The organism is bacterium (genome assembly GCA_021372535.1).
Lineage (GTDB): Bacteria > Latescibacterota > Latescibacteria > Latescibacterales > Latescibacteraceae > JAFGMP01.
Window position 1 is genome coordinate 1 of record JAJFUH010000220.1, and the last position, 56,907, is coordinate 56,907.

Consider the following 56,907-nt stretch of genomic DNA (forward strand, 5'->3'; position numbering starts at 1 on the left):
CGACCGTGAAATGGACATGCTCATGTCGAGCGGGGAACAGATATCGATGGCGGTGCTTTCGATGGCGATACAGGCGATGGGATACGATGCCATTTCGCTTACCGGACCGCAGGCCGAGATTATCACCGATTCTTCCCACCGTCGGGCCCGTATCACGGATATCAAGGCTACCCGTGTCAAGGAGGAACTGGAAAAGGGCCGGATAGTTATTGTCGCGGGATTCCAGGGTATCGGAGATGACAACGAGATCACCACGCTCGGCAGGGGAGGCTCGGACACCACCGCTGTTGCACTGGCGTATGCGCTCAAAGCGGAAATCTGTGAAATTTACACGGATGTGGATGGCGTTTATACCGCTGACCCCCGAATCGTACCCAATGCACGGAAACTCGATATCATATGTTATGAGGCCATGCTGGAACTGGCAAGCATGGGAGCAAAAGTACTCCAGACACGGTCTGTCGAGCTTGCAAATAAATACGGCGTCAGGCTTTTGGTGGCTCTTGCCCACGATGAAATTCCTGGTACTATAATAAAGGAGGAGGATAGTTCAATGGAACAGGTGCTTGTACGGGGTATAGCACACAACCTTGATGAAGCCAAGTTCACCGTATGGCACGTTCCGGATAAGCCGGGTGTCGCCGCCGGAATTTTTACAATGCTGGCGGAAAAGGGTATCAATGTTGACATGATTATTCAAAATATCGGCGCCGACGGGTTTACCGATCTGTCGTTCACCGTATCCACCGAGGATATCGAAAAGACCAATGCGCTGGCTGAACTGATAAAAAACAGCATCGGAGCGGAAGAGGTCACCTGCAATGAAGATATCGCCAAAATCAGCGTAGTCGGTGTCGGAATGCGCTCTCATGCAGGAGTTGCAATGAAGTTGTTCCAGGCGCTCGCCGATCATGATATCAACATCGAAATGATCAGCACATCGGAAATCAAGATATCGGTTGTTGTCTCCAAAGACAGGGCAGGAGATGCCGTACGGGCCCTCCACGACGCATTCGAGCTCGGGGGATAATCCGCACTCATCACCGGCCGGCTGCCGGAGTGAAAACCTGTGAAAGTGCCGCTTCAGGTTTATTCATAAACGGGGCCGGTTCCGCAAAAATCTTTTATCCTTTAGAAATGTGGTGAAAGTGTACCGTGACCATGGATAAAAGTTGTCAAAGGTCGGCACAGAGTACCGATTTACATGCACTTGACATTAAACGGATGACATATTTCGTTATCGGGCTCATGAAAAAGACACTTTTTCATCGCCCTCTCAATAGAGCACAGTGAAACACAGGAGTACACAGAATGGGATTTAATGTATGTGTGGCCGGCGCCACGGGGAATGTTGGCCGCACGATGCTGAAGATACTGGAGGAACGGAACTTCCCGGTTGACAGGATTCGTCTGCTGGCGTCATCGAGAAGTGTGGGTAAAACCCTGTCATTCAGGGGCAACGATATCGAGGTCGAGGAGCTTGCGCTCGATTCATTCGAGAAGGGCGAGCTCGTGCTGAGCTCTCCGGGAGGCTCGGTGTCGAAGTGGTACGTTCCCTCGGCGATAAAAGCCGGAGCGCTCATCATCGACAATACGAGCGCTTTCAGGATGGACAAGGATGTTCCCCTCGTGGTTCCGGAAGTCAATCCGCACGAGGCATTCAAACATCACGGAATTATCGCAAATCCCAACTGTTCGACGATACAGATGGTGGTTGTGCTGAAGCCGCTCCATGATGTCGCACGGATACTGCGGATTGTGGTTTCGACCTATCAGGCTGTCTCCGGCGCCGGTATTGCAGCGATAAAAGAGCTCGAAAACCAGTCGAGAGCTGTTCTTGACGGCGTGGCTCCCGAACGTTCGGTTTTTCCTCACAGGATCGCGTTTAACTGTATTCCCCAGATTCCTCAGAAAAACGCCTTCGGTAGTAACTTTTACTCCGAAGAAGAAATGAAGATGGTCAACGAGACCAGAAAGATCATGATGGACCCGACGATAGCGGTCACCGCAACAACTGTTCGCGTGCCTGTTTTTACGGGCCATTCGGAGTCCGTTAATATCGAAACCGAACGCAAGCTCACGAGGAACGAGGCGATAGCGATCCTTAAAAAAGCGCCGGGTGTCACCGTAATGGATGATCCGGTCAATCAGGTATACCCGCTTGCATGTGAAGCGGAAGGCAAGGATGCGACTTTCGTAGGGAGAATCCGGGAGGATATCTCCCACGAGCGTGCGCTCGATATGTGGATTGTTTCCGATAACCTGCGGAAAGGCGCCGCTCTCAATGCAGTCCAGATAGCCGAATTATTTATTTCATAAACATCCCGGGTGCAATAAAAGCACCCGGTTTTTTTAAGCGTAACTCTTAAATATTTTTTGTTGCCCTTTTAATCCGGATGTATCTATTTATCAGAAAACAGCCATGTCCCGTGTCAGCAAAAAACCCTGGTATGAGGATTATTTCGGACCCGATTATCTCCTTATCGATATACAGGAGCATACCGCCCGTGAGGTCGAGTTTCTCTGTGAGGTCTTGAACCTTGGCCGGAGAACACGTCTTCTGGATGCCGGCTGCGGATATGGCCGTCATCTCCTGCCGCTTGCGGGACGCGGCATTCCCGTAGTGGGCTGTGATTTATCCGAATACATGCTCCGGGAATTGAAACGCCGTTTCAGGAAGGCTGTGGGGGAAACGGACAAACATGAACGGAACAATCTGAAAGCATGGATGACGGGCGGACCCCGTCTCGTCCGCTGTGACACCAGAGCGCTGCCGTTCCGTCATGAATTCGACTGCATTATCAATATGTTCAATTCTTTCGGATATTTTAAAGAGGAGCGCGACAATTATACCATGCTGGCCTCGATTGCCGAAGCGCTCAAGCCGGGGGGTCTGTTTCTCATCGATCTCGTCAACCGTGACTTCGTATTACGGTTCAATACGCGGAAAGAGTGGTTTGAGCACGGTGATGCGGTCATTCTTGAGAACAAGTGGTTCGATCCGGTGCTGAATCGTTCCGAAATTGATGTGACAGTTATTGACAAACACAGGAAAAGAAGTTATCATCACTCCATACGTCTCTATTCATATACGGAACTCGCAATGCTCCTTGAGGCAGCCGGATTCAGAATAAAAGCTGTTTTTGGCGGATTTAACGGGGAGCAGTTTGATATTAATCACGACCGTATGCTGATACTTGCCCAAACTCTCGAAGGGGAGGCTGCATGAGGGTAACATTCTGGGGAACACGAGGCTCGCTCCCGACACCGATGGATACAGCGGAGTTCAGAATAAAAGCAAAACGCCTGCTCATGAACGCCCGTGATATCGACCTCAGTGATGAAATGGCTGTTGATGAATATCTCGACAACAGTGCTCTTCCCCATGCAATGACCTTCGGCGGAAACACGCCCTGTATCGAGGTTACCGAGGGTGACGAGCACCTCATATTCGACTGCGGCTCGGGAATGAGAGTTCTCGGCCACAGCATGATGAAAAGCGGTTTTACCCCTGGCAGCCGTATCGACATTTTCCAGACGCATACCCACTGGGATCACATCATGGGATTCCCCTTTTTCGCTCCGGCTTTAGCAGGCCGCGCCGATATCCATATCTATGGTGTGCATCCCGGCCTCAAGGAGCGTTTCGGGCAGCAGATGGATCGTATCCATTTTCCCATAACGATGGATGAGATGAGCTCCTCCGTCACGTTTCATCAGCTTTCGAGCGGCGAGAAAGTGACCGTGGGCGCATTCACCGTCTCCAACAAAGGGCTTCATCACCCCGGCGGCTCGTATGCATACCGTATTAATGCGGGGAACAGGTGCCTGGTTTTCGCCACGGACGGCGAATACAACGACCCCAACAATGAGGGATTGGACGGATATGTTGACTTTTTCAGAGACTCCGATGTGCTGATTTTCGATGCGATGTATGCAACGCTCGAACAGACCGTTGAAAAAGAGAATTACGGTCACTCGACCGCGGTTATCGGAGTCGATCTGGCTCTGAGCGCCTCGGTCGGTAAGCTCGTCCTCTTTCACCACGACCCCGAAAGCAACGATACACAGATTGCCAAATCCTACCTCGATGCCCGGAAATACCTCAAGAATCGTGAGCATGAATTCCCCGGCAACGGGCTGTCGATTGTCACATCGTACGACGGTCTCGTGCTCGATGTCTAATCTGTTTTCCGTTCCGGCGCGTTAAAAAACTCCGTATAATCATAACCCGTGTGATCGTAATTGAGGTGAAAGTTCACCCAGCCGGATGTTTTCTGGAGTTTCCAGTCGCGCGGGCCGATGATGGTTGTGCGGAGGCCTTCCAGCTCGTTGTAGGCTTTCGCCCTCGTGTACACACGGTTCCAGACACAGGGACGGTCGGGGTAGACCTCGCATGCATCGAGCCTCGACCCGCCGCAGGGGCCATTCCGCTCCTGCTTTGGGCACTGGGACTGCGGACAGAGGAACTGGAGTTCGGGGAGGGCGCAGTCGCCGCAGTCACGGCAGTCGAACAGAGCGATTTTCGTTATCCATTCTGCCAGATGTGAAAGGAAACCGAGCGGTTTGACCCGGTCGAGCACCCGTGAGACTGCGCGCATGAGACCGCTCAATCCGCCGGTTTTGGTGAACAGGAGCTTGTGGAGCATGCGCATGACCAGATAGACCGGCCAGCCGCTCCTGAGTTTTCCCGTCGCTTTTGAACGCGCAGTGGCGCCGGTTTTTCCGAGGTAGAAAGAGCCTCCGGGTGCGAATGCGAGTTTTTCGGCGCACTCCTCCCACTGCGGTTTCAGTTCGTTCGCCCGGCCGAGGATGGTTTCGACCATGTCGAACTTGAGGATCATCGCCTCGATGTGAGCCCCGCGGTATCCGAGACCCATGAGCACCGCCACGTGCATCGCAGCTCGTTCGAGCGAGGCGGCGCGGCCCTTGTCGCTCTCTTCGGCCTCTTTACAGATGACATTCCAGAACTCGTCCGTGATGAAAGAGCCGGGAATCTCGCCGCGGTGCATGGCTCCGGCAGCACCCTTTCTGAGAATGAACACACTGCCGAGGACGGGCAGTTTGATGTTGTGCGTTTCACGGTACGATTTCAGGTCCCGGAGCTTGGCCGCATCGAATCCGAGCTGGGTAACGAAATAGCGGGCACCGGCACGGGCTTTCATCTCCATTTTGTAAAACTGGAGCAGAATCCCCGGCTCGGTGAACTTGAACGGAGACACAACGGCGCCGTGGAAAAAGTCCGTTCTGGGACACTCTTCGAGCGAGCGGTCGGGGAATGCAACACGCCAGCCCTTGTTCATGAGGGTGAGCATTGTCAGAATGTGGATGGGATCGTTATCGAACACCGGCATGGGAAGACCGGCCTGACCCAGAGCCTGGTAGTCGCCGCTCATGACGAGCACGTTCCTGATACCCATGCGGTCGAGGGCGAGCGCTCTCGACTCGACCAAGTTGCGGTTCATGTCTTTGGCGCTGAAGTGGACGATAACCGGAATGCCGGTCTTTTCGATCTCCGCAGCAAGGAAATCAGGAAAGATGGCTGGTGCCCCGCCGGGATTATCGGTGAGGGTCAGGGCATGCACGAGCCCCGATTCATGGCATTTCCCTGCAAATGCGATTATTTCATCGAGCTTTTTGTCGCGCGATACCCTGCCGGGAATATGTTCGCAGGTTATGACAAACGTGTCCGTGTTTTCAATGAGGTGCTGAAATGTGTTGGTTGTGTCTGCCATCCGTAAACCTCATGATGATGTACGGTGAATGTATTCGAGTATCGAAGTAAAATACATTTTTCTGACCAGTTGTTCAATAAAAAACGGCGGCTCAACCCAAAGGGCAGAAACCGCCGTATAAGAAAACTGTATACCCCTTCCACTTTTTATCATTTACAGACACGGAAAATAACCCGATCTCCATTCGCCGGATGAAAGGGGGAAACAGTTATGCAGATGTAAAACCTCCCGTGAACCGGGCAGTCAGTCTGAATTAATCAGCGGTATTTTACAGCTGCTGGGCGCCCATTTTTTTCGCGGCTTCCTCCGGTGTCATGCCTGATTTGATGAGCTCGCGGATACTCGTCTCAAAATCTCTCCGGGCTTCGAGCTTGACAATCACTTCCTCGGCAACGGCTTTCGGCACGACAATGACGCCGTCGCTGTCCCCGACTATCACATCCATCGGCTCGATTTTTACTCCGTTGATCAGAATGGGGAGATGCCAGCCGCGGAGACGGTTGTTGCCGTAAGCGTCAACGGGACTCGAAAACTTGCAGAACACGGGGAAATCCATGAGTTTCACGAAACCGGTATCCTTTGCGCCGCCGTCAATGACCGATGCTCTCACGCCATTCCGCATCATGGCATTCGTATTGAGCTCACCAAGATAACCGGCCTCCGGGTCTCCTCCGGTATCGACAACGAGAATGGCATTCCTGAAGTATGAGCTGAGCATCTTCTCGGCGGGTAAAGTTCGTTCGTCCGGGCTCGGGTCCTTAAGCCACTGGATTGTGAAAGCAAATCCCGCGACTACGCTTCGGCCCATTTCCTTCGTTCTGCACTTGATTTCGGGACCAAGCCACATGGCTGGCAGCCCGAGATTTCCTTTGAGAGATTTATTGCTCAAAACATCGTGAATTGCCGCAACATAACATTTTTCATAACGTTCGATCAACTCGTCGGGATCGATTGAATAGGGGTAGGGGATTTCACGTTTGGAAATGATTTCGTCTTCTCTGCCCATGTTCGACACCTGTCACCTTTCTTAGTTTAAAACATACATTTACAACAAAAAATAATTACATATGAAACATATAATAATCCATATATTTTCCATACCATAATAAAAAACCTTTGGAACCCAAAAGCAAGCTTAAAAATCCGGATAAGAATACCGTCTGCAGGATAATACTTTCGTCAGTCAGCACGTTGTGCCGATTTACATGTCTTTGACAGCTATACAAGAGCTTTTTTTATCATCGGACGGCCTGATATCCCGGCAGTTTTTCCCAATATTTCCGTCTGCCCTGCATTTTTAATGCTCATGAACATCCAACATCCTTGACAGGAAGCATTTACACGTGTACTTTACTGATAGTGCGGGTTTGTGGAACAATGACAGATCACCCATAAACGAAAGACTGACGCCATGGCTTCGAAAAAAGAAAATTTCGTGACGTATCTTGCGTACATTCTGATATGTCTGGGTACTATTGTTGTTGTTATTCTTCTGGACCGGCTTGAGTTTTTTGCAAAAACGGAATACACCACCTATGACATGCGATTCCGTATACGGGGAATCGAGGACTATACCGATAAAGTTGTCATTGTCGGCATCGATCCCCAGACGCTCGATCTTCTGGGACTCATCGGTGTGCCTCCCCGCAACTATCACGTGAAACTGATCGAGAACCTCTATAATGCCGGCGCGAAGGCGGTACTGTTCGATATTCTGTTTCTCACCTATACGGGGAAAAAGACTACCGATAACTATACCATGAGTCTCGAAGCGGCACCGTCCGCCGTTGACTCGATGCTTATGGACGCCCTGTTCATGTACCCCAATACCATAATTGCGCGCAAGCAGAAGGTGAAAACCGGGAAAGCCACTACCACTTCGGTCGGCGAACCTCCCCTTCCGATCGAGATGTTTCAGTTTCCGCGGCAGCTGGCATTTGTCGACATGGTGCTCGATTCGGACAAGTTCGTACGGCGCGCCCAGCTCCTGCAGGATGACACCGATCCGAAGATGGAATGGCAGTATTCCTTCGCCCTCAAAGCCGCCATGTTCGCCATGGATGCCGACACAGCATGGATCGACACCGATAAACATCTCGTCCATGTCGGCGACAGAATCATTCCCCTCGACAGTGGCAATTCCATGTACATAAACTATTGTATGGATGAACAGAATTACGCCAACAGTAACGGATATATTTCGTACGAACAGGTGCTCGACAATGAGAGCGATACGGGTATTAAAGCGCTTATGCAATCCGGGGTGTTCCAAGATAAGGTCGTCCTCGTGGGCGCCAATTTCCCCGAATCGAAGGACTGGGAATCAACCCCGTTTTACCTGGGCACAAAACTGTTCAGCTCATCCGAGCTTCCCATGTACGGTGTCCATATTCACAAGAACATCGCCTCGACGATTATCGACAACCGTTTTCTTATACCGCTCAAGTACTGGCAGAGTGTGCTTCTTATCATAATCATGGCAATTATCACCGCGTTTATAAACTTTCGTTTCAGAGGATTCACCGCGCTGTTTCTCTCCCTCCTGCTCATCATTCTTTTTTCCGGAGCAGCCTTATTGCTCTTTATTTTCAACAGGCTCATTATTCCCATCGTGGCGCCTTCCTTTGCCACGGTGGTTCTCATGTACCTGAGCGCCGTGACATACAACTTCCTGACAGAGCGCCGCCAGAAAGCCATGATCCGCGGCGCATTTGCCCATTACGTTCCCGGAAAGGTTGTCAGCGAGCTCCTGAAAGACCCGGGCATGCTCACGCTCGGAGGCGAGGAACGGATCATGACGGTTATTTTCAGTGATGTGGCCGGATTCACCACCATATCGGAAAGTCTTACCCCGACACAGCTCGTCGAGCTTCTCAACGAATATCTCACCGCGATGACCGATATCGTTCTGCAGTACGACGGCATCATAGACAAGTATGAGGGCGACGCCATCATGGCAGAGTTCGGGGCGCCGCTCCCCGACGATGATCATGCGGTCAAGGCGTGTTTTGCCGCCATCGAGATGCAGAAGAAGCTTGTCGAAATGCGTAAAAAACTGAAAGAGGAAGGGCGGGCTGAACTCCGTGCCCGTGTCGGTATCAATTCGGGAGTGATGGTTGTCGGGAACATGGGTTCGCGTGAGATTTTCGATTATACCGTCATGGGCGATAACGTCAACCTGAGCTCACGGCTCGAGGGGGCGAACAAGGTGTACAGCACCTATATAATGTGCAGCGAAGCGACACGAAAGATGGCAGAAAACGAAATTATAACCCGCGAGCTCGATCTCATCCGGGTAAAAGGAAAAACCGAGGGAGTCAAAGTCCACGAGATTATCGCCAGAAAATCCGAAGGGATCGATGAAACGAAACAGCGGGTGATCGATGCCTATAACAGCGGAATCGTTGCCTACAAAGAGCGCCGGTGGCAGGATGGCATCAACCTCTTTAAAGAAGCTCTTGCCGTCGATTCCGAGGACGGGCCCTCAAAAGTATATCTCGAACGGTGCACCGAATATCTCGATAATCCTCCTGCGGACGACTGGGACGGTATCTTCACCATGAGGACAAAATAATGATCATGTCGGGGCTTGTAACACTCACCACGGATTTTGGAACGAGAGACCCTTATGCGGGTATCATGAAGGGAGTGCTGTACAGCTCGAATCCGAATGTCACCGTCATCGATATTACCCACGATATCGCTCCTCACGATATCATCGATGCTGCATTTACACTCGCACGGGTGTTCGAATACTTTCCTGCGGGCACCGTGCATGTGGCCGTTGTCGATCCCGAGGTCGGTGGTCAGCGGAAGAATGTCGCGCTGAAAACCGACCGTTCTATTTTCATCGGCCCCGATAATGGGATTTTCGCCATGGTTCTCGAAAAAACGAAACCGAACGAAATCCGGGAAATCACTAACCCGCCCTTTATACTCGATAAAATATCGAGTACCTTTCACGGCCGTGATGTCTATGCACCGTGCGCCGGGCACCTGTCTTCGGGAAAGAATTTCGGCGATGTCGGGCCGGTTGTCGAACGGCTCAAAAAGCTGGATTTTCCGGAAATCACCTACAAAGGCAATGTGCTTATCGGCGAGGTTATTGCCATCGACTCGTTCGGAAACCTTATCACCAATATTTCCCGGCATTCGTTCAAATCGTTCATCGGCAGACAGAACGCTGAGATTTTTTTCGGCCCGGAACGTTTCCAGAAAATCATGGACCACTACAGCGAGGTTCCGAAAGGTTCGCCGCTCGCCCTCTTCGGTTCATCGGGTCACCTCGAGATATCGATGAACGAAGGAAACGCCGCATCGTACTTCATGACGGCAAAGGGATGCAAGGTCAGCGTGAGGAAATCGTGATGGAATGGTACAAGCGGTGGTTCGGCGAGGAATATCTCCTTGTCTACGAACACCGTGACATCCGTGAAGCCGAACAGGAAATTGCTTTAATCCGTAAAATTCTCGATCTCGGGGAGAACGATCTGATTCTCGACCTCTGCTGCGGTCCGGGACGGCATGATGTGCCGCTTGTCCTTTCGGGGTGCCGTGTTATCGGGCTGGACTATTCCATGCCGCTCCTCAGAATCGCCGTGGATGGCAGGCCGCCGGACAGTGAATATCCCCTCTATGTCTGCGCCGATGCCCGGAACATACCTTTCCGCGGGGAGTCGTTCGATGTCGTGCTCAATCTCTTCACATCGTTCGGCTATTTTGCCGACGAAGAAAACGCGGAATTTATCCGGTCCATGGAGCGGATACTCAAGCCCGGCGGGCGGTATCTCATTGACTATCTCAATCCTCCACAGGTAATTTCGGGACTTGTCGGGGAATCGGTACGGGAAAAGGAAGGGATGAGAATCACCGAGAAACGGCGGATCGATAAGGCATCGCGGCGGATCGAGAAGACCATTGTTCTCTGCTGTGATGAACATACGCAGGAATTCAGGGAATCCGTCCGGCTCTATGACCCCGATGAACTGCTCGGCCTGTTACGCGATGCGGGGCTTACCATTTTGGGCATTCTGGGCTCGGTAAATGGCGAACCGTACTGCGAAACATCTCCGCGAATGATTATTCACGGCCTCAAACAGCGGGGATTCCAATGATCAAAGCGGTCGATGCGGTTACCTTCTTTCCCCGGACACCACCGCCCGCCGTCATTCCCTCCGATGCGGATGCGCCCGGCTGGGAAACCCTCGTGCGCCGGGTAAACACCATCGACCAGTCCCGTTATCCCCTCGATGAGGTCAAAGCGATTCTCCGCAGGGAGAATGAGCGCATCGGCGCGGACAGCTCAACGCTCGGGGCTGTCGACTCGATCGGCAGCGGAACGGTATTCGTTGCTGCGGGACAGCAGGCAGGATTGTTCGGCGGTCCGCTCTATACGCTCTACAAGGCGCTCCATGCGGTGTGTCTTTCGTCACGTCTTTCAGACGCCACCGGCAGGCGGGTTCTTCCCCTTTTCTGGATAGCCTCGGACGACCACGATTTCGAAGAGGTCAGGAGTATCGGCCTGAGAACACCGGACGGCAGCGTGCTCCGCGCCGAATATACGCCTTCCCCGTATCGCGAAGGCATGCCGGTCGGCGAGATTACCATCGACGAAGGCATCGAGAGCGCCATCAGTCTCCTTGCCGGAACGCTGCCGCCTGGCGACCGTGCAGACCGTTACCTTGAGATTATCCGTTCATCATGGAGGCCGGGAGTTTTGTGGAGCGACGCTTTTGCGGCGCAGATGGCGCGGATGTGCGCATCATCCGGTCTCATTCTCGTCGATCCCCGGTGGAAGGGCGTCAAAGAGCTTTTCGGGAATATCATGGCCGCCGAGATCGACAACCCCCGTGTATCGGCATCGCTTGTCAACGAAGAAGCCGGAAAGATCGAAAGCTCCCGTAACCGCAGAAAGGCTCTCCGCAAGCCCGAGGGTTCGACCAACCTGTTCATGGAGCTCGAAGGCATACGCCATCCGCTGTTCCATGACGGGACGAATTTCCGTGCGGGAGAGCGAATTTTTTCGACTGCGGAGCTCCATGAGATACTCAAATCGGCACCGGGAAGGTTCAGCCCCGGAGCAGCACTGCGGCCGGTATGCCAGGATGCGGTATTTCCGGTTGCGGCGCTCATAGGCGGCCCGGGAGAACGTCGATATCTTGAACAGACCGCCCCGCTCTATGAATTTTTCGGGGTGGACGGCTCGATTGTCTGGCCGAGAGCGTCGTTCACCCTGGTCGACCGGCGTGTCGAGCGGATTTCGCAGAAGGAAGGGATTCCCCTGGCGCTCCTGTTCGAAGACATTGACCGTATACGGTCGGAATATGCCTCGGAACGTTTCCCCGAAAAGATACAGAAACGATTCGACGATCTCGACCGCTCAATTGCGGAGGGTTTCTCCGGTCTGGGTCAGAGCCTGGGAGTACTCGACCGGACGCTTATCGAATCGGTGGAAAAGGAAAAGGGGAAAGTGCTCCATATTCTCGATGGTCTCAGGGAGCGCGCACTGCGTGCCCACAAGGCCTCGGCGGCTGTAAGCGAAAAGCGGTTTGCCGCTGCGGTATATGCTCTCCAGCCCGGTGGAAAGTCGCAGGAACGCTGGTTCGGAAGCGATGCCGCGTTCATGATGCTCGGTGAGGACGGGATTTGTGAGCTGATGAATCTTACCAGTCCCGGCGAGGAACATCACCGGCTTGTGTTTCCCGAGGATTCCGGGGATTCGTGAGACAGGAATAAATGGAACGCGGATTTGCGCGGATTGGGCTGATTTACGCGGATAAAAAATGCAGAATTTTTAAGGGTGATATTTTTGAATTATCCGGGTTGACGGTTTTTCATGGTCGGTTTGATAACGATGATTTGTGTGTTTTACCATGTATCACGGTTTCACTTCACCATCACCATTTTCCCCGTCGCTGTCCGCCTGCCGCAGGTCAACCGGGTGAAGTAGATGCCCGCCGAGACCGGAGCTCCGCTGTCGTCTTTGCCGTCCCATACGGCAGTGTGCCGTCCCGCTGTCATACTCTCCGCAACAAGCCCGCGCACTTTCTGCCCGGCTATATTGTATATGATGAGGGTCGATGAACCGGCTTCCGGCAGGGTGAACCCGATGGTTGTCGATGGGTTGAAGTGGTTGGGGTAGGAACGGATGAGGAGCAGCGATTGCGGGATTGTTGTGTTTTCATCCACCGAGGTTGTTATCATTTCACCGGTGTACCTCGAAACGCCGTTGTCGGTGCCGAACCAGATGGTGTTGTTTTTCTCGACCGCGATGGCGTTGACTTTATTGTCACAGAGGCCGCTGTTCTGTGTGTTGAATGTGGTCCATGTCTCGCCGCCGAAGCGAACCACACCGGCATCGGTTCCGATCCATTTAGTGTTGTTGTGGTCGCAGGCCAAGCTGTAAATTTGAGCTTTTTCCAGACCGCTGTTTTCTGCCGTATATTCTGTAAATGTAATGCCATTAAAACTGTATAGAGACGAGAAACTTTTTTCTTCTCTCGGTCTTGGATGTAAAACACCAAACCATACATTATCATTCCGATCGACCTCAACGGAACTAATAGAATTGCCCGACAGACCCTCAGCTTCTGAATACCGGGTTAAAGTAGTGCCGTCATATTTATACAACCCGTTATATATTGTTCCGATCCAGAAATTTTTAGCTGAATCCACCGCAAAGTCAGTACAATCAGCCTTAAATATTGCATGGCCGGGGATGACGTAATATCCCTGTTTATCATCATATTTGTAGTTGTCGGTATCGCTCATGTCAATCCACCAGAATCCGCTGCCGGAATCCATTGGTATAGTGTATGAAACACCCCAGATAATAGTGCCATCGATATAAATATTTTGTATATCTCCAACTGATTGATCACTACCGTCATCGAATACCCCTTCATATACTATATTATATTTGGATACTGCCCCGTTGTATTTAAATAGAGTTGAACCTCGATGGCTCCATATTGTACCATTTTTGTCAACACAGAGAAATTCACCGAGTCCTGCCAGACCAACATTCCAGATATTCCTATAAAAACAGGAAACAAGAGTAGAAGAATCATCTGAATGTGAGCACCAGATTTTACCTTCATTATCGATAACGATTGACATAACCTCATCCGAATAAATACATGAAAGATGCCTCTCTGCTATACTACCATCGATACTATATAATCCACCTCTTGTCCCAATCCAGATAATACCGTTATTATCACAATTCAAAGACCATACTTTGCCATAATAGGGACTGGTAACAATCTGGTGATCATAAAGAGTCCCATCCCGGTATTCTTTCAGTCCATCATCGTTACCAATCCAAACGGTCCCATTGTGATCGATCACAATACGTTGGTATGATACTGTATGCAAATCAGGTTTTATAACGGTATCAGAATCGATGTTGTATGTATAGAATCCTTTTGATGTAACATACCATATTTTGTTGCCAATAGAATCATATGCCATGTCTTCTATGGGATTGTATTGAATAAATGTATCCTTACCTATTACCGTTTCTTCGGTACCGTCAATACGAAGAATATAATTATTCCCCATACTCTCTTTGCTTCCCAACCATATTGTATCTTTCTCATCTATTAAAATACAATTGAAATTGCCTTTCTTAACGGTACTCCATTCACTACCGTCAATAGTAAACAAACCTGCTAAGGTAGTGAGACCAAACAAGGCGCCTGTATTACTTATCGCAATATCGCTGACAGGCTGGGAAATAAATTTATCCCATGTAGAACCATCAAAACGAGATAGGCCATTATTGGTCCCAAACCATTTTACTTCATTATGATCAACAGCAATACAGGTAACGGTGTTGCTGAACAAGCCATCATCGGTAGTATACAATCTCTGCGTTCCGGTTGTTTTGTTATAGGCAATAACACCTTCATTTTCTGTCCCGCACCAGACAATATCATCCTCGAATGCTATGGAGAGAACTATCGGAGATTTATGCCATGATGTCCAAAGCGATTCGGCATTTAAGAATTCTGAAAAAAAAATGAACAGTACAAATACAACAATACATTTCTTCATTCTTGATCCTCCGCAAAGAGGAGGAGCGTAATCATGAAAGCGCTCCTCCCCTGAGAGAATATTATCAGTTTATATCGTACGGCCTCCAATGCGAGAAGAAAAGCACATCTTCGAAGGGGGTACTTGTCGAGTCAGTGATGAATATCTTTTTTATCGTTGAACAGAATAATCATTTTCATGATTGTATCCGTTGAATGAATATACCTGTCAAATATTTCAATTATTTAAATCATGGTGGTACAGAGGTACATATAATTACAGATTATTATCCAATAATTCGATAACAAACCTATTACCATGATTATATTATGAATAGTACTGTTATTAATATAGTGGCTTTTGAGATTAAAATGTGATACAGATCACAAAATTTGAAAATAATGAGAATATTTTTGCTGATATTTTTAAACAGATCGATTCATGAATGTGAGCTTGTACCTTGATCCGATCTGTGACGATGCAGCGCAGCGAATCGTGGAATAAAGGGGTTTAAAGGGGATTCAAAGTAGATAATAATGGGATGTTTTCTCGGAACTTTTTTACGAATTACCCGGAGAAGTTATTAATAACAGTTCTCCGTGTTTCCTATACAATTATCACGAAAAAAATCCTCTCCTTCACCCTGCGGGAGTGAAAGAGAGGATTTCTATTGATTCAATAACTTTCCGGCTCGAACGATAATCCGGTGCAGTCCTTGTTACAAATTATAGTACATATATCTGTCATCGACAATCTTGGCTTTTTTACGGAGCTCTTCGACGATTCTCGTGAGAACCTTTTCCTGGCTGTCACGTTTCATGCGTTCGCGTAACTCTTCCTTTTCGCTCTGATATTGTGCCTCATCGACAGGCTGCTTTTCCTTTAAAACCGCAATGCCGACTCCCAGGTCCGTTTTGACGGGCTCGGTACATTCGCCGACAGTTTTAAGGTTAAAAGCAGCGGCAGTCAGAGGACTCATGCTGCCAAGTCCGGGCACGTTTTCAACACGGGTCAGCGTACTGGTCCGAGCGGTGAATTTCAATGTCGAATCTGATGAGGCCATAGCCGCTTCCTCGATGCTCATACCGGACTTGACGCGCTGATACATGCCATTGATTGCCTCTTCGGCAAGTTCCATGCGTTTTTTACGCTGCACATCCTGCGTCACCCGCGACATCACATCCTGGAAGGAGGGAATCCCTGCAGGCACTATTTCAGCAACCTGAACTACATAAGCTCCCTGATCAGTGTAGTATATGGGAAGTATCTCCCCCTTTTTGGAGTTGAACACCCGTTTCGCAAGAAGCTCGGCAAACGGCCCGACATTACTGATATATGTTGCATCCCGGTTAAAAGGCTGCGACCGGTTAACGGTGAGACCGGTTTCCTGAGCAAGCTGCGTAAAATCCTTTTTTCCGGTCGTTACCGCATCGTAAAAGGCTTTTACACCGTTTTCCATCTTTTCACGGCTGCGGGCGGACGGTTCGATTTTAAGAAGAATATGGGCGGCTTTTATCTTTTCGATTTCATTGGTGGGTTTCCCCTTCGCATCGACCTTGTACTGAACAGAATCGACTTTGACGATATGATACCCGAACTGTGTGAGCAGGGGATCGGAAACCTCGCCGGGTTTAAGGCCGAATGCAACATCCTCAAATGTCTTCACCATCATGCCTCTGCCGAACCAGCCGAGATCGCCGCCCTGTGAAGTATTCTGAGCTCCCCTGTTGCCAGGGTCTTCCGAATATCCGTTCGCCAGATCGGCAAAGTTTTCGCCGCTTTTCGCGCGCTGCGCGAGCATCCTGATACGCTCCAGCACATCCGCGGAGTCCTGTTCGCTCGTTACAAGCTCGAATAATACTGCATCGACCGCCCGCAGCTCCTGGTGCTCGTAATCCTTTTTATGCTCGTTGTAATAGGCCTCGAGTTCCTGCTGGCTGGGAGTCAGGACGGCATTATTGAAACGGGCGGGAGTGATAAACACCCAATCGATGGTGCGTTTCTCGTTCTCCTGGAGCCAGCGGTCACGAACCATGACATCGGGAATCAGAATGCCACCGGTCACCATTTCCTGAAACTTCAGAAACGGTAATGTCGATTTTGCCTGGGTTTCAAGATACTGCATGAGCGAGGCAGTCTGCGGATTTTTATAGTTATCGGGATTACTGACAAATGACTGGTATTTGGTGATACTGAACGTGCCGTTTTCCTGGAACAGCGGCACCTGATACACAACCTGCGGAGGATTGGAGAGTATGAAGCTGAGCAGCTCACGGTCGGTGAAGGATATTTTACGTTTTTTTATTTCCTGGGCAATGATGGTCTGGTTCACAATTTCTTCCCAGACCTCGGAATGGAGCCTCCGCTCAGTCACGTAATCCGAGCGCTGCTGCTCACCCAGACTCTGACGGCGATTCTGAATAATGGTGCCGTAAGTATCGGTACTTATTTTCTGGCCGTTTATGACTCCGACTACACCTGTCTGCATCCGTGACCGTCTGCCTGTAATATCCATACCCCACGCAAAAACCATCATGGCGACAAAGCACACAGATACAATGATCATAATTGATTTGGTGTTTGTTCTCAGCGTTTTTAACATTAAAGCGGCTCCTCGATATATGTTGATTTCAGGTTTTTGCAAACCATTTTACGGTTAATAAAGTAATTTACTGAATTATTGACGGTAAATCAAATAAAATTTATACCCGCAAACAGTTCATCTGCTGCCGTGGAATTACCACCTGCCCGTTCGCGAAAACATAACATCATTTCTTCTTTACATCATAAAGAATGAAATAACTTGCCCACGGAAACCCCATTGTTATATTATGGCGGGTGTACCGTATACTCATTTCGGTTTTTTCCTCTTCACACATAAATAAAAGAATGACTGTCCGGACCATACTCTCTATAGGTAAAAACTTATACTGTTTGCCTCGAAACCGATTTCCCGGAAATATTCTTCCCATTTTCCTTTTTACCGTTGCCGCGCTCATTTCGACGGTTGTTTCTCCCTTCGCCGAGGAATTGATCTGGCCCATCGATTCTCCCCCGAGCATTACATCATCATTCGGAGAACCGAGACCCGGCAGGTTTCATTATGGCGTCGACCTGCGCTCCGGAGGAGTCACGGGAAAGGAAGTGTATGCGTTCGGCGACGGCTATATCTCACGAATCCGTACATCACCCTTCGGTTACGGAAAAATGATGTATATCAATCTCGATTCCGGACAAAGTGTTGTTTATGCGCACCTTTCAGGTTTTACACCGGAAATCGAGGACATCCTGTTCAACACACGTATCAGGGAAAAATCCTACGATGTGGATGTGTGGTTTAAATCAGGCGAACACCGTGTCACAAAAGGGCAGCTCGTTGCATACTCCGGTGATACGGGGAGCGGAGGTCCGCACCTCCATTTCGAAATCCGCGACAGCAGCAATCAGCCGTTGAATCCGCTCGATATTGGTTTTACGGTCAGGGATACCATTCCTCCTTTCTTTACGGCGATCGCGCTGATGCCCCTCGACAACGCCTCGACGGTGGATGGTTTCCCGGTTGCAAAACAGTTCAAGCCTGAATCCCTGAAAACCATAATGCCTGTTCTCTTCGGCAGGATCGGCATCGCTGTTTCGGTATGGGACAGAACGAATAACTCTCAGAATCTTGTCGGTGTTTATACCCTGTCGCTCAGTGTCGATTCGACACAGGTATTTTCGAAACGGTACAGCAGAATATCATATGATTTCAACGGGTGCGGAGCACTCGATTATCTCGACGGCTCTCCCTGGGGCGGCAACGGTTATCTGTCGGCTTTGTTCAGACGGGAGGGAAACGCGGTCGATTTCTATGAGGGCAATGGTGTCCTGTCCGTCACACTTCCCGAACTGACGAGTTCTCATACCATCACCGTAACGGCACGTGATTACTCAAACAATACGAAAACGATTTCATTTCCTGTTCTTTTTGGTGAACGGCCGGCTTTCATATCCTGCGGGTACGATGGCGACGGCTCCATGGTCATTGTCGGCGATCATCCGTCAGGCCGTCTCGCCGGAGTCGATCTCTGGAATCTTGAGTCCGGAAACACGTGGACTTTTGTCAGGAACTACCCTGTCGGACAGTCGCACTGTGCTATCAAGGAGCCTGTTTCAAGGGGAGCGGGGAAAACATTCAAGGCTGTTCTTGTCGGGGAAGATTCGGTCAGGTCGCTGCCTGCCATTTTCGGGATAAACGGTACCAAATCCCTTAATCATACGGAAGAACAAGGCGGAATCACGGTGATCCCGGAGCTTCACCATGATTGCATTATTGTCCGTATCACCGCTCCCGCGATACTGGCTTCGCTTCCGATTGTCACGGTCGAGGAAAACGGTCATGTCATGGATGGTTTTTTCAGCTCCGTTCCCGAAAGTCCGACCTCATGGACAGCATCGATTCCCCTTCCGAAAACCGGACATACAACCATGCGTATCAAAGTATCGGCGTACGACCGGTCCCTCAATGCGGTATGGAAAATCATCCCGCTGGAATTCACCGTTGCCGGCTCACGTGTCCCCGTAAAGGTATCGGCTCCGGACAGTCTCTTCACCATGACCGTGGAACCCGCAGCTCTGTACCGGCCCGCTCCGGTGTATATCGACACGGTCGATGTAAAATCCTCGAACGGCCTCGTATGTGTCACGAAAGGTTACAGAGTGGTCTGGGGCGATTCGCCGATAAAGGGAAATGCATCGGTGAGCCTGACACTCGACACGGAACCGCCGGTTGGTTCGGCGCTGTTCATATCGTCCAATGGCAACGGATGGCATTTTCTATCGGATCAGCGCAGCGGGCTCGTTTTTAACGGGGTCATCAAATCCCCGGGGAAAATCGCCGTTCTCTGCGACACCACGGTTCCCTATGTCCGTGTCCTCGAGCCCCGCCCGGGAGGAGTCATCCACTCCCACCGTCCTAACCTGAGGGCATATATCGAAGACAGGGGCGCCGGTATAGCGGGATCGAACAGCATAGCCATGAGTATCGATGGCATTCCCGTGTACGGCGAGTACGATTATGAAGCCAATACTGTCTCCTATCGCATACACGATGATCTCCAGACCGGTTCCCATACGGCCGAGATAACGGTGACAGACAGGGTCGGGAATGCGAAAACCCGATCGTGGGAATTTAAAATAGCACAATGATGGTTTTAGGTGCTGGTTTAGCGAATCATTTTCGAGGATAAAACGATAATAATCGATCCTCCCACCATGAGAATAGTGGCAAGGCTCTTCCTGAGCAGATTTTTTTCACGGAACATCGTGCCTCCGAATACCACGGTACCGAGGATATTGAGCAGGGTGAGCGCCCGCACATATGTCGTACCCGATTCAACCCCGAAAGCAGCACCGATGGCGAACATCTGGCATGAATATCCGCCAACCCAGAAAAGGCCCTGAATATACACGTGACGGTCGGTCAGGGCTTCTGCGATCCGTCGGACAGGATTGTTTTTCAGGCAGATGATCGCCATGACAACCGTCGACGACACCGACCACACGTAGACATAGGAAAATGCCGATGACGCCGTTATCGCGATTTTATCGCATACGGTGTTGAACGCGAGGCACATGGAAACCACAAGCATGAGCCGTGATGTCCGTTCGCGGAAAATCGATGCGAGCGGAGCGAAAAGCGGTCCAGATGTTCCGGTCAGGTTGATTATGTACGACCCCGCGCAGGTGAGCATGATGCCCAGGAAGGCAATACTACCGGGGAGTTCCCCGAGCATGAGCAGGCTCCAGGGAATCATGAAAATCGGGATAAAGCTCAGGTAGGGCACCGAGCGTGATATGTCCTCGCGCTGGAGAAGCGCAATCTGTATGACCGTGGCAAACGCTGTGATGAGCACGGTCAGGGCGGTGAATCCGGCGAAAACCGGAATCCGCGTTATGGTAATCCCCTCGATGACCGCAAAAGGCAGCAGGATAACCGCACCGCACAGGCGTGTCACGAGTATGACAATTTCCGAGGGGTAAGCGCTGCATTTGTTCTTTATGTGGATCTGCCGCAGGCAGGTAAAAATTGCAGATAGTACGGCGAATGTCACCCATGCCGATTTCATCGGTCTTTTTCCGCGGTGTGCCGTTTCAGCCACACCATGAGGATGGAGATCGCGGCGGGGGTCATTCCCTGTATGCGTGATGCCTGCCCGAGCGATAACGGCCTGATGACGCTCAGTTTTGCACTGAGCTCCGTTGAAATTCCGGGAATCGAGCAGTAATCGATATCGACGGGAAGCTTCATCTTTTCAAGGTTTTTGAATTTTCTGACCTCGGCTTCCTGACGTTTCAGGTATCCCTCGTATTTGCACTGAATCTCGACCTGGCGCCTGACCCCGGCGGGCAGACCGGCGGGGACTTCATCGATTTTACCGATATCGTCGTACATGAGTTCCGGCCGTTTCAGGAGCTGGGCGAGCGAGGCCGCTTCATCGAGGGGTGTGGAGTCACGTTCCGTGAGGAGAGCGTTGACGGCTATTGAAGGCTTTATCCATGTCCGTTCGAGCCGCGCCAGCTCACTCGTAATGAGCAGCTGCTTCTCCCTGAGTTTTTCGAGGTTTGCGCGGGTCTGGAGGCCGAGCTCGCAGCCTTTTTCGAGGAGACGGAGATCGGCGTTGTCCTCACGGAAGAGGAGGCGGTACTCGGCCCGTGAGGTAAACATCCGGTACGGCTCGTTCGTGCCGCGTGTCACGAGGTCGTCGACCATGACTCCCATGTATCCCTCGGAGCGGTCCATAATGAAGGGTTCGCGTTTCTGCACCCCGAGCGCGGCATTGATTCCGGCCCATAAACCCTGTGCGGCGGCCTCTTCGTAGCCCGATGTCCCGTTGACCTGTCCGGCGAGATACAATCCCCCGACGAGCTTGGTTTCGAGCGTGGGCATGAGCTGTGTGGGCTGGATGAAGTCATACTCGATGGCGTATGCGGGCCGCATAATCTCGGCTTCTTCGAGTCCGGGTATCGAATGGAGCAGCTCAATCTGAATCTCGTACGGCAGAGAATTCCCCGTTCCGCTCACGTAGATTTCTTCGGTGTCGAGTCCTTCCGGTTCGAGGATGATCTGATGAGAATCCCTGTGGGGAAACTTGACTATCTTGTCCTCGATGGATGGACAATACCTGGCGGAGACGCCTTTGATTGCTCCGCTGTAGAGCGCCGAGCGGCTGATGTTTCGGGTTATGACCTCATGGGTTCGCGGATGGGTGCGGCCTATATAACAGGATACCTGCGGAAGTGGAATCGATTCGGTAAACATCGAAAAGGGACGCGGGACATCGTCACCCCGCTGCTCGGTAAATGCAGTGAAATCGATCGTACCCCTCCTGACACGCATCGGGGTTCCCGTTTTCATTCTCCCGATAACGAATCCCAGCTTAGCGAGGCTGTCGCCGAGGCCGTCCGCGGGGAACTCGCCCGCTCTGCCCGCATGGATCCTCGTTTCCCCGATATGCACAAGCCCGTGGAGGAAGGTTCCGGCGGTCAGTACGACCGCCTTTCCGGTAAAAACCGCACCGATGTTGTCACGCACGCCGATAACTCTGCCGTCCCCGACAAGTATCTCCTCGACGAGGGCCTGTTTCAGTTCGAGACCCGGCTGGCGCTCGAGCACCTGCTTCATGAGCACACGGTACCGCGCCTTGTCGTTCTGGGTTCTCGTGCCCTGGACTGCCGGTCCCTTGCTCGTGTTGAGGATACGGAACTGGATGGCGGTTAGATCGGTAATTTTCGCCATCTCGCCGCCGAGCGCATCGATCTCCTTGACAAGGTGTCCCTTTCCCAGTCCGCCGACAGAAGGCGAGCAGGGCATGTGGGCCACGGTATCGAGATATATCGACAGGAGGAGCGTCCTGCACCCCATCCGTGCGGATGCAAGCGCGGCTTCGCACCCCGCATGACCGGCGCCGACCACTATGACATCATAATCGTTCATCGTGAAAAAATCCCCCAGCTCATTTGTCTGCAGCGAATCGGACTCATAAGTTTATAACAGGCACAGAGAAAAGACGGTTATTGTACTTGACATTCCGGGAACTGTAAAGTACTCTTTATTGTGCCGTAAGTCAATATGCAGAACGATCAGGCAGTTCGCATACCACAGGTAATATATTGATATTGAATGCAATAAGTTGATAATGACCGATTCTTTCGGGTTATTGCTCCAGTGAAAAATAATGATACTAATTTTTGGAATAGATGCCGAAACAAGTTCGGCATGACGTTATCCGATGTCACAGTTTAAACACAGAAGTAGTAATACCTCTCCAATGCCGGAACACCTTTACAACGACCTCAACTCATTCCTGCGCGCCCGTTTCGGATGCAGGGTGCAGAGAATAACCATCGATGCCGGGCTCACCTGTCCCAACCGTGACGGCACAGTCGGTCGCGGCGGCTGTATCTACTGCAATGCCCGGGGGTCAGGTACGGGAGCCTCGGCCCATGCCTCGATCACGGAGCAGATATCCTCGGCGAAACCCTTTCTTCACCGCCGCTACGGTGCGGAGAAGTTCATCGCCTATTTTCAGTCATTTTCCAATACCTACGCGCCTGTCGAAACACTGAGGGCCATGTATGAAGAAGCTCTCGGATCAGGCGACATCGTGGGGCTGGCGACAGGCACGAGACCGGACTGTGCGGGAGAAGAGGTTCTCGATCTTCTCGCCGGCATGAACCGGAAAACATGGATCACGGTCGAATACGGGCTCCAGAGCATCCATGACCGCACGCTCGAACTCATCAACCGAGGGCACACCGCGGCGGCGTTCCGAGATGCTGTCGAACGTACCCGAGAGCGGGGTATCGATATATGCGTCCATGTCATTCTCGGTCTTCCGGGGGAGACGAAGGATGATATGCTCGCGACCGCACGGGCTGTCGCCGCCATGAACATACAGGGAATCAAGCTTCACCTCTTGTATGTCGTCCGTGACACGCCGCTGCACGATATGTACGAAAAAGGTCTATATCAGTGTCTCACACGGGATGAGTACATCGACATTCTCTGCGGCTTTCTCGCGCTCCTGCCGCCTGATATGGTTATTCACCGGCTGACCGGCGATCCGCACCGTAACGAGCTCGTCGCACCCCTCTGGGCGCTTGAAAAAACCGCAAATCTCAAGGCGATACGCGATACGCTGATAAACCGTAATCTCCGCCAGGGGATTTTATATGGGAAAGCACGGGAATGAACAGATTCGTCTGCCGGTGATTACAGAGAAAATGCAGTCCGGAAGGATTATTCACTGAACCGGATATGAGTGGATTTTTTTCCCAACTTGTTCATAAAAAAATATATGGAACGTGGATTTTTTATATAGTTTTCATTGTATCTTGGTGTCTTTGTGGTAAAATATTTTCATGAATAACTCTCATGACCACTCGTGATCACAACGATGGATGAAAAGCCGGAGACAGGTTGTATCAGCGCCGTGATGATAACCGGGCGAGCAGGGCATCGACAAGCTCTTTCGGGCTGCCGTATTTACCGGCAAGCTCCGCGTGTTTCACAGCCAGCGAATCGTTCCGTGTCCGGTAATACAGTTTTGCAAGGTTGAGGTAGGCTTCGCCATAGTCCGGTTTGAGACTCAACGCTTCGTTAAATTCGTTCCGGGCATCGTCCCACATGTTCAGGTTTGCATAGATACAGCCGAGGTCGTTATGGATTGAATGAAGAACGGCTGTATCATGAGGGTGTTTGAGCGCTTCTTCATACGCATTCCTGCTGTCCTCGAAACGTCCCAGTTCCGCATATGTTCTTCCGAGGAGATACGGTATTTCCAGATGTTCCGCATTGAGACTGCGCGCTTTTTCCAACTCTTCGCGGGTGCGGTCAAACATCTTTTTTTCGAAATAGATCATACCCAGTCCGTAATGACCCTCGGGATTCAGACTGTCTTTCTGAATAAACACCCGTAGTTTATCGATCTCGTCAAGGCCGACATACAATAGAACGACGTTTTTGAATGCCCGTTTGTTGTCGGTAATATCAAACGATTTTTCATTATGAAATATGGCTTTTTCGGTGTTTCCCGCCTTGTAATAGTAACTCGCGAGCATGTCGTGTGCATATCCCCGTGAAGAATCCGGCCACCAGGGAGTTTCCAGAATTTGCTCAAAGCGGGCGAGGGAATGCTGTTCGGATGCATTGACCCAAATCCAGGGTACGGTATGGAAAAGCGACACGAGGATTAGGGGAAACGCCATACCGAACAGCGATTCATGCGTGGATTCGGTCGTTTCGATAATCAGGATACCGCACAGAACTGTCAGCGGAAATCCGGCCAGGGAAAATATATCCCAGTCGCGGGCAAAACCGAGCTTCGGATTGAAAAGACACATGAACACAACCGGCCCGATACTGCACAGCATGCTGAATATCGCAGCTCGCGAAACCTGCACCGTCCTGATACGGGGCAGGAGGAAAGCAAGCCCGACCAATGCGGGGACAATAAGCGCCAGCTCATTGAGAACATCCGCGAGATGGTACCATGAGAAGACTCCATAGAGCTCGCCGCTCGTAAAAAACGGGAGCAGATTACTCCCGTGGAGATATTTCCCGATAAACTGTGAGGGAGGATGTCCCCCGGCGAAGAATACCGAAACGATCAATACGATAAACAGAACAAATATCCCCGCCGGTTTCATCATGTACAGGTATGCCCTGGCGCTGTCGCTGTTTTCCCGGATGACCCGGTAATATGCATATACAATTCCCGGGATAAGAAGAATCCCGATCGAATGCGAGATAATCGCCAGCGAGAGAAATATGGCAGGAATAATGGATAGTTTTTCCTCCCTGAGCATGACGAGACCCGAGAGTATGAAAAGAAGGGCGCAGCAATTGGTAATGGTGTAACTTTCGACATATCCGAAAAACAGCTGCACGGCACCCGATGATGCGAGAAGCCCTCCCATGAACCATCGTTGACCACTTTTTTCGAACAGCCTGCGGCCATAATGGTACACACCCCACAGGGCAAACAATCCCATGACAATGCTCGTCCACTGATAGATTTCCGTTCCTCTTTCACCCACATACGGCTGTATCGCGCAGAATACCGCTGAATGGAAAAGGGCATCGAGCGGTTCCTCGAACAGGAAAATCAACCGGTTGGGTGCAAGGATTCCCGCCCGCAGGTACCCGTCGCCGAGAAACAGCGTTCTCTCGCGAAAAACATACAATAGTACGGCTGCTGCGGGAATCCAGACGAGAAAAGGAACATGGGCGAGAGAGCCGCTGAGCTTTATGGCGCGGGATTTCAGGAACTGCCGGATTGGGGGCATAACAGAGAGAAAGCAGATTGCCAGGAATACGGACAGTATTGCCGGATTCGCATATCTCCAGCCGTCAACTCCCCACAAAAGCGCCGAAGAGCTGTATACGGCCAGGACATGCAGCAGGAGATAGAGCAGACCCGCGAGTATGAACCATATGTGAGTTTTTACATTCATCACGTGAAAACCATATCCGTGACCGTGCCCCGTTTAAATCGGTATACAGCACAGTATACAATTTCACAGGAATATATTCAAATACTTTTCTTCATGGTTTCATACATCGATCATACAGAACAGTATGTCGGAAAATGTAATCCTCTGTTTCCGGGTTGAATACTTCCTTTACCGGCTGTTGCTTGTTTTTATATACTTTTGTGTCCACGGGCAGACATGAATGCAGATTCCGCAGATGGTTGCCTTTATGCCGATTTTCGCCGACAGATCACGGGCGGTTTTACAGCAGGCGAAAGCGTCACATATGAGCGCACGTTCGATACCGGCTTCCCAGTGGTTCCCGGAGATGGCCCGGGCCGGGCAGTGTGTCACGCATTCATGGCAGTTTCCGCACCGTGAGGTGTTCACCGGCGTTCCGGTTTCAAACGGGTAATCGCAGAGCACGGTGGTAAGCCTGACCGCTGTTCCGAACCGCTCGGTTACCAGAAGCGCCGATTTCCCTATCGAACCCAGTCCGGCGCGTGTGGCAACGGTTTTGTGCGGTAGCGGCGTCGCCAGTGTATCATCGTCAAGAGCCTCGACTGTGGGTTCAATTGCATGGGCACGGCATCCTTTTTCACGGAGAAAATCGGCGGTGCGTTTCACCAGTCGTGATAAAAAACGGTTGGCCCTGCAGTACTCCTCATAGTAAGGCGCCGTTGGCCCGTCCGCGATACCGCGAATAATTACCGGGTCGAGAGCGAGAGCTATCGATACCGCATAGTCCATCCCCTGGCGGATATCGGACGGCAGTTCGCGGATATCGGCAAAACCGACAAGAGAAGCCCCCTCATCGAGGAGGAGCGATTCTGTCGCGGCAGTGATATCTGTCATCTTTGTACTCTTTCATGTAACGATTTGATTCGATCTATGCATACAATTCAATAGAACGCGGATTTTCGCGGATTTATTTTATATTTCTTTATTTTATTGTGATCGATTAATAATTAATCAGGATAATATTAACTTTATGTCAATTTTTATAAAATTTGTATGATAACCTTCAAACCATGAATGGCCGCAATGAAGGGTGAAAAGCATTTTCAAACAGATACAGGGCTTTTCTCTGTGTTCTCCGTGTCTCTGTGGTTATATTATTGCTCCGGCGGATAAATAATGATACCAATAGCAGGAATAGATGCCGAAACAAGTTCGGCATGACGTCATCCGATATCACTGTTTAATCGCCGAAGCAATAGTTGATTTTTTTCGGATAAAGCCGGATTATGAAGGCAGCTCCACGATTTCTTCGAGTATTTCGGCGGCATCCCTCACACATTTGGGACAGACAGTACCGAAGAGCCCCTGATCTCTCACTTGTGCACGGTTTTCCGGAGAACATATGTCGCTGCCGAGCAAATCCCTGCAGTTTACACTGCCGCAGCGGGCCCCGAACCGTTTAAAAGCCTCCTGTACCAGGGAATATGTTTTAATTTTTGCTTCATTCTCTCCGCTTTCCGTGGAACCGTATACCAGCCCGATGACAAGCACTGCACCGGTGAGCGCTCCGCATGTTTCTCCCATGCGTCCCATGCCTCCTCCGAGGCCCCCGGCGAGCCTGAGGGCTGTTTCACGGTCAATCCCCAGATGTTCCGCATATGTCGAGAAAACAGACTGGGAACACGAAAATCCTTCGTTAAAGCATGATACCGCCCGCTCGACTCTGTTCATTATCAGTCTCCGCTGACCATGGCGCCGGGAAATGAAAACGTCCCGACATGGCCGGTGTGGTTATTGTTATAACAGGTGTTATGCATATGCCCGACAGCGTTCGAAGGCTTCAATCATCGCAACTATGTTTTCCGGCGGGACATCGGGCTGGATATTGTGAACCTGCGTGAACACGAATCCGCCGCCCGGAGCGAGGTCACCGACACGCCGCTCGACCTCCTCCCGTATCTGAGATGCCGACCCGCTCCTCAGAACACGCTGAGTGTCGCAGCCGCCGCCCCAGAACGTGATGTCACCCCCGAAACGTTTTTTCAGGAGCGCGGTATCCATACCCGCGGCGGACACCTGTACCGGGTTGAGGGAATCGACACCCGCCTCGATGAGGAACGGAATAAATTCCGAGACCGCGCCGCACGAATGAAACAAGATCGATGCGCCGGTCTTTCCTTTAATGAAGCCGAAGAGACGTTTCTGGTACGGCCACAACATCTCGCGGTAGCAGTCCGGGGAAATCATCGGCCCGTTCTGCGTGCCGAGATCGTCGTTGAGGAGCACCACCTGCACGAGGGTGCCGACACGGTCGAGATACCGTTCACACCGCCCGATGTACGCATCGGTGAGCATATCGAAGAGCCCATGGACGAGGGGTTTGTTGAGCAGAAGATCCATCATGAACGTCTCGTAGCCCCGCAGCTGCTGTCCCGCGGCGAGAAGGTGGAGCTGGAGATTGGCCACAATGGCGAGATCGGTTTCCTCAAACAGCCGTTGCGCCCGCATCCCGATAGAATCGAGGGTTTCATCCGCGTAAAAGGGCCAGTCGGACGACTCTATATCACGGGCGAATGCGTTCAGTCCGGCAGGATCGGATATATCCGCGAGCGGGGCATGAACCGATTCGAAATAGTAACCCCCGGAAGGCATGCGGGCTGTAACCGTTCCATGCTCATTCCGCACAACCAGATTATCCGCGCTGTCCTTCACCGGATTCCATTTCGAGGGGACGGAGCACGGAGAACCATCGGGAAGAATTGAGGATTTCCACGACACCGGCTCGATGAGCAGCGGAATGGTGTCGGGTTTCAAAACACGGCGGACATCATCCTCGATTTTGGTTATCTGCTGGTAAACGTCGAATATCGGTGTACTGCCGTACCCGAGACCGAGATGCTCCCTCAGCCTGTTGTATGCGATGCCTGTGATGCCCGAGGATTCGATGCCGCCGATATCGAGGGGAATTTTGTCGGGTTCACGGTGTTTGAGTGTCGCGACCACCCGTTCACGCGGTGTCATGGTATCCTCTTTTTTTTATAATACCATATTTCTGGCCATTGATCAGTATAGGGATATTTCCGACCATTTTCCAGCTTTATTCGGAACAGCCAGATTGCGACAAGATTACTCGGCGAGCAGTTCTTCCACCTGTCTGTCCGGAAGGGCTTCATCGGACGGTTTTCCCATATGCGTATACCGAACGATCCCCTTTGTGTCGATGATGAAAAATGCCGGGATTTTTTGCAGGCCGTATTGTTCCATTACGATTTCATCCGAATCGAGGAGAACACGGCAGGTTATACCGTGTCCGCCGAGAAACGTTTTCACCGTTTCCGCTTCCTCGCGCTCCATGGTATCGATTCCCACGACACGGACACCTTTCGTGCCATATTTTTCATGGAGGCTCTGAACAAGAGGCATGGCTTCAACACACGGTTCCGACCATGTGGCAAAGAAGCACAGTACCACGACGTTGCCCTTCAGACCGGACAGCGTCACATTATCCCCATTGACATCGTTGAGCGCGAATTCGGGAGCTTCGCGGCCGTTCAGGTCTACCACTTCGGGCTGGGAATCTTTCCGCGGGCCGAACGAATCGACCTGTTCCGCTCCCTGAAACGTTTCAAGCGAAAACATCCCTTTCGGAAAAACCGGATTGGTAACGATATCGGAATGTATATCCGTCATGGTTACCTTTATCCCTTTCATTTCCTTACGCTGACTTTCGGGAAGACCTTCGCACAGTTTTTCCATATCGAGCCTGACCGATGCTTTTCGTATGAGAAAATCCTCGTTCCCTATCCATACTCTGAAACTGATCGGGATATCACCGGTTATTGTTACGGGAATCAGCGCCGGGGAATACGATCCGCATGGTATGGTCAACTCGACAACCGTTGTGGATTTGCCGTCCAGCATCTCCTCGCTCACCCGGGATACCGTGCCGATGTTCTTTATAAAATCGTCCAACGGATTATCGCTTGCCGCCAGAAGCTGTACAATCATGCTCCCGCCCACTATTCTATCGGGCATCTGCAAATTGGAGATCGAGAGTTCCGCGGGAGCGTCCTGTATCATCATCTGGTTCCATCTTCCGATGCACCTGATCTGATAGTTACCGTCACAGACAAGCGAAGCAAAACCGGCAAATGATTGTTCCGGACTCTCTATCTTATACTGGTTCGACCGTTCGCTCGCGAACAGAAACGGTACGGTCTGTGCGATGTTTCCGGCGGGTCGTATAACGTCGAAACTGACCAACGTTGTATCACGGTAGCTCCTGAGAGATTCGTATGCGGCAATCGATTTTTTCAGAATATCCGGAAGAACGAGAGGTTTCGGGGAATAATCCCGGACTGCGGTTTTCCCGGATTTAACGGTGATTTTCATGGCATAATCAGGATCGAAGCCATGACCGCTCCCGGGCTTGAGAACATATTTTCCCCGAGGCAGCATGACCGTATAACGTCCGGTACTGTCGGCCCTGACATTTCCAAGCCATTCTTTTTCCTGGTAAATCCTGAAATCGAATCCGGGGATTGCCCCGTGGTCACTCTTGTTCGTGACAGATCCCGTGACAGTTCCCGCATCTCCGGCCTTCCCGACGAGGAGTACGCTGCCGAGCATATCGCCATTGAAGAATTTCAACGGCGCATACGGCCCCCAGCTTACCCAAGCCGCATTGTCATCTTCACTGTCCTTGTCCGCGACCACCACATCCATTCCGATCGTTTTCCCCGGCACAAGGATGGAGGGTCTGGCCGGGAAACTGTCGTAGGCCTGTATCGCCCATTCGTAGACGGAAATATCGCCTGTCCGTACATACGCGCACCGTGTTCCCGTTATGGTTATATCTCCACCTGCCAGATCGGGATTAAGTGAGTTTCCAGCACCGTAGTCGCCTCCGGGCGGGCACATGATATACTGGAGCGCTGCCATGGTTTCCGCGGTGAACTGCCGGAATGAAGCAGAATGTTTTTTATACCGTTTCGTGCCCTCGATGTATATCTCGCAGCCATCCGTCCGGTTCGGACCGAAGCCGGTCTGAACGATGTCATCGCGGACCAGCACTGCCACATATAGCAGGTTCTCTTCCGCGCTGTATCCGATCATGAACACGGGGGACAAATCGGCCGACGAGGTCAGGTCGGCGTTATCGATGTCGGTCGTACCATACGCCTGGCCGTGGTGAAGGATAGGATACCGTACCATGCCGTCCGGCCAGTCATTCAGTTTACCATCGATGGTGATTCCCTTCAGAGGAATGGCACAGGCTGTCGTAGTGCCGGGCTGCGCATAAGCAGCCACAGAGCACAGTAGGACCGAAAACAATCCCAGAACGATGCAAATCACAGGTGTTCTCATTTCGGTAACCTTTTAATAGTGTATGAGCTTCGAGCGATATCGTTTCCCCGGTAATACAACCGGCCGGATAACACAAGGAACATCACGTGGACTGTGAAAAAGTGTTTTTACGCGCCCGATGATGAAATATATAGTTTTATTGCAGTAAAAGACATGTAAATCAGCACTTCATGTCAGGATTTTTCAGCATCGGGGTTGCCAGCATGGAAGAAACACAGCCGCAGACTCTTATCCGGAATGCATGGTGTGTACGAAGATCTGGGACGTATTTCAAGCCTTTTACTCCACTGCCAGGAGACCGGAATCATTGATAGAAGGGCAGGTTTCCAGTTCCGCATCGGATACATGAAACGGATTTTCAAGCAGATAATCTTCGATTTTTTCGCGGTAATCATCGTACCAGTACGCATGGGGATTTCGCCTGTAAATGACAATTCGGGCTTTCTTGTCATAATGTGCAGCGCGGTGGAATTTGAATACGACATGAGCTTCCGTCAGACCAAGCACCTCGATTTTCCCCAGGCTGTGGGACATCACGAACCGTGACCGCTTGGCAAGTCCCGAACAGCGCATTTTCGCCTGTTCGTGGATCTCGTAGGCACGTTCCACAGGGACAGATAGATGCCTGTTGCCCTGTGTCGGGCGGCACTGGAACACATAGTAGGGCGGAACCCCGATATATGAGAGTTTATCGAGCAGTTCCGCGAGTACTTCCGAGGAATCATTGAGACCACTGATAATCGGTGTCTGATTGGCGGTAACGACTCCGGCCCTGTGTATTGTGTGAAGCGCCTGTACCGCAGCATCGGTCAATTCGCGGGGATGATTGAAATGGACGATCATGTAGATTTTTCTGGAGGGAGTACTGTACTTCGAAAGCATTTCAGGCAGCGAGGGATCATGCAAAATCCTGAAAGGATTGAACGCGGGCATCTTGGTGCCTATCCGTATGACCCGGACATGGTCGATTTCGCGGAGCCGGCTGATAATGCCCCCGAGCCTGTCAGTGGAGAGAACAAGCGGATCGCCGCCCGTGATAAGAATATTGTTGAGTTCCTGGTGAGCACGGATATACTTCAGCGCTTCCGAGATGTCGCGAATCGTTTCATCATTGTCATTCATGAAGATACGTTTCCGGAAGCAGAACCGGCAGTATCCGCCGCAGACGTTGTTGACAAGGAGAAGGGCTGTGTGCTCGTACTTGTGCTCAAGACCCGGCACCATCGTATAGTGCTTCTCGTTCGAAGCATCGAGCTGCCCCCACGGTTCCAGTTCGGCGAGGTCGGGAATGATGATTCTGCGGATGGGATCTCCGGGATCGTCCCAGTCTATGAGGGAAAGATAGTAATCGTTCGCCCGGAATGCGTGGAATCCGCACACATCCTGAAGCTCGATCTGTTCTCTTCCGGACAGACCGGCAACCTTATCGAGACGGGAAATATACGTGGGTTTGATCATAAGGTCTCCTTTCAAAGAACATACACCTCAAATAAAGCCACAGAAGCCCTATCGAGCGCCACGCGGAAAGACATAAACCTTGGAATATATCCAGACTAAGTGGAAGAATTGCCAGCGGGTTATATCATTAGAATAAATTAATACGCATAATACACTTATACGAAGAAAATACCATAAAACCGCAATTCGGATGAAATTCCCACACTGTCGCGGCAGTATATGATATGGTATTCAACCGGATTATTTTTTTCTCTGTTTACAGTATAATATCGAATGGCTTGTTATGCAATTTTTTATTTCATAAAAATCCCATATTTTCATATGAAATTCCATGCAGGATAATTACTGCCCGACTCATGGTTTACAGTATTCCGGACCGGATTGTTATGAGTATGAATCTTCAGGCGGATTATGCCCGGCCGGTTTCGGTGTCGGTAAAAGTGATGTTTTCATTTTCGGCTGCTTTCTCCCCTATGGAATTCACCATGTACCATTCATATACCCTAAACGAACTATTGGTGATTTTATCCGGAGTATTTATGTTAATGGAGCGGATAGTGAAAAAGTTTTTTCATGCACCCGGTTATGATATACAGTGAGTCGATGCCAGCAGGGAATGCACCATGACGGAAAAAATAAAAATCGGCGTCAGCGCCTGTCTTCTCGGTGAAAAAGTCCGGTATGACGGCGGCCACAAGCATGATTGCTTTATTACGGACACGCTCGGGAGGTACATGGAGTTTGTTCCGGTCTGTCCGGAAGTCGGGTGCGGCCTTCCGGTTCCACGTGAAACGATGCAACTCACCGGCGACCCCACTGATCCGCGTCTTGTGACCTGTCGGACCGGGACAGACCATACCGTGCAGATGGCGTCATGGGGAAAATTTCGGCTCTCCGGAATCGAAAAAGAATATCTGTACGGATATATATTCAAAAGCAGGTCGCCGTCGTGCGGTATGGCGCGTATCAGGGTTTATAACAGCCCGGGAATTACTGCTCACACCGGTACCGGAGTCTGGGCGCGGATGTTTATGGATCATTATCCGCTTCTGCCCGCTGTGGAAGAGAGCTGTCTCCATGACCCGATCCTGAGGGAGCATTTTATTGAGCGGATTTTCGTTTACAGACGGTGGCGCGAGATGCTTTCCCGGGATAAGACTCCAGCCGGTCTGATAGATTTTCACACCCGGCACAAAATGCTCATCATGTCTCACAGCCCCCTGATTCTCCGTGAGCTCGGGAAACTGACAGCCTCGGGTATGAACTGTAATATTGATGAGCTCTGCTCTTCGTATATCGCGCTGTTATCCACAGCACTCGATCTCAAAGCTACCGTAAGGAAAAACGTCAACGTTCTTCACCATCTCATGGGATATTTCAAAAAGCGGCTTACCCATGATGAAAAACGGGAACTCGCCGACATAATCGATAAATACGGCAGGGAATGTCTTCCCCTCGTCGTACCGGTCACTCTCGTCAATCACTATGTCGGGAAATACGATCAGCCTTACCTGAAAATCCAGTATTATCTCAATCCCAATCCAATCGAGCTTATGCTTCGCACCCATGTCTGACAGGTAAGCTCTGCCGCCGATTTTTTTCTGTATCACGCGCCGCTTAAAAACCGATTGTTATTACTTCGGCGAATAAATAATGCTACTCATATTTGGAATAGATGCCGAAACAAGTTCGGCATGACGTCTCCGATGTCACTGTTTATTCACCGGAGCAATATATAAGGGGGCGATGAAAAAGTATTTTTTTCACACACTCTATGACGAAATGTGTTATTTTTTTGCTGTCAAAAGCATGTAAATCGTCAATTTGTGCCGACCTTTAACAGCTTATATCCTGACGTATGGTGTTTTTCACCACGATTATAAAGTGCGATAACAAGATACTTTTTTTACATATCGCTTATTCAAATGATTAAAAAATGCGTATTCACAAAAATATATCCGTATTTTTTTATAAACAACTATTAAATAATACAAGATGTTAATAATCTCATGAAAATGATTTTCCTTTTTTGTGATTGGCATCACATTATCAAACAGTTGTTTTGATATAAATTCAATTGTATTACTTCATATTACGATAGAAATGTGTTGCTTTATGCCGATATTCGTTTTAGAATAGGAAAGTCATACATATTATATTTTCTCTCCGTTCATTTTATTTCTTCATTGGACATTGTTAATGAAACTCCGTGTTAAAAACATACTCCTCCTGATATGTGGTTTCCTCTTTTTCTGTTCAGGCGTTTTTGGCGATATGATGCCGGCAGGTGCAATACCCGGCACACTCGACGAATCATTTGGATCGTTGGGCAGAACTTACACCGATCTGAACCAGTTTTCGGCAGAATACGGCAAAGCTGTGGTTTGTAACTCGGAGGGGAAAGTCATCGTTGCCGCTACGGTCAATGGCACCATAGCCCTCGCGCGCTTCGATTCAACCGGTGTTCTGGATCCCGCCTTCGGAGATGCTGGAATAGTAATAACACCTATCACTGGTGAAGCCAAAGCTCTCAATTTATTATCTGCCGAGGGAGAATACTATATTGTCGTCGGTTCTACTGATGACGGGGGCGAAAATGATTTCGTGGTGGCCTGTTACGATTATTTGGGTGCCCCTGAAACAAATTTTGGCAATGGCGGTGTTGTTACCACCGATTTTGGAGGCACGGATGACAGCGCCTGTGCTGTCGGTATTTCTTATGACGATGGGGGGATTCTGGTCGCCGGCTATACCAATGTAAATGGTAATTACGATTTTGCCGTGGCAAAATATACCTTCCCCTTCGGCAATTTGGATACCAGCTTCAACATCACCGGTAAGTCTACATTTGATATTAATGATTCGGGTTATGATGATAAAGCATTTGGAATTACCATCAATGCTATCGATTATTCAATTTTGGTGACAGGTTCTGCCGGTAACGGCACAGACAGCGATCTCGCGCTGATCTGTTTGGATACTAGCGGAGATCTCGACTCTGATTTCGATTCAGATGGCATATTGACCTGCGATTTCAACTCGAACAATGACGACATCGGGTATGCAGTATCCTATAATTCAACAAATACTTGCATTGTTGTTACCGGCACCACCGATAACGGTACCGATCTGGATTTTGCCATTGCCGTGATAGATTCCGACGGTGTTCATCTTGTGACAAAGGATTTGGGCGACGATGAACAGGGAAACGGCGTCGCATTTCAGACCGATGGGAAAATAATTGTTTCCGGTACGGCAGGTTCCGATTTTGCCGTAATACGTTATCAGGCCGATATCGATAACGGGCTGGACACGACGTTTAACGATCCCGATGGTTATTTGATTGCCGATATTGCGGGATTCGATGACACTGCGAACGGCATGTCTCTTGATATATTCGATAGAATAGTCATTGTCGGCACCAGTATCGTTTACGGTAATCCCGATCTCGTCGTTACCCGAATAACGGCCGATGGCAGTCCCGATTACGATTTTGGCAGCGGGAGCAGTTATCAGGCAGTCGACTTTCCGTTGGTTCACCAGAATGACTGTGCATTCGGGGTAGCCGTTCAGTATGACGGAAAAATCGTCGTTTCCGGAAGCAACGGTTCGTCCGCGGGTCTTGTCCGATATAATTCAAACGGCTCCCTCGATACGTCATTCGGTTCCAATGGCACCGTCAAGGTCACAATACCAGGATATACATGGACGGCAAATGAAAAAGTTGTAATACAGCCCGACCATAAAATTATTCTGGTGGGTTCGACTGAAGAAGTAGGCGGTCCGCTCGTCATTTCGCGTTTCAATGAGGACGGCTCTCCGGATATCGGTTTTGGGATCAACGGGAGAGTGGAACAGGATCCGGGAGTACCGGTTTACATAGCCGGTGTCGGATTACAATCCGACGGTAAAATCGTGGTTGGAACCACAGCCTCCGATGACGGGGATTACTTTGTATTGGTTATCCGGTTGAATACCGATGGCAGTCTTGATGAGACGTTTGGCGACGGAGGGATGGCTTATGATGAAAACGGCATGTCATATTCCGCCATGGTGTATGATATGGTCATACAGCCGGATGATAAAATCGTGTTGTCCGGTGGTATCATCAATGGGATTGTGCCGAATTTTTTCCTCGTTCGATTTACCGCCGGAGGTGTGCTGGATACCACATTCGGTTCCAATGAAGACGGAAAGGTCATTATCACACCCGGTCCGTTTGCAACTATAGCGAATGGAGTTGCCCTTCAGCCCGACGGTAAAATCGTAGCGGCCGGATTGATGGATACTACTCAAGGAATGTGTAAGATTGCACAAGTTCCTCGTGCTCCTCGTGCTCCGAGAACTCCGAGAGCCCCGAATGCCGCTAAAGCTGCGAAAGCCGCAGAGAATTTTTTGAATATAGTCATTATGAGGTTTTTGAGCGATGGCACACTGGACGAGACATTCGCTGACGAAGGGATAAATGTGCTTGATACCGGTGAGGATATTTTTATTGAAGATGTCCTCATCGATACGAACGGGAAAATCGTCGTTGGAGGAAATTATAATGGATGGGATTTTGCGGTCGGGTGCTTCAACAGCAACGGGTCCATTTGCAGCGAGTTTGGTGACAGTTATGTAACTGGTTTTACATTCCCGGACTTATCAACCGGTGGTGATTTTGTTGATGACTGTACCGCCATCGCGCTCGATTCCAATCATAGAATCATCGCTGTCGGTTTTTCCGATCAGGGAACGACATACACGGACTTCACGATCGCCCGTATCAACAGTACTCCTTTAACGGTGAAATTCACTACCACAGGTCATGGGGAAGTTCTTGCGGATTCCACACAATATGTTGTTTACAACGGTGTAACAACGTCGGTGTCACCGGATCCCGATTACGGGTATCATTTCTCCGGGTGGACCGGCGACCATACCGGATCGGAGACTGATTTTCCCCTCATTCTCACCAATGTCATCCAAGACATGAATATCGTCGCCCATTTCTCCAAGAATACGTTTACAGTGGACTTCACCATCATGGGGAATGGATCGATAACCGGCACGCTCTCCCAGAATGTCGAATTTGAAGGTTCCACGACGCCGGTTACCGCGGTGGCCGATCCGGGCAACCATTTCACCGGATGGACGGGTGATGTTACCACAATCACCAATCCCCTTACCATCACCAATGTCGATAACAACATGGTGGTCACTGCCAATTTCAATGACGCATGCACTGTTATGAATACCGACGACAGCGGTACAGGTTCCCTCCGTCAGGCGATTCTCACCGCCAATTCGGGCGAAACGATCCTCTTCGATGCCGGTGTGATGGGGACAATCACGCTGACATCCGGCCAGCTCGCTATCAATAAAAAACTCACGATCCACGGTCCGGGCATCGATGACCTCACCATCTCCGGCAACAATACGAGCCGGATATTCTTTATAGGCCCGAACGGAGATGTCACCATCAACCTCATGACAATAACAAACGGCAATGCGGGAATAAATGCCGGCGGCGGGATTTGGAGCCAGGGCAAGCTGACACTCTCTGCCTGTGTCGTTTCCGGCAATACCACCGACAACAATTTCGGTGCGGGAATCTGCAACTCCGACGGTGACCTCATGGTGGAGAACTGCACGATTTCCTCCAACAACGCCGGGACAACGAGCGGGTACGGTGGTGGAATCTATGTCAGGTCCGGCTCCGCTCTCATAACGAACTCGACCATCAGCGGAAACTCGGCATACAAGGGCGGCGCTCTGTACAATACGGCATTCAATGATACATCGGCTTCAGTGTCAACCATCGAAGTTTATAACAGCACGCTGAGCGGCAACACGGTCTCATGCCAGGGTGGTGCGCTTTTCAACTGGGCTCATGACAACGTGAATGCGCATGCAAAAACGCTCTTCAACAACTGTACTATCACAGAAAACAGCGCGACTGTTGAAGGCGGTGGTGTGTATGTGAACGATTATACCGGTGACGACCAGTTGTGCGAGGTCATGCTCAAAAACACCATCCTCGCGGGGAATACCGCTCCGACCGGCGCCGATTGCCTCAATTCTCCGCAGGCAACGTGTACCACTCAGTCGCTCGGGTACTGTCTGGTCGGCGCAACAGTCGACTTCACCGGAGGAACCGGCGACATAAACATCGGCGCCGACGATCCTTTGCTTGCCCCCCTTGCAGACAACGGCGGCCCGACCTTTACCCATGCATTGGAAAGCGGCTGCCTTGCCGTCAATGCAGGTGCCGGAACGGACAGCGAAGGTAATCCGGTCCCAAACGATCAGCGCGGCGTGGCTCGTCCCCAGGGAGCATCCAACGATATCGGTGCTGTGGAAGCTGCGGTTCATACGGTGACATTCGTGGCGGGACCGAACGGCCACATTGACGGTACGCTCGTGCAGCAGGTTATTGATGGGGGGAGTACGACTTCGGTAACCGCAGTGCCCGATGAAAATTATCTGTTCTCCGACTGGACGGGAGATGGTCTGTATAAAACCTCAAATCCCCTCGCAGTCACCGATGTAACATCCGATATGAATATCACGGCCAACTTTGTATCCAATACTCTTACGGTGACAAACGATTATGATGATGGTGCCGGATCGCTGCGGAATACAATAGCCATTGCCCCGCCTGGTGCTGTTATTATGTTCGACAGTGGCCTGGCGGGTCAGGTGATAACGCTGACAACTGATGAACTCGTCATTAACAAAAACCTTACGATCAACGGTACGGCGGCGCCGAATCTTTCGATCAACGTTTATGAGCCTATCCGTATATTTAAAGTGATCAGCGGTGTAAGCGCAACCATCACAGGGCTGACTATCAATGGCGGATATCTGGAAGGAGGCTTCGGTGCGGGAATCCTGAACGAAGGCTCGCTCATCCTCTCGGATTGCACGGTAAAAGACTGCACCAACATCAATGGTTTCGGCGGTGGTATCTGCAACAGGGGCGATCTGGTGGTGCAGAAATGCACCATAAGCGGAAACAACGTGGGGAATGGTGACGGCGGGGGTATTTTTAACGAGCACCTCGGGAATCTCACCGTAAACTTTTCCACAATCTGCGGTAATTCCGCCCAGCGCGGCGGCGGTATCATGAACTGGGAAACGAATATCGAGTCCTCGGCCATCACAACCATTAACAACAGCACCATAAGTGGAAACAATGCATCCTCTTATGGCGGCGGAATAATGAACTACAGTGATTGCCAGGATGCCAATGCGCATGTTGCGATCAATTTTGCGACGATCACCGACAATTCCGCCGGGAGCATCGGTGGCGGCCTCTATCAGGACTGGGGTGTTCAGGGTACGAAAACCGCCGAAATCGAGTACCGGGACACCATTATAGCGGGAAACAACGGCGAAGCTGGCCCCAATGACTGTGCTCAGTCCAATGGCACCATGATATCGCGAGGGTACTGCCTCATCGGTGAGACCACCGGAGATGTGACCGGCGATGCAACCGATATTGTCATCGGAACGGCAGACCCCAACCTCGGCCCGCTCGACGATAACGGAGGCCCGACCAAGACACACAAACCGCTGTCCGGGTGTCTCGCCATCAATGCAGGTAACAGCCAGGGTATCGGCGGAACAGAATTCACGGTCGATCAGCGATTTTTTGCCCGTCCCCAGGGAGCAGCCCACGATATCGGTGCTGTGGAAGCTGAGCTCCATACGGTAACTTTCGTGGCAGGACCAAACGGCCATATTACAGGAACTCTCGTTCAATATGTTTCCGATGGCGGGAGCACGACGCCGGTTACCGCTATTCCCGATGAATTCTATGTTTTCTCCAACTGGTCGGGAGATGATTTTTATAAGACCAACAATCCTCTTGTGGTAACTAATGTGTTATCCGATATGATTATCACAGCCGATTTTGCCTATGGAATTTACACGGTAACAAACGATATGGATGACGGCTGCGGGTCGCTGAGGCATGCAATAACCTATGTTCCTCCCAATGGGTATATCGTGTTTGACAGCTCCCTTGCGAATCATGTAATAACATTGACAACAGGTCAACTTTTCATTACTCAAAATCTTATCATCGATGGCAGTGCCGCGCCCAATCTGGAGATCAGCGGAAACAATACATCCCGCGTTTTTAAAGTGGACACCGGTGTAACCGTGGCCATCAGCGGATTGATTATTTCGAACGGGAATTCTTCCGGCAGCTATGGCGCCGGAATATATAATCAGGGTTCTCTGACTCTTACCAATTGCGAGATCAAAAACTGCACAGCCCCCAGCGAAGGATACGGCGCCGGAATCGCAAACAGCGGCGTTCTGGTGGTACAGAAATCCTCCATACACGATAACTCTCTGCCATCCGGTACCGGCGGAGGCATCTTTAACAGTCCACCCGGTATTGTAACCATATGCTCTTCCACAATTGCCAATAATTCCGCCTACCAGGGAGCCGGTATTATGAACCTGGATACTACCCTCTCGGCGGGTTCGGTTGTCGTTATCAACAACAGCACCATCAGCGGGAATGTGGCTTCCGACAAGGGCGGCGGCATCATGAACTACAGTGAATACAACGGTTCCGATGCCCGTGTTACCATCAATTTTGCTACAATCACCAATAATTCCGCCGCTATTGCCGGTGGAGGAATCTGCCAGGAATGGGGGTCGTCCGGCACTAAAATAGCCTTGACGCAGTACCGGAATACCATCATAGCCGGCAACACCGTCGAGGTTTCTCCCAATGACTGTGCACTGATCAATGGCACTATGATATCGATGGGGTATTGCCTTATCGGTGTGACTTCAGGAAGCCCGACCGGCGATGCCACCGATATCGTAATCGGAACGGCAAGCCCCAATCTCGGTCCGCTCGAGGATAACGGCGGCCCGACCAAAACGCATAAGCTGCTGCAGGGATGTCCCGCTATCGATGCGGGTAACAGCGAGGGTATCGGCGGCGTAGTACTCACAGTCGATCAGCGAAATTATTATCGCCCCCAGGGCGGAGGATACGATATCGGGGCTTATGAAGCTTCCGCCGGAGAAATTACAGCGGACTATACAATTATTTTCAACGCCGCCACGGGAGGCACCATCTCCGGGACAACACCCCAGATTATTCCCCCCGGCGGCACCACGACTCCTGTAACGGCGGTTCCCGGCGCCGGGTATCTGTTCAGCGGATGGACCGGAGATTATACGGGAACGGAGAATCCGCTGACCATCGCCGATGTCTCGACGAACATGACCATCACCGCACAATTCGTTCAGAATAATGCCCCCGTACTGCTTGTTGATCGAACCCCGGTTATGACACCTATCGCCCAGGGCGCTGTTAATAATCCGGGAAATACTGTCGCCCAGATTGTCGTTGACGGTTCTATCACCGATGTAGAGGGGGCTGTGGAGGCTATTGCGGTTACTTCGGTGGATAACAGGAACGGAAGATGGGAATATTCCCTCGATGATGGCAGCACATGGAATAATTTTTCAGCAGCGATCGGGACGATCGCATCTTTTGCAAATCTTGCCCGGTTGCTCGACGGTGTTGCAATAAGCAGCACGACGAATAAAATAAGGTTTGTGCCCAATACAAACTATACCGGTACGACATGGTTTCTGTTCCGCGCCTGGGATAAGAGTGCGGGTACAGTCGGCCAGACAGGCAATGCGTCAGTCACCGGCGGCTCGACGCCATTCAGCGCCCAGAGAGATACGGCATATGTAAAGGTGGGGACCCAGTACACGGTAACGTTTACCTCAGGACCGCATGGCCATCTCACCGGAACGACGACGCAGACGGTTATTTCCGGGGGGAGTTGCACACCGGTGACCGCCGTTACGGAATCAGGGTACCAGTTCGCAGGCTGGACTGGCGATTATACCGGCTCGAACAACCCTCTGACGGTCACGAATGTCACCCAAAACATGACAATTACCGCAAACTTCGAAACCGCCCTGCACGCCGTGACCTTCACAACGGACGGGCATGGTACAATCCAGGGTGTAACGCCCCAGGGAATTCCGCATGGCGGGGATTGTTCACCGGTAACCGCTGTTCCCGCGAGCGGGTATCATTTCATCGGATGGACGGGCAGCATCACCAGTCCCAACAATCCGATTACCGTACAGCAAGTAACCGAGGACATGACCATTACCGCAGTTTTCTCGAACACATGGGTGGTACACTTTTCTGCCGGAGCTCACGGGAAACTCTCGGGTGAAACCGCGCAGCTTGTCGTTCAAGGGCAAGGCACCTCATCGGTGACCGCCATTCCCGACGCAGGATATCATTTTACGGGCTGGACAGGCGATGTAACAAGCAGCAGCAATCCGCTTTCCGTCTCGGGAGTGTCATCAAATATAAGTGTAACCGCTAATTTTTCCAATACATACACTGTCTCCTTCTCTTCCGGCGGCAATGGGAAGATAGAAGGTTCGACCTCTCAGGAGGTGATCAGCGGGCAGAGCTGCACCATGGTGACTGCCGTACCGGATACGGGTTACCAGTTCTTGGGCTGGACAGGCGATTTCGAGGGTACCGGGAATCCTCTCCTCATCGCCAATGTCTCAAAGGATATGTCCATCACCGCGCTTTTTGGTCTTCCCTCTTTTACGGTGACTTTCTCTGCGGGCTCCAATGGTTCCCTTACCGGCAATACGACACAGACTGTCGGCAAGGGTGAAAGCTGTACCGAAGTCACCGCGTTACCGGCGGATGGGTATGAATTCACCGGCTGGTCTGGTGACTACACGGGTAAAGACAACCCGCTCGTCCTGTCGAATGTAACCCGTGACATGACCATCACGGCTAATTTCGCGCTCCCTGTCTATACGGTGAGCTTCTCTGCGGGCGCAAATGGTTCCCTTACCGGTAATACGACACAGACAGTCGGCAAGGGTGAAAACTGCACCGAAGTCACCGCGGTACCCGCGGAAGGGTATGAATTTACCGGCTGGTCCGGTGATTACACGGGTAAAGACAACCCGCTCGCCCTGTCGAATATCACCAGGGATATGACCATCACGGCTAATTTCGCGCTCCCTGTCTATACGGTGAGCTTCTCTGAGGGCGCCAATGGAAGTATTACGGGGAATACCACCCAGACGGTCAAGAAGGGTGAAAGCTCTACCGAAGTCACCGCGGTACCCGCGGAAGGGTATGATTTTATCGGCTGGACAGGCGATTATACGGGCGCTGCCAACCCGCTCACCCTGTCGAATGTCACTTCGGATATGACCATCACGGCGAATTTCGGCCAGCCTGTTTACACGGTGTCTTTCTCGGCGGGCGCCAACGGCTCTCTCACCGGACAGACTGCCCAGACAGTTAAAAAGGGCGGGAGCTGTACCGAAGTCACCGCAATTCCAGCAGAAGGGTATGATTTTATCGGCTGGAGCGGAGATTTTACAGGCGCCGCCAACCCGCTTATCATATCGAATGTCACTTCGGATATGACCATCACGGCTAATTTCGGCCATTCGGCCTACACGGTTACGTTCTCGTCGGGCTCCAACGGTTCGCTTTCCGGTCAGACTTCCCAGACGGTCATAAAGGGCGGAAGTTGTTCGGCGGTTACCGCAGTGCCTGCCAACGGTTATCGCTTTACCGGATGGACCGGAGACTATACAGGCTCCGACAACCCGCTCACCTTGTCAAATGTCACCTCGGATATGACCGTCTTCGCCAATTTCTCGAACGTCTGGACAGTGACATTTTCATCGAGCGGCGGAGGGACTCTCACCGGCAACACCACCCAGACGGTAACGAACGGATCGAATTGTTCCATGGTTACCGCAGTGCCTTCAAACGGGTATCGATTCACCGGCTGGAGCGGTTCGTATAACGGTACCGATAATCCGCTCACCATATCGAATGTTACCTCGGATTTGACTATTACCGCAAACTTCTCGAATACATGGTCAGTGACATTCTCAACGAACGGTTTCGGGTCCATCAGCGGCAGTACATCTCAGACGGTGACAAACGGTTCAAACTGCTCCGAAGTTTCCGCGATTCCGGGAACAGGATACTATTTTGCCGGATGGAGCGGAGATTATACCGGCGCTGCCAACCCGCTCACCATCACCAATGTCATGTCCGACCTCACCATTACCGCAAATTTCGTTCTCATCCCTGTTGTGGAGATTCCGAGTATCGCAGGATTTTCTCCGGGATCCGGCGGACCCGGGACCTGGGTTACCATCAGCGGATCGAACTTCAAGGGTGTGACCGATGTATCGTTCGGCGGTACACAGGCGGCGAGCTTCGTGGTTGATTCCGATACACAGATAACAGCCCAGGTGGGCAGCGGTTCCACCGGTACGATATCGGTGACAACCGCAGGCGGAACGGCCTCGAGCACGGGAATCTTCTCCATGAATGTGAATGAAGCGCCGACCGATATTTCGCTGTCGAGCACTTCTGTGGATGAAAACAAAGATGCTGGAACGGAGGTCGGCACTTTTTCGACCACCGATGTCAATTCAGCAGACATTCATACCTATTCATTCGTAAACGGAGAAGGCGATACCGACAACGGCAGTTTTTCGATCAGCGGTTCCTCGCTGGTCACGACGTCAAAACTCGATTACGAGACACAGAATACCTATTCGATCCGTGTTCGCTCAACCGACAACGGCAATCCGGGATTAAGTTGCGATAGATCCTTCGTTATCACTGTCAACAATACAAACGATCCCCCTGTTATCGGTGAACTGGCCGGTGGCACCGTCAGGGAGGGAGAGCAGTTCACGCTCCAGGTTTCGGCGGTCGATGTCGAAGGCGATGCAATAACATACTCATTGAACGAAGCACCGGAGGGGATGACGATATCCGAAACGGGCGGGATAAGCTGGACACCGGATTTCACCATGGCAGGAGACTATACCGTTACCGTTCAGGCGACGGATTCGAAGGGAAGCTCGAGCGAAGCTTCATTCAGTCTTAAAGTGCTCGAAGGCGGCACAGCGCCGGTAATAACCACAACGGAACTGCCCAATGCACAGAAAGGGATCCCGTACTCGGCTCAGATCACGGTCGAAGACCCCGATGTTGGTGACAGTTTTGCGTTCGAACTCCTGAGCGGTCCCGGCTGGATGTCGATCAACGATGCCACGGGAGAACTGTCGGGAACACCGTCTCAGAGTGATATTGCCGACAGTGTGACCGTTTCCGTCGGTGTAACGGACAGCGGAGGACTCAAAGCCGACAAGACCTTTACGATAACCGTGGAGAATGTGAATAATCCTCCTTCGCTGACCAACGAATCGTTACCGGATGCCAGACAGAACGAGCTCTATACGGCTCTCCTGGCCGCAACCGATCCTGACGAAGGTGATACGCTTACATTCATTATGCCGGGAGGCCCGGGCTGGATGACCCTGAATTCCGAAACGGGAGAATTATCGGGTACACCGGGCAACGGAGATGCCGCAGACAGTGTGCTGGTGACTGTCGGAGTGAGAGACAGCGGCGGTTTGACCGAAGAAAAAACGTTCATGATCAAAGTGGTCAATGTCAACGATCCACCCCGTATAACGACCGCGTCTCTGCCCGATGCCACCGAGGGACAGGAATATTCCGCGGGGATTGCTGCTGATGACCCGGATCAGGGCGACACACTGGCATTTTCGCTCGTTCAGGGTCCCGGCTGGCTCGCTATAAACTCCGAGACCGGAGCACTTTCGGGAATTCCGGGCAGCGATGATATCGCGGACAGTGTCACGGTCACCATCGAGGTGAAGGATGCCCAGGGATTGACCGACAACCGCGAGTTCATGTTCACGGTGATCAATGTCAACGATCCTCCGGAGATAGTGACCGAGAAACTGCCGGATGGATTCGAGGATTTACCTTACGAGGCAAAGGTCGATATACTCGATCCCGACAGGAACGACACACACCTGTTCGAGCTCGTGAGCGCACCGAAATGGCTTGAGATCGATCCCACCGGAGGAGGGCTGTCCGGAAAGCCGGGTACATTTGATGTGGCTGAGGAAGTGACGATTATCATCAGAGTGACGGATGAAGGCGGATTATTCGCCGAGAAAACCTTCATGATACCGGTCAAGCCGTCTCCTCTTCCGAAAATCGAGGTGCTTTCTCCGAATGGCGGAGAAAAAATAATGGCCGGAGGTTCGTTCGACATCGCATGGATAGCTAAGAATCTCGCCGCCGTGATGATCGAATATACCACCAACGAGGGGGCATCATGGGAGAAAATCGTCGACAGTATTGCGGCCGACGAAAATTACACTACATGGACTCTCCCGCAGATTCAGTCCACGCTGTGCCGTATTCGTATCAGCAATCCCGAGAACAATCTCGTGTTCGATGTGAGCGATACGACCTTCACGATATACAGGCCTCCGGTTCTTACGGTCGACGATATATTGGGCACGCAATCGGGAAATGTTTCGATCGGTGTTCTTTCAAGCGATGCGGGCAGCGATTCGACAGGACTCATCGTATCATATGTTATCGACAATATCGAGCAGCCGGCCACAATCGATTTACCGTTCATCCCGAGCGGGCAGAAAGTGACAGTCACATGGTCGTCTTTTGCGGACATGGGCTATGTCTATAAAAAGAATCTGATATTACGGCTCATACCCTTCAATACGTACGGCAGGGGAGAGGTGACCCAGACAAAGATATTCACCGTAACGAATTATGTCGGAGACTACAACAACGATCTCTATATTGACGGCGAAGACCTCCGGATATTTGTCGATGCATGGGAGAACGGGGACCTTACGCGTGAAATAGCACCGACCAGCGGTGAAATTCCCGATCTGCAGGTTATCCCTGACGGCAGGCTGGATTACGAGGATCTGTCCGTATTTGCATGGATGTGGAACTGGCAGACGCTCAACCCGTTCGGAAAACCGGCTGTCGCTCTCAAAACGGCCATTCCCGATGGAGATTTTCTGTCATTCATCACCATCGTTCCCGACAGCGACGGGAATATCAGGCTGATGAGCGACCGGAGCCTTTCCTATGTGAGCATCGAGCTCGCCTCCGACCGGATTACATCGATTTCGGGTTCCGATTACTGGGATGGGGACGGCAAGGGTGTCGCTCTTACACGGGTATTAGCGGACGGTTCGGGTGAATTCGCTGCCGCGCGCCTGGAACCGACCACGGCGACATCAGGGATTCCCGTGACAATTGCCTCGATTTCGCTTGACGACAGGGACAACGACAACGGAAATCTCACCATCCGGTATAAAGTGAGAATTCACGGCGAGCCCGAAGTTATTTCGGGAGCATCTGCATATACCAGGGAAAAAGCGGTTGAAAAACCGGCCGCAACGACTCTTTTCCAGAACAGCCCGAATCCGTTCAACGGCTTTACAACCATTACCTATGCCCTTACGGAGGAAACGAAGGTTAAACTGACCATATACAATGTTTCGGGCCAGCAGGTGAAAGTACTGAAAGATGAATATGTGTCTCCGGGAACTTATTCTGCTTTGTGGGATGCTTCCGGTATGCCGAGCGGGATATATTTCTATTCATTTGAAGCAGGCAATTTCATCGCTACGAAGAAACTGCTCCTTGTCAAATAGGATCGGAATTAACAGGGAATATTTATAACTGTCAGAGGTTACAGTATTGAAACCGCCGGATCGATAATCCGGATTAACAGGAATATGTTGAGTATCGTATGAAGAACACCTTAGCCCGCACCATATCGCCCTTTATCATTTCGCTTCTGGTCATCCTGCTCGGTAATCTTGGATGCAGGGCGATTACGGAGCCTGAAATCGAGTATACCTCCTTCAAGGATGGCGATGTTTTCGTTACGCGGGATATTTCGATTAACTGGGAGGGTGTATTTCACCAGGAAATTGCCGATCACTGGAGACGGAACGACAATCTCAATTACTATTATAAACTCGACAACGGATTATGGATTTTCACGACCGAGCTTTCCGCCACACTGAGCGATGTATCCGAGGGGCAGCATAAATTATCCATCCAGTCCCAGTTTGAGGATGGAATACCGGGCCCGCCTACGACGCTCACGTTCACCGTGGATACCATTCAGGGGCCGGGCCTTACTTTTAATCCCCGTAAAGTTACGAGCGATTCGACGGTTGCGCTCAAGTTCGAGGATGTTCAGAGTATCATGTCCGCCCATATCGAAATCGTGTGCGATAACGATTGCGCGGAACTGAGCGGTTTTGTGAAAAACGGCGCGCTTGTTACAAGCGGCGAATATATTGTCCTCATTAACGAGAAAAATCCCTCACGGCTTATCATCGATCTGGCCTTTGCGGGCAATCCGGACGGTAAAAGCGGATCGCCCGATTTCGGCAGTTTCACCGTAAAGCCCAAAGGTAACGGAACAATCACGATCGATCCCGCCACACTCCGTTTCAAAGATATCGACAATGCCGATGTTCCTGTCGATCCGGCGAGCCTCGACTGGATAAAGGTCGAGCAATAGAATTATAGAATAGAACGCGGATTTTCGCGGATCGGGCGGATTAACGCGGATTATATCAATACGTAATTCCTCGGTACGGTCACTTCCTTTTTTTGCATTATCTCGGAAAACATTAATGAATAATCCGGGATAATTTCTCTGCTTAAAAAAGGACTATCCACACTTATCCGGTGCGACAATTATTTCCGTCATCACGATTCAACGGGAATCACTCACCCGAAAGCGCCTTCAGGGCATTGGGCACCGTGTCTTCGGGCTTGACCTTGTACCATGCCTGCAGAACTTTCCCGGTTTCATCGATGAGGAAAGAAGACCGCACGATCCCCATGACTTTTTTGCCATACATGGATTTTTCACCCCAGACGCCATACGCCTCGGCAGCAGCATGATCGGGATCGGACAGCAGCGGAAAATCGAGGCTGTATTTGCCGTCGAACTTCTTCTGCCTGTCCGGCATATCCGGGCTTATGCCGACAGCCGCAATACCGAGCTTCGAAAGGTCAGGCCGGGCATCACGGACGCTGCATGCTTGCCTGGTACAGCCCGGAGTGTCCGCTTTCGGATAAAAATAGACGAGCAGTTTCCGGCCCCGGAAATCCTGCAAAGACACCGTGTTTCCATGCTGATCCGTGAGGCTGAAAGCGGGGGCTTTGTCTCCCGGTTTAAGTTGTGGCATGACCATGCTCCTTTAAGAATGAGTAAAACTTTGCACTTTTCATATATATCGTTGGCCGTTCTCTTCGGAATTTATTTTTTCCGGTTATCCAGTTAAATCAGCTGACATGATTGATCCCCCTCGGCTTCGCCGTCTCCCCCTTATAAAAGAAAGGGGGACGAAAGTGCCCCAAAAGCCATTCCCCCCTTAAAAAGGGGGGATGCCGCAGACAGGGGGAATCACATACTATCGGAAGAAATTATCAATTCTGATTAAATGGTTTCCTATGCTTATCAAACTGGATAACCGGATTATTTTATTACAAATCTAAAGCCTGTATCGGTACAAATGCAAGAACGTTGTTTCATACGGGTATTGTATATCATTCTCGTATATGCCGGGTATCCGTGTCCGGAAAGAAAAAGGAGGGGATAATCCCTCCTTTCCCGTCGCTATGATTTACGGTCTCCGTCATGCGGTTCCGAGGATGGCAGCAAGATCCTGTTCCGCGGTGGTTATCGGCATGATATTGAATTTCTCCACAAGCACATTGAGGACATTCGGCGTTATGAACGCGGGAAGGCTCGGTCCGAGACGGATGTTTTTGATTCCGAGGTAGAAAAGTGTCAGGAGGATGACAACCGCCTTCTGCTCGAACCACGAGAGCACGAGCGACAGCGGCAGGCTGTTGACATCGGTATCAAAGGCTTTCGCAAGCGCAAGGGCGATCTGTATGGCCGAGTAGGCATCGTTGCACTGACCGATATCGAGCAGCCGCGGAATTCCTCCGATGTCGCCGAAATCGAGCTTGTTGAAACGGTATTTTCCGCAGGCGAGGGTAAGGATAACCGAATCGTCCGGTACCGCCTGGGCAAAATCGGTATAGTAGTTCCGCCCGCTCCTGGCGCCGTCGCACCCGCCGACAAGGAAGAAATGCCTGATTTTGCCTTTTTTCACAGCCTCGATAACCTTGTCTGCCACACCGAGAACAGCGTTATGCCCGAAACCGACCAGAATGGTGCGATCCGGCCCGTCCTCGTCGAATCCCTTTTCTGCAAGGGCCGCCTCGATTACAGACGCGAAATGTCTGTTCCTGACATGGATGACACCCGGCGCTCCGACCACATTGGTGGCGAAAATCCGGGACGCATATGAATCCTTCGGTTTCTGGATACAGTTCGTTGTCATGAGAATGGCGCCGGGGAATTTATCGAACTCCTTCAACTGATCCTGCCATGCGCCCCCGTAATTACCCGCAAGGTGACTGTATTTCTTCAGCCCGGGATAACCGTGGGCGGGAAGCATCTCGCCGTGGGTGTAGACATTGATGCCGGTGCCTTCGGTTTGTTTGAGCAGCTCCTCGAGGTCCCTGAGGTCGTGCCCGGACACGAGAATTGCTTTGCCCTTGAGAGGCTCTATCCTGACCTTTGTCGGAACAGGATGGCCGTAACGACTCGTATGAGCCGTATCGAGCAGTTCCATGACCCGGAGATTGACCTCGCCGCATTTCATGTTCATTGCAAACAGCTCATCAACCGTTACACCGGTTTTTGTCAGGAAATCGAGCGCCTCGTGCGTAAACGCGAATACGGCATCGTCCTGCTTTCCGAGATCGAAGGCATGATCGGCGTATGCGGCCATTCCCTTGAGACCGTAGGTGAGGAGCTCCTGGAGTCCGGTGATATCGTCTCCGAGCGAGGCTTTCCGCTTCTCGATGGATAGTTCCCCCGCCTGTCCCAGAAGATCATCCATGTCCCCGGCAGGGATAAATTCCGCAGGACCGCCGGGAGTTTCTTCCGCGATTCCGGTTTTCTTACAGGCATCCCGGTAGAATCCCCTGATCTTATTGCGAACATGTACCGCCCGTTCGAGCATCTGACGGATCCGTGCCGAATCGAAATTGACATTGGTGAGGGTGGTATAGAGCGCCTGAATCACGAAGACATCGGTTTCGGGGTCTTTCACGCCGAGTGTACGAGCACGGTGAGCGTACATGGAAATGCCTTTTGTAACATGCAGGAGCAGGTCCTGGAGCGCCGCGGTTTCAGGGTCTTTACCGCATGTCCCGTAGCTCGTGCATGCGATTCCTTTGGTGACCTGTTCGCATTGATAGCAGAACATCTTTGACATATTTCTTCTCCGTCTGAAAAGGATTATAAAACCATTACTGCCTGATTATAACCAGATAAACCTGATTATTCATGAAAATATGTTTAACCACAAAGACACCAGGGCACAAAGAGACATAATATATTATTAATACTATCTTTAATTACAATTTAAAATCGACATTACTCCCAGTGATATTTAAAATTCAAATCCGCGAAAATCCGTCCGATCCGCGAAAATCCGCGTTCTATTAAATTTTGTGAATAGATCGGATTAAATTTGTGAAATGATCGGGACAAAAGAGTATTTCCACATCCGAAAAATCTGAAAATCTGGGTACTCCTCTCAAACCATATACAGTATGCCAGCTGACAGGTATCGGCGACCGCTATTCCGTCATTTTCCTGATTGTATCCCCGGAGATGCTAACGATATGAACTTCGAGCAGTACATCGGGGCAGGCCCGATTACGGGCATCGATTACGGCATGGGCAATTCCGCTGCAGCAGGGAACCTCCATACGCAGCACGGTGATTCGGACGGGTTTCGACTCCCGGAATATTTCGAGCAGTTTTTCACGGTAATATGGCAGATTATCCAGTTTCGGGCATCCGACCAGCACTGCCCTTCCTTTGAGATAACGGTGGTGGAAATCCGGCACTGCGAACGGAACACAGTCGGCGCACACGACAATATCAGCCCCTTTCAAAAACGGCGCTCGCGGCGGTACGAGCATGAGCTGCACGGGCCAGTGCCGAAGTTGCGAAGGTTCCGGTGTATCGGTCTTGACGGTGTCAGTATCTGCGGTATCGAAGGTGCGGGCAAGCGAACCCGGGCAGCCGCCGGAACACGCGGACAGCATATCGTCTGATCTGTGAGACTCAGGCGCCAAATATTTTTGAACTGCTTCTTCATCAAATTCGCCGGCCTCGCGTTCCTCGATGGAAAGAGCGCCCTCGGGGCACTCGCCGAGACACGCCCCGAGCCCGTCGCAGTAAGTCTCGCTCACCAGGCGGGCTTTCCCGTCGATAATTCTGAGCGCTCCCTCGACGCAGTTCGGAACGCACAGACCGCAGCCGGTACATTTTTCCTCGTCAATCTCTATAATTTTACGAATCATGTACTATCCTTTTACTTTCGGTTTCGCATGGGCGATATCGGACAGTTTTGTGGTGGTCAGATACTTCCTGACCGTAGTGTTCAATTCATCGAGAAGAGCGCCGAACACGCAGGTATCGAAGGAACACACCGGCGTCTCGAACAGGCAGGAGCTCGTTGACAATGGCCCCTCGAACAGCTCATAGATTTCGAGCATGCTTATGGCGCCGGGATCATTATCGAGCATGAATCCACCCCCGGGCCCGCGGGTCGATTTCACGAATCCCGCTTTTACAAGCCGCTGCATGACTTTCGACAGATGCGCTTCCGAGACACGATATTCCGTTGCGATTTCCCTGAGGGAAACCGTTCTGTCGGTGTGACCGGCACAGTAAACCAGTGCATGAAACGCCAGTATGGCGGCATCGGAGATATTGAGCACACGAGACATACGCCCTCCTATTTGGTATTCTGATACCATAATACCATAATTGAAGAACGTTGTCAAGCATTTTTTTTGTTATATTGACTATATTATTCAAAGAAATTTTTCACTCACCCCTTGATTCCCGTGAATGGGAAAGGGTTCAACTTTCCGGCGTCCGGATTGAAGCACCCCCTCGCCCATGCGCAGCGCGGGAGCAGGGGGGGGCAGGGGAGTGAGGGAGGAGCATATGAATGAATCAATAAAATGAGTATGCAAGTGAACATATTTTCTCTTGACAGGGGGAAAGATTTTACATTATTTACAGATATATTCTGAGCCGCATAAGATAACATAATAAAAAATAGCGTTTTGACACAATAATATGAAATATCAAGGGTTATTTACAATGTGAGACTCGTTATAAGGTTTTCTTGTACGGCACTTGGAACTCAACATGGTATGTTATGAAGATCAATGTAAAAAAATGTTGGTACAAAAAGCGAAGCGAAAGGATCAAATATAGATGACTAAACACGCACAACCACTTGCCGAAGTCTTTGGTCACCTTATAAGTGATCAGACGAAAAAGGCAGTCAGGTACCGTTCGCATCGCCTTTGTCCATTTAATAACAAAGTTCCAAATTGTACAAAAGACAAAGCCAAGAACCCCCTTGGTGTATGCAGTGTGTTCCATGATGGGTCCCCATCGATAACCTGCCCTATCCGATTTAGAGAGAATTGGCTTATTACCGATGATGCTGCTTCTTTTATCTTTGATGAAGGCACTGCATGGAGTTCCCTTACGGAAGTCCGCCTGAACGACGCTAATGGTAAGTCGGCTGGTAATATTGACATTGTTCTTATCGCATACGACAACAATGGGAAAATCATAGACTTTGGGGCTCTTGAAATACAAGCGGTTTACATTTCTGGAAATGTACGCGATCCATTCGAATACTTCATGAAAGATCCTAAAAATCGCGGACAAATGGATTGGTCAACTCAGCCGAACTATCCACGTCCAGACTATCTTTCCTCTTCTCGCAAGAGACTAGCTCCGCAATTGCTGTTCAAAGGCGGAATTCTTCATTCGTGGCAGAAGAAAATAGCTGTCGCAATGAACAAGTGTTTTTTTGATACACTCCCCCCCTTGACAACTGTGGATAAAACAAAAGCCGATATCGTATGGCTAATCTATGATCTCGAGATGGCTAAAGAGGGTGATCAGGACAGGTATATACTCACGAAAATTGATGAAGTGTTTACAGAATTCGCACCTGCTTTGATGTCAATTACCACCCCCATGCCAGGGGAAATCGATGACTTTGTGAAAATGCTTCAGGAGAAGCTTGATGAGCAACTTGAAACTCCTCCGACTAACAAAACAGTTGAAAGGCCATTTTGAAATGAGGTCACTCAAACAACAGTCATTATTCCCTGAATTGTATGAAGATATAATATTATCCCCTAAACCGGTTAATGTCGCCTCTGTCCCGCAAAGAAGTCCCTTCCGCTACCCAGGCGGGAAAACATGGTTTGTTCCGGTATTCCGAAATTGGATTGCAAATCATTATCCCAAACCTGAAATTTTGATTGAACCGTTTGCTGGTGGAGGCATTATCAGCCTCACAGCTTTATTTGAGAACCTTGTCTCGCACGTTGTGATGGTTGAAATTGATGAAGACATTGCTGCGGTGTGGCAATCGATAGTCGATGGGAACGCAGAATGGCTGGCGAAAAAAATCCTTGATTTTGACCTTACTAAGGAAAAAGTCATACAGGAAATATCCCAAACTAGCCTCAGCATAAAAGAGAAAGCTTTTAAGACTATCTTGAAAAATAGAACGTTTCATGGTGGGATATTGGCTGAAGGGTCAGGTTTTTTGAAACATGGGGAGAACGGCAAAGGAATTCACTCACGCTGGTATCCCGCAACACTTGCTAAGCGTTTTGAAAATTTAAAATTTATTGTTGATAGGATTACATTCCGTCAAGAAGACGGACTGGGTGTTATTCGAGAGTATTCTCAACGTTGTGACGTGGTGTTTTTTATCGATCCTCCTTATACGGCTGGTGGAAAGAAGGCAGGTAAACGTCTTTACCGTCATTTCAACATCGAGCATGAACGTTTATTCAAATACTGCGAATCTCTAAAAGGCGATTTTTTGATGACCTATGATAACTCAGATGAGGTCAAGACAATGGCAATAAGGCATGGTTTTCAGATACGCCTCATTCCTATGATGAACACTCACCATGCAACAATGGAGGAACTGGTTATAGGTAAAGACTTGGCATGGATGGATGGTTACCCGGCAATGCATGAGCCTATAGCTAAATAGAAATCCTTTCCTAATAATTGTCCATCCCGCACATGTTTACTTCCCCCCCTTTTATACCCTCTTGCCTCCCTTCATTAACCTAACCTTCGCACCCAATCCCCAAATTATTTCATAACCTTCGTTATTTTTCTCTTGACTTTACAAGTGTAATTGATTATATTACCTCTCGGTAATAAGTGAGCGACCACGCTCTTTTTTTATGCTGATCAATAACGTTCGTTGGTTATGTGAATGTTTGATACAAACTATAGTTACGGGCACAAGGCACAAGGCACAAGGCACAAGGCAGAAGGCAGAAGGCAGAAGGCATAAGGGGGAAAAACCAGAGACTTTCCGGGTTCACTTCTGACGATTAGAGATGGGTCCCCGATTAAAGATTCGGGGAAGACAGGTGGTGATGTGAAGGTCTTTTCACTCAGTGCCTCAGTGCCTTAGTCACTGTTTATTCATTCACTTATGCCTTATGCCTTATGCCTTGTGCCTGTCTGTATTAAATCCGAGCTCCACGAGCTCCGGGAATTCCGGAACCGTAAGGGTGTGACGCTTTCCGATCAGATCAGGGAATGGGTAGGAGCAACAAAAGGCAACTTTCTGGTAACAGATTGTTACAAAGACCTCCACTTAGCAACAAAAAGCAACATGAGTAACTGCCGCCTGGTTCTCAGCCGTCTCGTCGAAGAAGGAGTCATCGAACCGTGCGGAACCAGACGGGGTCTGTACCGCCGCATCGAGGGCGATTGCGAGCGCATCGACT

At 50.6% G+C, this 56,907-nt stretch carries 31 protein-coding genes and 1 pseudogene; 16 read left to right on the top strand and 16 right to left on the bottom strand.

Annotation, left to right across the window (positions count from 1 at the left end; translation table 11 throughout):
- The 4 genes from LLG96_19120 to LLG96_19135 all read left to right on the top strand — a co-directional run.
- On the top strand, positions 1-1,030 hold a 1,030-nt coding region (locus LLG96_19120), incomplete at its 5' end, for an aspartate kinase (GenBank protein MCE5252317.1).
- A 281-nt stretch (positions 1,031-1,311) separates the two neighbouring features.
- Complete coding sequence (locus tag LLG96_19125; GenBank protein ID MCE5252318.1) at positions 1,312-2,319, top strand: aspartate-semialdehyde dehydrogenase; 1,008 nt, start codon at positions 1,312-1,314, stop codon at positions 2,317-2,319.
- A 103-nt stretch (positions 2,320-2,422) separates the two neighbouring features.
- Entirely contained in the window at positions 2,423-3,229 is an 807-nt protein-coding gene (locus tag LLG96_19130; protein ID MCE5252319.1) for a methyltransferase domain-containing protein, read from the top strand.
- A complete protein-coding gene (locus tag LLG96_19135) occupies positions 3,226-4,185 on the top strand; it encodes an MBL fold metallo-hydrolase (GenBank protein MCE5252320.1) in 960 nt (319 codons plus the stop codon). The genes LLG96_19130 and LLG96_19135 overlap by 4 nt, the downstream gene beginning before the upstream one ends.
- Here the strand turns inward: LLG96_19135 and LLG96_19140 are convergent.
- Both LLG96_19140 and LLG96_19145 read right to left on the bottom strand, forming a co-directional pair.
- A complete protein-coding gene (locus LLG96_19140) occupies positions 4,182-5,735 on the bottom strand; it encodes a methylenetetrahydrofolate reductase C-terminal domain-containing protein (GenBank protein MCE5252321.1) in 1,554 nt (517 codons plus the stop codon). The genes LLG96_19135 and LLG96_19140 overlap by 4 nt on opposite strands.
- Before the next feature lie 268 nt (positions 5,736-6,003).
- Positions 6,004-6,741 (bottom strand): hypothetical protein, encoded by a 738-nt coding sequence (locus LLG96_19145; protein ID MCE5252322.1) that lies wholly within the window; start codon positions 6,739-6,741, stop codon positions 6,004-6,006.
- Positions 6,742-7,146: 405 nt separating this feature from the next.
- Between LLG96_19145 and LLG96_19150 the strand changes: the two genes are divergently transcribed.
- From LLG96_19150 to bshC, 4 genes are read left to right on the top strand one after another with little or no spacing between them, the layout of a single operon-like run.
- The gene (locus LLG96_19150) at positions 7,147-9,309 is read left to right on the top strand and encodes an adenylate/guanylate cyclase domain-containing protein (GenBank protein ID MCE5252323.1); all 2,163 of its coding nucleotides are present in this window, start codon (positions 7,147-7,149) and stop codon (positions 9,307-9,309) included.
- Between the two features lie 5 nt (positions 9,310-9,314).
- A complete protein-coding gene (locus tag LLG96_19155; GenBank protein MCE5252324.1) occupies positions 9,315-10,103 on the top strand; it encodes an SAM-dependent chlorinase/fluorinase in 789 nt (262 codons plus the stop codon).
- Entirely contained in the window at positions 10,103-10,849 is a 747-nt protein-coding gene (locus LLG96_19160; GenBank protein MCE5252325.1) for a class I SAM-dependent methyltransferase, read from the top strand. Before LLG96_19155 ends, LLG96_19160 begins: the two co-directional genes overlap by 1 nt.
- The gene (bshC, locus tag LLG96_19165; protein MCE5252326.1) at positions 10,846-12,459 is read left to right on the top strand and encodes a bacillithiol biosynthesis cysteine-adding enzyme BshC; all 1,614 of its coding nucleotides are present in this window, start codon (positions 10,846-10,848) and stop codon (positions 12,457-12,459) included. Before LLG96_19160 ends, bshC begins: the two co-directional genes overlap by 4 nt.
- Before the next feature lie 161 nt (positions 12,460-12,620).
- Here bshC and LLG96_19170 read toward each other — a convergent pair whose 3' ends face one another.
- Positions 12,621-14,792, bottom strand: a complete 2,172-nt coding sequence (locus LLG96_19170; protein MCE5252327.1) for a hypothetical protein — start codon at positions 14,790-14,792, stop codon at positions 12,621-12,623.
- A 697-nt stretch (positions 14,793-15,489) separates the two neighbouring features.
- Positions 15,490-17,373 (bottom strand): peptidylprolyl isomerase, encoded by a 1,884-nt coding sequence (locus tag LLG96_19175; GenBank protein MCE5252328.1) that lies wholly within the window; start codon positions 17,371-17,373, stop codon positions 15,490-15,492.
- 737 nt (positions 17,374-18,110) lie between these two features.
- Here LLG96_19175 and LLG96_19180 point away from each other — a divergent pair.
- A pseudogene (locus tag LLG96_19180) lies at positions 18,111-18,233 on the top strand (M23 family metallopeptidase).
- Positions 18,234-19,975: 1,742 nt separating this feature from the next.
- Here the strand turns inward: LLG96_19180 and LLG96_19185 are convergent.
- A complete protein-coding gene (locus LLG96_19185; GenBank protein ID MCE5252329.1) occupies positions 19,976-20,878 on the bottom strand; it encodes a DMT family transporter in 903 nt (300 codons plus the stop codon).
- Positions 20,875-22,746 (bottom strand): tRNA uridine-5-carboxymethylaminomethyl(34) synthesis enzyme MnmG, encoded by a 1,872-nt coding sequence (gene mnmG / locus LLG96_19190; GenBank protein ID MCE5252330.1) that lies wholly within the window; start codon positions 22,744-22,746, stop codon positions 20,875-20,877. The genes LLG96_19185 and mnmG overlap by 4 nt, the downstream gene beginning before the upstream one ends.
- Positions 22,747-23,080: 334 nt before the next feature.
- Between mnmG and LLG96_19195 the strand changes: the two genes are divergently transcribed.
- Entirely contained in the window at positions 23,081-24,004 is a 924-nt protein-coding gene (locus LLG96_19195; protein MCE5252331.1) for a TIGR01212 family radical SAM protein, read from the top strand.
- Positions 24,005-24,236: 232 nt separating this feature from the next.
- On the opposite strand, the gene LLG96_19200 is transcribed toward LLG96_19195, so the two are convergent.
- The 6 genes from LLG96_19200 to LLG96_19225 all read right to left on the bottom strand — a co-directional run bounded on the left by LLG96_19200 (position 24,237) and on the right by LLG96_19225 (position 33,071).
- Positions 24,237-26,267: a tetratricopeptide repeat protein gene (locus LLG96_19200; protein MCE5252332.1), complete on the bottom strand. Its 2,031-nt coding sequence runs from the start codon at positions 26,265-26,267 to the stop codon at positions 24,237-24,239.
- Positions 26,268-26,435: 168 nt separating this feature from the next.
- Positions 26,436-27,140, bottom strand: a complete 705-nt coding sequence (locus LLG96_19205; protein ID MCE5252333.1) for a 4Fe-4S binding protein — start codon at positions 27,138-27,140, stop codon at positions 26,436-26,438.
- A gap of 390 nt (positions 27,141-27,530) precedes the next feature.
- Positions 27,531-27,977, bottom strand: coding sequence for a C-GCAxxG-C-C family protein (locus LLG96_19210; protein ID MCE5252334.1), 447 nt, complete (start codon positions 27,975-27,977; stop codon positions 27,531-27,533).
- Between the two features lie 78 nt (positions 27,978-28,055).
- Positions 28,056-29,267, bottom strand: a complete 1,212-nt coding sequence (locus tag LLG96_19215) for a methyltransferase (protein ID MCE5252335.1) — start codon at positions 29,265-29,267, stop codon at positions 28,056-28,058.
- Positions 29,268-29,372: 105 nt separating this feature from the next.
- Entirely contained in the window at positions 29,373-31,613 is a 2,241-nt protein-coding gene (locus tag LLG96_19220) for a redoxin domain-containing protein (GenBank protein ID MCE5252336.1), read from the bottom strand.
- A gap of 279 nt (positions 31,614-31,892) precedes the next feature.
- Entirely contained in the window at positions 31,893-33,071 is a 1,179-nt protein-coding gene (locus LLG96_19225) for a KamA family radical SAM protein (protein MCE5252337.1), read from the bottom strand.
- Positions 33,072-33,694: 623 nt separating this feature from the next.
- On the opposite strand from LLG96_19225, the gene LLG96_19230 reads away from it, so the two are divergent.
- From LLG96_19230 to LLG96_19240, 3 genes are all read left to right on the top strand, one after another.
- On the top strand, positions 33,695-34,645 hold the full coding sequence (locus LLG96_19230; GenBank protein ID MCE5252338.1) for a DUF523 and DUF1722 domain-containing protein: 951 nt from the start codon (positions 33,695-33,697) through the stop codon (positions 34,643-34,645).
- 625 nt (positions 34,646-35,270) lie between these two features.
- Positions 35,271-48,638, top strand: coding sequence for an InlB B-repeat-containing protein (locus LLG96_19235; GenBank protein MCE5252339.1), 13,368 nt, complete (start codon positions 35,271-35,273; stop codon positions 48,636-48,638).
- A gap of 98 nt (positions 48,639-48,736) precedes the next feature.
- Positions 48,737-49,522, top strand: coding sequence for a hypothetical protein (locus tag LLG96_19240; GenBank protein ID MCE5252340.1), 786 nt, complete (start codon positions 48,737-48,739; stop codon positions 49,520-49,522).
- 208 nt (positions 49,523-49,730) lie between these two features.
- On the opposite strand, the gene bcp is transcribed toward LLG96_19240, so the two are convergent.
- From bcp to LLG96_19260, 4 genes are all read right to left on the bottom strand, one after another.
- On the bottom strand, positions 49,731-50,198 hold the full coding sequence (gene bcp / locus LLG96_19245) for a thioredoxin-dependent thiol peroxidase (protein MCE5252341.1): 468 nt from the start codon (positions 50,196-50,198) through the stop codon (positions 49,731-49,733).
- A gap of 450 nt (positions 50,199-50,648) precedes the next feature.
- Positions 50,649-52,298: a hydroxylamine reductase gene (hcp, locus tag LLG96_19250; GenBank protein MCE5252342.1), complete on the bottom strand. Its 1,650-nt coding sequence runs from the start codon at positions 52,296-52,298 to the stop codon at positions 50,649-50,651.
- 376 nt (positions 52,299-52,674) lie between these two features.
- The gene (locus LLG96_19255) at positions 52,675-53,406 is read right to left on the bottom strand and encodes a 4Fe-4S binding protein (protein MCE5252343.1); all 732 of its coding nucleotides are present in this window, start codon (positions 53,404-53,406) and stop codon (positions 52,675-52,677) included.
- Between the two features lie 3 nt (positions 53,407-53,409).
- Positions 53,410-53,835, bottom strand: a complete 426-nt coding sequence (locus tag LLG96_19260; GenBank protein ID MCE5252344.1) for an Rrf2 family transcriptional regulator — start codon at positions 53,833-53,835, stop codon at positions 53,410-53,412.
- A 499-nt stretch (positions 53,836-54,334) separates the two neighbouring features.
- Here LLG96_19260 and LLG96_19265 point away from each other — a divergent pair, with 499 nt between their 5' ends.
- The 3 genes from LLG96_19265 to LLG96_19275 all read left to right on the top strand — a co-directional run.
- Positions 54,335-55,216 carry a hypothetical protein gene (locus LLG96_19265; GenBank protein ID MCE5252345.1) on the top strand — a complete coding sequence of 294 codons (882 nt, stop codon included), beginning with the start codon at positions 54,335-54,337 and terminating at the stop codon, positions 55,214-55,216.
- Positions 55,164-56,153 (top strand): DNA adenine methylase, encoded by a 990-nt coding sequence (locus LLG96_19270; protein MCE5252346.1) that lies wholly within the window; start codon positions 55,164-55,166, stop codon positions 56,151-56,153. Before LLG96_19265 ends, LLG96_19270 begins: the two co-directional genes overlap by 53 nt.
- A gap of 477 nt (positions 56,154-56,630) precedes the next feature.
- Positions 56,631-56,907: hypothetical protein (locus tag LLG96_19275; protein ID MCE5252347.1), on the top strand; the 277-nt coding region annotated here is incomplete at its 3' end.

Bases quoted from the DNA above. Each gene is read 5' to 3' on its own strand.
- LLG96_19125 (MCE5252318.1), top strand. From the start codon at position 1,312: ATGGGATTTAATGTATGTGTGGCCGGCGCCACGGGGAATGTTGGCCGC.
- LLG96_19130 (MCE5252319.1), top strand. From the start codon at position 2,423: ATGTCCCGTGTCAGCAAAAAACCCTGGTATGAGGATTATTTCGGACCC.
- LLG96_19135 (MCE5252320.1), top strand. From the start codon at position 3,226: ATGAGGGTAACATTCTGGGGAACACGAGGCTCGCTCCCGACACCGATG.
- LLG96_19140 (MCE5252321.1), bottom strand. From the start codon at position 5,735: ATGGCAGACACAACCAACACATTTCAGCACCTCATTGAAAACACGGAC.
- LLG96_19145 (MCE5252322.1), bottom strand. From the start codon at position 6,741: ATGGGCAGAGAAGACGAAATCATTTCCAAACGTGAAATCCCCTACCCC.
- LLG96_19150 (MCE5252323.1), top strand. From the start codon at position 7,147: ATGGCTTCGAAAAAAGAAAATTTCGTGACGTATCTTGCGTACATTCTG.
- LLG96_19155 (MCE5252324.1), top strand. From the start codon at position 9,315: ATGTCGGGGCTTGTAACACTCACCACGGATTTTGGAACGAGAGACCCT.
- LLG96_19160 (MCE5252325.1), top strand. From the start codon at position 10,103: ATGGAATGGTACAAGCGGTGGTTCGGCGAGGAATATCTCCTTGTCTAC.
- bshC (MCE5252326.1), top strand. From the start codon at position 10,846: ATGATCAAAGCGGTCGATGCGGTTACCTTCTTTCCCCGGACACCACCG.
- LLG96_19170 (MCE5252327.1), bottom strand. From the start codon at position 14,792: ATGAAGAAATGTATTGTTGTATTTGTACTGTTCATTTTTTTTTCAGAA.
- LLG96_19175 (MCE5252328.1), bottom strand. From the start codon at position 17,373: ATGTTAAAAACGCTGAGAACAAACACCAAATCAATTATGATCATTGTA.
- LLG96_19185 (MCE5252329.1), bottom strand. From the start codon at position 20,878: ATGAAATCGGCATGGGTGACATTCGCCGTACTATCTGCAATTTTTACC.
- mnmG (MCE5252330.1), bottom strand. From the start codon at position 22,746: ATGAACGATTATGATGTCATAGTGGTCGGCGCCGGTCATGCGGGGTGC.
- LLG96_19195 (MCE5252331.1), top strand. From the start codon at position 23,081: ATGCCGGAACACCTTTACAACGACCTCAACTCATTCCTGCGCGCCCGT.
- LLG96_19200 (MCE5252332.1), bottom strand. From the start codon at position 26,267: ATGAATGTAAAAACTCACATATGGTTCATACTCGCGGGTCTGCTCTAT.
- LLG96_19205 (MCE5252333.1), bottom strand. From the start codon at position 27,140: ATGACAGATATCACTGCCGCGACAGAATCGCTCCTCCTCGATGAGGGG.
- LLG96_19210 (MCE5252334.1), bottom strand. From the start codon at position 27,977: ATGAACAGAGTCGAGCGGGCGGTATCATGCTTTAACGAAGGATTTTCG.
- LLG96_19215 (MCE5252335.1), bottom strand. From the start codon at position 29,267: ATGACACCGCGTGAACGGGTGGTCGCGACACTCAAACACCGTGAACCC.
- LLG96_19220 (MCE5252336.1), bottom strand. From the start codon at position 31,613: ATGAGAACACCTGTGATTTGCATCGTTCTGGGATTGTTTTCGGTCCTA.
- LLG96_19225 (MCE5252337.1), bottom strand. From the start codon at position 33,071: ATGATCAAACCCACGTATATTTCCCGTCTCGATAAGGTTGCCGGTCTG.
- LLG96_19230 (MCE5252338.1), top strand. From the start codon at position 33,695: ATGACGGAAAAAATAAAAATCGGCGTCAGCGCCTGTCTTCTCGGTGAA.
- LLG96_19235 (MCE5252339.1), top strand. From the start codon at position 35,271: ATGAAACTCCGTGTTAAAAACATACTCCTCCTGATATGTGGTTTCCTC.
- LLG96_19240 (MCE5252340.1), top strand. From the start codon at position 48,737: ATGAAGAACACCTTAGCCCGCACCATATCGCCCTTTATCATTTCGCTT.
- bcp (MCE5252341.1), bottom strand. From the start codon at position 50,198: ATGCCACAACTTAAACCGGGAGACAAAGCCCCCGCTTTCAGCCTCACG.
- hcp (MCE5252342.1), bottom strand. From the start codon at position 52,298: ATGTTCTGCTATCAATGCGAACAGGTCACCAAAGGAATCGCATGCACG.
- LLG96_19255 (MCE5252343.1), bottom strand. From the start codon at position 53,406: ATGATTCGTAAAATTATAGAGATTGACGAGGAAAAATGTACCGGCTGC.
- LLG96_19260 (MCE5252344.1), bottom strand. From the start codon at position 53,835: ATGTCTCGTGTGCTCAATATCTCCGATGCCGCCATACTGGCGTTTCAT.
- LLG96_19265 (MCE5252345.1), top strand. From the start codon at position 54,335: ATGACTAAACACGCACAACCACTTGCCGAAGTCTTTGGTCACCTTATA.
- LLG96_19270 (MCE5252346.1), top strand. From the start codon at position 55,164: ATGAGCAACTTGAAACTCCTCCGACTAACAAAACAGTTGAAAGGCCAT.